Annotated in this window: 48 protein-coding genes (2 of these 48 running past the window's edge); 36 read left to right on the forward strand and 12 right to left on the reverse strand. The window is 44.3% G+C overall.

Going from position 1 to position 57,671, the window contains the following annotated elements:
- From PN836_RS01565 to PN836_RS01575, 3 genes are all read left to right on the forward strand, one after another.
- Positions 1 to 153, forward strand: partial view of an ABC transporter ATP-binding protein gene (locus PN836_RS01565; RefSeq protein ID WP_395342728.1) — the end only. Its footprint begins 726 nt before the window's first position; only the last 153 of its 879 coding nucleotides appear in the window; the start codon falls outside the window, past its left edge; it ends in the stop codon at positions 151 to 153.
- A 15-nt stretch (positions 154 to 168) separates the two neighbouring features.
- The gene (locus tag PN836_RS01570; RefSeq protein ID WP_395342730.1) at positions 169 to 3,744 is read left to right on the forward strand and encodes an ABC transporter permease/M1 family aminopeptidase; all 3,576 of its coding nucleotides are present in this window, start codon (positions 169 to 171) and stop codon (positions 3,742 to 3,744) included.
- 139 nt (positions 3,745 to 3,883) lie between these two features.
- A complete protein-coding gene (locus PN836_RS01575) occupies positions 3,884 to 4,351 on the forward strand; it encodes a YHS domain-containing (seleno)protein (RefSeq protein WP_395342732.1) in 468 nt (155 codons plus the stop codon).
- 30 nt (positions 4,352 to 4,381) lie between these two features.
- Here PN836_RS01575 and sufU read toward each other — a convergent pair whose 3' ends face one another.
- The 4 genes from sufU to PN836_RS01595 all read right to left on the reverse strand — a co-directional run bounded on the left by sufU (position 4,382) and on the right by PN836_RS01595 (position 9,110).
- The gene (sufU, locus tag PN836_RS01580) at positions 4,382 to 4,852 is read right to left on the reverse strand and encodes a Fe-S cluster assembly sulfur transfer protein SufU (RefSeq protein ID WP_395342734.1); all 471 of its coding nucleotides are present in this window, start codon (positions 4,850 to 4,852) and stop codon (positions 4,382 to 4,384) included.
- Positions 4,846 to 6,096: an aminotransferase class V-fold PLP-dependent enzyme gene (locus tag PN836_RS01585; protein ID WP_395342736.1), complete on the reverse strand. Its 1,251-nt coding sequence runs from the start codon at positions 6,094 to 6,096 to the stop codon at positions 4,846 to 4,848. The genes sufU and PN836_RS01585 overlap by 7 nt, the downstream gene beginning before the upstream one ends.
- Complete coding sequence (locus PN836_RS01590) at positions 6,093 to 6,926, reverse strand: XdhC family protein (RefSeq protein WP_395342738.1); 834 nt, start codon at positions 6,924 to 6,926, stop codon at positions 6,093 to 6,095. Before PN836_RS01590 ends, PN836_RS01585 begins: the two co-directional genes overlap by 4 nt.
- A gap of 93 nt (positions 6,927 to 7,019) precedes the next feature.
- Complete coding sequence (locus PN836_RS01595) at positions 7,020 to 9,110, reverse strand: S9 family peptidase (RefSeq protein WP_395342740.1); 2,091 nt, start codon at positions 9,108 to 9,110, stop codon at positions 7,020 to 7,022.
- 130 nt (positions 9,111 to 9,240) lie between these two features.
- On the opposite strand from PN836_RS01595, the gene PN836_RS01600 reads away from it, so the two are divergent.
- The 12 genes from PN836_RS01600 to PN836_RS01655 all read left to right on the forward strand — a co-directional run bounded on the left by PN836_RS01600 (position 9,241) and on the right by PN836_RS01655 (position 23,298).
- Positions 9,241 to 9,738: a hypothetical protein gene (locus PN836_RS01600; protein ID WP_395342743.1), complete on the forward strand. Its 498-nt coding sequence runs from the start codon at positions 9,241 to 9,243 to the stop codon at positions 9,736 to 9,738.
- Positions 9,735 to 10,121 carry a hypothetical protein gene (locus PN836_RS01605; RefSeq protein ID WP_395342745.1) on the forward strand — a complete coding sequence of 129 codons (387 nt, stop codon included), beginning with the start codon at positions 9,735 to 9,737 and terminating at the stop codon, positions 10,119 to 10,121. Before PN836_RS01600 ends, PN836_RS01605 begins: the two co-directional genes overlap by 4 nt.
- A 171-nt stretch (positions 10,122 to 10,292) precedes the next feature.
- Positions 10,293 to 12,515: a fasciclin domain-containing protein gene (locus tag PN836_RS01610; RefSeq protein WP_395342747.1), complete on the forward strand. Its 2,223-nt coding sequence runs from the start codon at positions 10,293 to 10,295 to the stop codon at positions 12,513 to 12,515.
- Positions 12,516 to 12,720: 205 nt separating this feature from the next.
- A complete protein-coding gene (locus PN836_RS01615) occupies positions 12,721 to 15,066 on the forward strand; it encodes a protein kinase domain-containing protein (RefSeq protein ID WP_395342749.1) in 2,346 nt (781 codons plus the stop codon).
- Between the two features lie 55 nt (positions 15,067 to 15,121).
- The gene (locus tag PN836_RS01620; RefSeq protein WP_395342751.1) at positions 15,122 to 17,386 is read left to right on the forward strand and encodes an FHA domain-containing protein; all 2,265 of its coding nucleotides are present in this window, start codon (positions 15,122 to 15,124) and stop codon (positions 17,384 to 17,386) included.
- Positions 17,386 to 19,026, forward strand: a complete 1,641-nt coding sequence (locus tag PN836_RS01625; protein WP_395342753.1) for a hypothetical protein — start codon at positions 17,386 to 17,388, stop codon at positions 19,024 to 19,026. Before PN836_RS01620 ends, PN836_RS01625 begins: the two co-directional genes overlap by 1 nt.
- A complete protein-coding gene (locus PN836_RS01630; RefSeq protein WP_395342755.1) occupies positions 19,023 to 19,616 on the forward strand; it encodes a hypothetical protein in 594 nt (197 codons plus the stop codon). Before PN836_RS01625 ends, PN836_RS01630 begins: the two co-directional genes overlap by 4 nt.
- A 50-nt stretch (positions 19,617 to 19,666) precedes the next feature.
- Positions 19,667 to 21,058 carry a hypothetical protein gene (locus PN836_RS01635; protein ID WP_395342757.1) on the forward strand — a complete coding sequence of 464 codons (1,392 nt, stop codon included), beginning with the start codon at positions 19,667 to 19,669 and terminating at the stop codon, positions 21,056 to 21,058.
- 233 nt (positions 21,059 to 21,291) lie between these two features.
- Positions 21,292 to 21,450: a type II toxin-antitoxin system ParD family antitoxin gene (locus PN836_RS01640; RefSeq protein ID WP_395342759.1), complete on the forward strand. Its 159-nt coding sequence runs from the start codon at positions 21,292 to 21,294 to the stop codon at positions 21,448 to 21,450.
- Between the two features lie 32 nt (positions 21,451 to 21,482).
- Positions 21,483 to 21,626, forward strand: coding sequence for a hypothetical protein (locus PN836_RS01645; RefSeq protein ID WP_395342761.1), 144 nt, complete (start codon positions 21,483 to 21,485; stop codon positions 21,624 to 21,626).
- A 727-nt stretch (positions 21,627 to 22,353) separates the two neighbouring features.
- The gene (locus PN836_RS01650; protein WP_395342763.1) at positions 22,354 to 22,791 is read left to right on the forward strand and encodes a GyrI-like domain-containing protein; all 438 of its coding nucleotides are present in this window, start codon (positions 22,354 to 22,356) and stop codon (positions 22,789 to 22,791) included.
- A gap of 27 nt (positions 22,792 to 22,818) precedes the next feature.
- The gene (locus PN836_RS01655) at positions 22,819 to 23,298 is read left to right on the forward strand and encodes a DUF6713 family protein (protein ID WP_395342765.1); all 480 of its coding nucleotides are present in this window, start codon (positions 22,819 to 22,821) and stop codon (positions 23,296 to 23,298) included.
- 311 nt (positions 23,299 to 23,609) lie between these two features.
- On the opposite strand, the gene PN836_RS01660 is transcribed toward PN836_RS01655, so the two are convergent.
- Together PN836_RS01660 and PN836_RS01665 are read right to left on the reverse strand one after the other, a co-directional pair.
- On the reverse strand, positions 23,610 to 23,912 hold the full coding sequence (locus PN836_RS01660) for a transposase (protein ID WP_415926385.1): 303 nt from the start codon (positions 23,910 to 23,912) through the stop codon (positions 23,610 to 23,612).
- A 39-nt stretch (positions 23,913 to 23,951) separates the two neighbouring features.
- Positions 23,952 to 24,284 (reverse strand): hypothetical protein, encoded by a 333-nt coding sequence (locus tag PN836_RS01665; protein WP_395342767.1) that lies wholly within the window; start codon positions 24,282 to 24,284, stop codon positions 23,952 to 23,954.
- A 182-nt stretch (positions 24,285 to 24,466) separates the two neighbouring features.
- Between PN836_RS01665 and PN836_RS01670 the strand changes: the two genes are divergently transcribed.
- The 12 genes from PN836_RS01670 (at position 24,467) to PN836_RS01725 (ending at position 38,127) form a co-directional block, all read left to right on the forward strand.
- On the forward strand, positions 24,467 to 24,700 hold the full coding sequence (locus PN836_RS01670) for a ribbon-helix-helix domain-containing protein (RefSeq protein WP_395342769.1): 234 nt from the start codon (positions 24,467 to 24,469) through the stop codon (positions 24,698 to 24,700).
- Positions 24,687 to 24,950: a type II toxin-antitoxin system RelE family toxin gene (locus tag PN836_RS01675; RefSeq protein ID WP_395342771.1), complete on the forward strand. Its 264-nt coding sequence runs from the start codon at positions 24,687 to 24,689 to the stop codon at positions 24,948 to 24,950. The genes PN836_RS01670 and PN836_RS01675 overlap by 14 nt, the downstream gene beginning before the upstream one ends.
- A 474-nt stretch (positions 24,951 to 25,424) precedes the next feature.
- Entirely contained in the window at positions 25,425 to 25,958 is a 534-nt protein-coding gene (locus PN836_RS01680) for a hypothetical protein (protein WP_395342774.1), read from the forward strand.
- A 10-nt stretch (positions 25,959 to 25,968) separates the two neighbouring features.
- Positions 25,969 to 26,868, forward strand: coding sequence for a hypothetical protein (locus tag PN836_RS01685; RefSeq protein ID WP_395342776.1), 900 nt, complete (start codon positions 25,969 to 25,971; stop codon positions 26,866 to 26,868).
- A 41-nt stretch (positions 26,869 to 26,909) separates the two neighbouring features.
- Positions 26,910 to 27,332 carry a hypothetical protein gene (locus PN836_RS01690; RefSeq protein WP_395342778.1) on the forward strand — a complete coding sequence of 141 codons (423 nt, stop codon included), beginning with the start codon at positions 26,910 to 26,912 and terminating at the stop codon, positions 27,330 to 27,332.
- Positions 27,332 to 27,958, forward strand: a complete 627-nt coding sequence (locus PN836_RS01695) for a hypothetical protein (RefSeq protein ID WP_395342780.1) — start codon at positions 27,332 to 27,334, stop codon at positions 27,956 to 27,958. Before PN836_RS01690 ends, PN836_RS01695 begins: the two co-directional genes overlap by 1 nt.
- 2 nt (positions 27,959 to 27,960) lie before the next feature.
- The gene (locus PN836_RS01700; protein WP_395342783.1) at positions 27,961 to 28,506 is read left to right on the forward strand and encodes a hypothetical protein; all 546 of its coding nucleotides are present in this window, start codon (positions 27,961 to 27,963) and stop codon (positions 28,504 to 28,506) included.
- 36 nt (positions 28,507 to 28,542) lie between these two features.
- Positions 28,543 to 29,439 carry a hypothetical protein gene (locus tag PN836_RS01705; RefSeq protein WP_395342785.1) on the forward strand — a complete coding sequence of 299 codons (897 nt, stop codon included), beginning with the start codon at positions 28,543 to 28,545 and terminating at the stop codon, positions 29,437 to 29,439.
- Between the two features lie 52 nt (positions 29,440 to 29,491).
- Positions 29,492 to 29,911 carry a hypothetical protein gene (locus PN836_RS01710; protein WP_395342787.1) on the forward strand — a complete coding sequence of 140 codons (420 nt, stop codon included), beginning with the start codon at positions 29,492 to 29,494 and terminating at the stop codon, positions 29,909 to 29,911.
- Between the two features lie 148 nt (positions 29,912 to 30,059).
- Complete coding sequence (locus PN836_RS01715) at positions 30,060 to 31,427, forward strand: ribonuclease J (RefSeq protein WP_395342790.1); 1,368 nt, start codon at positions 30,060 to 30,062, stop codon at positions 31,425 to 31,427.
- A gap of 230 nt (positions 31,428 to 31,657) precedes the next feature.
- Positions 31,658 to 36,304, forward strand: a complete 4,647-nt coding sequence (locus tag PN836_RS01720; protein WP_395342792.1) for an EAL domain-containing protein — start codon at positions 31,658 to 31,660, stop codon at positions 36,302 to 36,304.
- A 140-nt stretch (positions 36,305 to 36,444) separates the two neighbouring features.
- Positions 36,445 to 38,127 (forward strand): AMP-binding protein, encoded by a 1,683-nt coding sequence (locus PN836_RS01725; protein WP_395342793.1) that lies wholly within the window; start codon positions 36,445 to 36,447, stop codon positions 38,125 to 38,127.
- Positions 38,128 to 38,488: 361 nt separating this feature from the next.
- On the opposite strand, the gene PN836_RS01730 is transcribed toward PN836_RS01725, so the two are convergent.
- On the reverse strand, positions 38,489 to 38,887 hold the full coding sequence (locus PN836_RS01730; protein ID WP_395342795.1) for a hypothetical protein: 399 nt from the start codon (positions 38,885 to 38,887) through the stop codon (positions 38,489 to 38,491).
- Between the two features lie 139 nt (positions 38,888 to 39,026).
- On the opposite strand from PN836_RS01730, the gene PN836_RS01735 reads away from it, so the two are divergent.
- Positions 39,027 to 41,471, forward strand: coding sequence for a zinc-dependent metalloprotease (locus PN836_RS01735; RefSeq protein WP_395342798.1), 2,445 nt, complete (start codon positions 39,027 to 39,029; stop codon positions 41,469 to 41,471).
- 38 nt (positions 41,472 to 41,509) lie between these two features.
- Here the strand turns inward: PN836_RS01735 and hemN are convergent, their stop codons facing one another.
- A complete protein-coding gene (gene hemN, locus PN836_RS01740; protein WP_395342800.1) occupies positions 41,510 to 42,889 on the reverse strand; it encodes an oxygen-independent coproporphyrinogen III oxidase in 1,380 nt (459 codons plus the stop codon).
- Between the two features lie 229 nt (positions 42,890 to 43,118).
- Here hemN and PN836_RS01745 point away from each other — a divergent pair, with 229 nt between their 5' ends.
- The 3 genes from PN836_RS01745 to PN836_RS01755 are packed head-to-tail and all read left to right on the forward strand — an operon-like array spanning position 43,119 to position 46,020.
- Entirely contained in the window at positions 43,119 to 43,778 is a 660-nt protein-coding gene (locus PN836_RS01745) for a histidine phosphatase family protein (protein ID WP_395342802.1), read from the forward strand.
- 40 nt (positions 43,779 to 43,818) lie between these two features.
- A complete protein-coding gene (locus PN836_RS01750; RefSeq protein ID WP_395342805.1) occupies positions 43,819 to 45,033 on the forward strand; it encodes an acyl-CoA dehydrogenase family protein in 1,215 nt (404 codons plus the stop codon).
- A gap of 9 nt (positions 45,034 to 45,042) precedes the next feature.
- Complete coding sequence (locus PN836_RS01755; RefSeq protein ID WP_395342807.1) at positions 45,043 to 46,020, forward strand: NADPH:quinone oxidoreductase family protein; 978 nt, start codon at positions 45,043 to 45,045, stop codon at positions 46,018 to 46,020.
- A gap of 134 nt (positions 46,021 to 46,154) precedes the next feature.
- On the opposite strand, the gene PN836_RS01760 is transcribed toward PN836_RS01755, so the two are convergent.
- From PN836_RS01760 to PN836_RS01770, 3 genes are all read right to left on the reverse strand, one after another.
- Positions 46,155 to 46,547 carry a DUF3718 domain-containing protein gene (locus PN836_RS01760; RefSeq protein WP_395342809.1) on the reverse strand — a complete coding sequence of 131 codons (393 nt, stop codon included), beginning with the start codon at positions 46,545 to 46,547 and terminating at the stop codon, positions 46,155 to 46,157.
- A 200-nt stretch (positions 46,548 to 46,747) separates the two neighbouring features.
- A complete protein-coding gene (locus PN836_RS01765) occupies positions 46,748 to 47,512 on the reverse strand; it encodes an SDR family NAD(P)-dependent oxidoreductase (RefSeq protein ID WP_395342811.1) in 765 nt (254 codons plus the stop codon).
- A gap of 2 nt (positions 47,513 to 47,514) precedes the next feature.
- A complete protein-coding gene (locus PN836_RS01770; protein WP_395342813.1) occupies positions 47,515 to 48,486 on the reverse strand; it encodes a haloalkane dehalogenase in 972 nt (323 codons plus the stop codon).
- Between the two features lie 367 nt (positions 48,487 to 48,853).
- On the opposite strand from PN836_RS01770, the gene PN836_RS01775 reads away from it, so the two are divergent.
- The 3 genes from PN836_RS01775 to PN836_RS01785 are packed head-to-tail and all read left to right on the forward strand — an operon-like array spanning position 48,854 to position 53,781.
- Positions 48,854 to 50,962, forward strand: coding sequence for a 3-hydroxyacyl-CoA dehydrogenase NAD-binding domain-containing protein (locus PN836_RS01775; RefSeq protein WP_395342816.1), 2,109 nt, complete (start codon positions 48,854 to 48,856; stop codon positions 50,960 to 50,962).
- 26 nt (positions 50,963 to 50,988) lie between these two features.
- The gene (locus tag PN836_RS01780; RefSeq protein ID WP_395342819.1) at positions 50,989 to 52,791 is read left to right on the forward strand and encodes an acyl-CoA dehydrogenase C-terminal domain-containing protein; all 1,803 of its coding nucleotides are present in this window, start codon (positions 50,989 to 50,991) and stop codon (positions 52,789 to 52,791) included.
- Positions 52,792 to 52,839: 48 nt separating this feature from the next.
- On the forward strand, positions 52,840 to 53,781 hold the full coding sequence (locus PN836_RS01785; RefSeq protein ID WP_395342821.1) for an alpha/beta fold hydrolase: 942 nt from the start codon (positions 52,840 to 52,842) through the stop codon (positions 53,779 to 53,781).
- A 37-nt stretch (positions 53,782 to 53,818) separates the two neighbouring features.
- Here the strand turns inward: PN836_RS01785 and PN836_RS01790 are convergent, their stop codons facing one another.
- The gene (locus PN836_RS01790; RefSeq protein WP_395342824.1) at positions 53,819 to 54,727 is read right to left on the reverse strand and encodes a LysR family transcriptional regulator; all 909 of its coding nucleotides are present in this window, start codon (positions 54,725 to 54,727) and stop codon (positions 53,819 to 53,821) included.
- Between the two features lie 139 nt (positions 54,728 to 54,866).
- On the opposite strand from PN836_RS01790, the gene PN836_RS01795 reads away from it, so the two are divergent.
- Together PN836_RS01795 and PN836_RS01800 are read left to right on the forward strand one after the other, a co-directional pair.
- Positions 54,867 to 55,310 (forward strand): MaoC/PaaZ C-terminal domain-containing protein, encoded by a 444-nt coding sequence (locus PN836_RS01795; RefSeq protein ID WP_395342826.1) that lies wholly within the window; start codon positions 54,867 to 54,869, stop codon positions 55,308 to 55,310.
- Positions 55,311 to 55,560: 250 nt separating this feature from the next.
- Positions 55,561 to 57,671: the 5' portion of a TonB-dependent receptor plug domain-containing protein gene (locus PN836_RS01800; RefSeq protein WP_395342829.1), read on the forward strand. It continues 610 nt past the right edge of the window; 2,111 of the gene's 2,721 nt are visible here — the first part of the coding sequence; the start codon lies at positions 55,561 to 55,563; its stop codon lies off the right edge, out of view.

The raw sequence follows: 57,671 nt of genomic DNA on the forward strand, positions 1-57,671 counted from the left end.
GATGTTGATGTGCTCTCCACCCGCTTGTTTGCCGGACGCACCGTAGTGCATGTGGTGGCCGACGATCAGCCAGAAGGCTTTGAAGCGGCGCCCGCCAGCCTTGAAGATGTGTATTTCAATACCTTGTCGCAAACGCGCAAAACAGTTGCATAGAGTAGGGGAATACACATGTTTTTCAAAATGACCCGTTTTGAGTGGCGTTACTTCACTCGTCAGCCCTCATTTATTGTGACCTGCCTGATATTCTTTCTATTACCTTTTTTGTCTGTGACTATCGATAACGTCCAAATTGGCGCCTCGTCCAATATTAATATCAACAGTCCACATGCCATTGCCCAAACCTTATTAATATTTGGTATTTTTAGCCTGTTCCTGGTGGTGAATTTTGTCGCCAATACCGCCATGCGAAACGATGTGAGCAAAATGAATGAACTGATTGTCACACGGCCATTTTCTGCGTTGACCTATCAGCTCGGGCGTTTTTGCGGGGCGTATTTAGTTTGCCTCACGGTTTTTGCTATGATCCCCATCGCTGTTTTGATTGGCTCATTGATGCCATGGCTTGATCAAGAGCGATTAGGGCAGTTTTCCTTGATGTATTACGTGACGCCTTATTTTGTTTTCTCAACCACCACCTTATTTGTCTTTTCGGCATTGTTTTACGCGGTTGCTTTGCGCTTTAGAAGCATGATGGCGGTGTATCTTGTTGCGCTGGGGATGTTTATGCTCTATGCGGTGCTAGGCCAGATATTTTCCGAGCCCCATCAGCAAGAAATAGCTGCTTTGCTGGACCCCTTTGGCCTTAATACTTACCAAGAAATTACCCGCTATTGGACACCCGTTGAGCGCAACACTGAAACTGTAGGCTTTTCATCGTCAGTATTAGCGAATCGAGGGCTTTGGTTCGCAGTAGGGCTTAGCATTTTGCTTGGATTTGGACGCATGTTTAAGCCTTTGTCGTTAAATGTACAATCAGGACAAGCAAGGCGCTTAAGTCGCCAAGAGTACATTCCTTTTGACAATGACATCACAGCTAAATACTCCAACACGCGACCTTTGCAGCAAGTTATTACGCGCACGCTATTTGAGATGAAGCAAGTCTTTATGTCACCGGCTTTTCCACTGTTGATGATTTTCTGTGCCTTTTCGCTCATCTTTCAGTTTGTTGAGCCTCAGGGGATTTACGGCGCGCCTAACTGGCCGCTCACGCAATACATGGTTGAAATGATTCGCGGTGCTTTCGGTCTGGCTTTGATCATTGTAATCACCTATTACAGCGCTGAAGTGGTATGGCGAGAGCGAAGCGTTGGCATGGGCGATATTGTCGACAGCATGCCGGTGAGTAATTTTACCTTTTGGCTATCAAAATTTGTAGCCGTTGCTTTGGTGATTATTGCTGTGCTGACGGTGGGTATGTTAGCTGCCTTGTTTAATCAGCTTGCAAAAGGATACATGAACTTTGATTTTGCTCAGTATTTTGTATCCTTACTGTATTTCGAAGCACTCCCCTGGATTCTGCTGGTGGTGTTAGCCTTTTTCATTCAAGCACTAAGTCCCAATAAGTATATCGGTATGCTGATATTCGTGGCTTACTTTTTTGTATCGCTGGCCTTCAGTCAAATTGGACTTGAACATAACATGTTCAATTATGCTGCATCGCCTGCCATGCAATATAGCGATATGAATGGATACGGATGGTATTTGAGTACGCAAAATCACTACATGCTCTATTGGTCCGCTTTGGCCTTTGTTTTTGCGGCGTTTAGCTATGCCATGTGGCAGCGAGGACCGGAATCGAGTTTACAAAGCCGGGTGCGTTTATTGGCTTATCAATTGGGCGGCGCAGGCAGAGCGGTTGTCGTTGTAGGTGCCCTGCTATTTGTCGCAAGCGGCACTATTATCCACTACAACACCACAGTGACCAATCAGTTCCTTACTGCCGATGAACGAATGGACTTGCAAAGTGAATATGAAAAAGCCTTTGCGCAGTTTGAAGATTCACCTTTACCTACGATAACTGACGTTAATATTAATGCTGCAATATTCCCAGAAAAGCGTCGAATTGAGGTGATTGCCAGCATTGATGTAGTTAACCGTAGTGAAGAAAACATTGAACGTTTTCTTGTTAATCTCCCTCAGTATTCGTCTGATATCAGCATCACCATGGATGGCGGCAGTCTGGCGCAAGTGCATGAAAACTTCGACGTGGCGTGGTTTGAGTTTGACAATGTGCTGGCTCCCGGAGAATCAGCAAGCGGTGAGATTCGCCTTGTGAGGCAGCATTTTGGCTTTAAAGATAGAGGTGAGGATAGCACGCTTGTGCAAAATGGGACCTTTATTAACAATTACGAATTACTCCCTTACTTCGGCGTGAATCAACGCTACTATTTAACTGACCGGCACGAGCGGCGAAAACGTGATTTGCCGCCTCCACGCAGGGCTTATCTACTTGAGGATAGCAGTCGATATGATGAAAGCTTTTTTGGCCCCAACGTTGGTCTAATAAGTTTTGCAGCAACCTTATCGACCAGTGAAGATCAATTGGCGGTTGCGCCAGGCTATCTTGAATCATATTGGACCGAGGGCGGACGAAACTATTTTCGCTATGAAATGGACTCACCAATGATTGATTTTTATAGCATTATGTCGGCTGACTTAGAGGTAAAATCGCAGCGGCACAAGGGCGTAGATATAACGGTTTACTATCATCGTGACCATCATTGGAATGTTGATAGAATGATTGAATCTAGCATCGATTCGCTCGATTTGTTCACCGAAGCGTTCGGACCTTACCAGCATAAACAATTGCGGATCATTGAGTTTCCGGGCTATAGACGCTTTGCGCAGAGCTTCGCCAATACCGTGCCTTACTCTGAGCGCATTGGCTTTATTTCCGATTTACGTGACCCTAATACCATCGACCCAGTTTACTATATAACTGCCCATGAAGTAGCGCACCAGTGGTTTGGTCATCAATTGAATGCAGCCAATGTGCAGGGCAGCGCCATACTTTCTGAAGCCTTGTCCCAATATGCAGCTTTGCTGGTGATGCAAAAAAAATACGGAAAGGATAAAATTCGTGAGTTTTTAAGCTATGAGCTAGATAGCTATTTGCGGGGGCGCACCCAAGAAATACTGGAAGAAATGCCTTTGATGCGCTCAGAGGGACAACAATACATTCACTACCGAAAAGGCTCAATCGTGATGATGGCGATTGCAGACAGAATTGGCACTGAGGCTTTGAACCGCGCTTTGAAACGCTTAATTGATCAATATCGATTTTCAACGAGCTTACAGCCAACAACCCTTGATTTGCTAGCTGCGATCAAAGCGAATGCTGCGCCAGATACCCATGCGTTTATTGAGCAGCAGTTTAGTCAAATAACCATTTATGATTTGCGCTTACAAGACTTAAGCTGGACTGTGCTTGATTCAGAGCTAGACGAGCAAAACCAATATGAAATTACGCTTAATGTATTTGCAAAGCAATTTGCCGCAGATGGACAGGGAGGAGAAGTTGAACAGGACTTTAACGATGAGGTGGATATTGTGTTGTTCTCCGACGACCCTGATAAGTTCTCGGCGGAAAATGACATTATCTACCAACAGAAGCATCAGCTGAAAAGTGGCGAGAATGAGTTCAGTATTATCGTTGATAGACTACCGGAGTTTGTTGGGGTGGACCCATTTGTTCGCTTTATTGACAGAGAGAGCAGGGACAACGTTCGTCCGTTGGAGCGATAAGATTTATTTTTAAAAAGATGAAAGGAATGTCGCCTTGCTCTGGTCTAGTCAGTAAGGCGTCAGCATTACTGCTGGCACCCAAACAGTTAACGCATGATTTGTTGACGCTTAAAAAGCACGCTAAAAAAAGGGAAAGTCCATGACACAGTTTATAAGCAAAGTTTTTTTCTATGTTGCCATTGTCTTTGCAGCATCTGGCGCACTGGTGAGTAATGCAGTATACGCTGAAGATCCAATTGAGACCGGCACGTTCAATAACAAAGCCATTTACGGCTATGATACTGTTGCCTATTTTACGCAGAACCAAGCGGTGGAAGGTAGTGACGATATTACGAGCGAATATAAAGGCGCTGTTTGGCACTTCTCTTCTCAGGAGCATAAGGCGATGTTCGACGCTGAGCCAGAAAAGTTCGCTCCTCAATATGGCGGTTATTGTGCATATGCGATGTCGCGCGGCAGGTTTGTGGGTGTGGACGAAGAGGCCTTTACCATTTACAACGGGAAGCTTTATCTGAACTACAGTAAAAGCGTGAGAGAGGATTGGTCAGAGGATAAAGATGGCTTTATTGCTTTGGCGGACGTTGAATACCCTGCGAATATAGACTGATCGCCGTTTCTTAAACAGGATTCAGGGTACTCACTCAGCAGTGGTCAATTTGGGGGCGTCTATTGAAAGCGCGCTCGCAAGGGCGTTCCATGCAAGTAAAACACACTTATGCCTTGCAGGGTGCCCTCTGACCGCTAGCAAAGGTTGAAGTAATTCAGGAATGTGACGCTCGTCAATTGATGTGTCTTTAATCCAAGCTTGCATAGTATTAGCAAGCTTAAGCGCTTCTTGGCATGTAAGATTCGAAACTACCTCTGTCATCATCGACGCCGAAGCGATGCAAATTGAGCAGGCTCTACCTCTGAAGCCCACATGTTCAATATGCTTTATGCCATTAATATGCGCCAAGGAAACGCCAAGCTCAATGTCGTCACCACATCTAGGATTACTGCCGCGGGCAGTTAACATATGTGCGTCAAAAGGAGCACTGTGCTTATTCTTTGGCTGCTTAAAATGCTGTAAGAGCTTGTCTTTGTAAAGGTTTTTATTCTCATTTAACATTCAAATATCTCGGCAGCTGAGGCAAGGCAGCGCATTAGGGCATCGCTGTCCTGCTTGACATTATACAAACTAAAACTGACCCGAGCGCTCGCGGCATGGCCCAAGGATGTCATGAGTGGCTGTGCGCAATGATGCCCAGCTCGAATAGCCACACCATTTTGAGCACATATTTGTGCAATATCATGAGGATGAATGCTCTGATGAGTGAATGTCACAATGCCTGCTTTCCAATTATCCTGGTCGCCAAGCACGGTGTATCCGGGCATTGTATTAATGGCATGTCCGCAGTCAACGGCTAACCTACTTACGTGATGATAAAGTTCAGTTCGGTCGAGTCTCTCCAAAAAGGCAATGGCGCTAGCAAGGCCTAATGCACCGCATAAATTCGGCGACCCAGCTTCAAATGCCTGAGGGCCGTCAATGAATTCAGTATTAGCAATGGAATCGCCTACCCAATCAACCATACCTCCGCCTAATACTGTCGGTGTGACTAAGTCGAGAGGCGCTGATTTGCCGTTTGAGGGCATGGGACTTACGTAGAGCACACCAATCCCTGTTGGACCAAACATTTTGTGTCCTGAAAATACCATAAAATCCGGCGCTAAACTGTGAACGTCAATTGGCTGTATACTAATGGCTTGAGCCGCATCTACCACTGTCCAGATGCCTGCCTGATTGGCATGCGCAACAATCGATGCTACATCTGCATAACACCCAAGCACATTCGAAATTAACGAAATGGCTAAGCATTTCACCTTTTTATTTTCAAATTCCGACGCAGGGGGCCATATAAGTTTTCCATTTTCGTCAATATCTAGGCGCCGAAGTGTGGCACCTTTTTGCTCACAGACCTTCATCCATGGCAAATAGTTGGCGTGGTGTTCGGCGTATGTAACCCATACCTCATCGCCTTGAGATAAGAGAGCCTTAATTGCGCCTTGGGCGACCGTATTTAAAGATTCAGTGGCGCTTTTGGTGAAAATAATCGAAGAGGCGCTTGTTCCAATAAACCGAGCAACTGCTTCACGCGCTTGCTCATAATCTTGCGTTGCTTGCTCTGCCAAGTCATAAAGTCCTCTCGCGACAGGCCCATACCCTAAAGCGTAACATTCGCTAATTGAATCAACTACGCATTGAGGTTTGTGGGTTGTGGCAGCGTTATCGAGGTAATGCAGGGCTTGATTATCGCGTGCGTAAGCAGCAAATATTGGAAATTCATCTTTTAATGCTTCGATATCAGTCATTCGCTAGGGCTATCCAGACCAGTGTTTATTTGAGAATTGGCGGTCTTTATCAGATCATGTCGTCGTTTTCCGGTTCCGTTTCTGCGTAACAGCGTAATTTCACTTATGATACACAGGGCTATTTCTTCGGGAGTCGTCGCACCCAAATCAATGCCGCAGGGCGCGGTGACGCGTTCCAAATCAGCACTTGAGAAGCCTTCCTCACGCAAGTATTCAAGCACTAATGTTGCACGCTTTTGACTGGCAATTAAGGCGATATAGTTGGCGTCGCTATGAAGAGCCTTCGCAATCGATTCATGATCACCTTTGTGTTGTGTTGCGATTACGACGTAGTCACTTTGGGCAGGTTTAAGCGAAGAATAATCGAAATCACCATTGATTATGTCACTGGCGTGAGGGAATTTATCGCGATGCGCACCTGTGTCATTCACAATGACATGCAAGCCCAATAAGTCTGCCATAAGGCACAAGACTTCCGCGACTCTCCCATGCCCCATAATCCATAAGGTGGGTTGCGGCAATACTGGTTCTATATACACTTTCATCCCTCCACCGCAGGGCATACCCGCACCGAGCATTTCGTCATCCAAATCGATATCGAGTATGGCGGTTTGACCATTTTCAATACACTCTACTGCTTGTTCGCAAGTAGTACTCTCAGCACAACCTCCGCCTACCCATCCTGCCACAAGCGTTCCGTCGGCATTAATAATTGCTTTAGAAGATGCCCGAGCCGATGCCGAGCCGTGCGTTTTAACAACGGTTGCAACGGCAAATGGCTCTTGCTTACGCTGTTTTTCGCCAATAATTTGAAAGAGTGTTTTGCTCATCAACGCGTTATCTTATGTCGCTATGACCCTAGCTTTAATCAGAGTAAGACCTAATACAAGGGCCAAAGAATAAATAATCAGAGATGAACAAGCTTATTCGGCTTGTTCATCTTCTTGTTTATGGTCGTTATATTTATCAAACCAATGCAGAATATAGCCAATCTTACGTGCTAAATTTGAAGGTTTGGCGGCAATTCCATGATAGGCACCTTGTATGCGTACCAATGAGCTTTCAACTCCCTCTAGTCTTAGAGCGCCGTAATACTGTTCGCTTTCTGCCATTGGCGTTCTGACATCCAATTCGCCGGTGAGTACCATAGTGGGCGTATTTACATTGCCAACTAAACTTAAAGGGGATCGTTTCCAGTACTGGTCTATGTCATTCCAAGGTAGGTCAGTGAACCAATATCGCGTCATAAAGGTGTAGATATCCGACGTACCAATCATGCTGACCCAATTAATGACTGGCTTTGCAACTACGGCAGCTTTGAAGCGATCAGTTTTGCCAATAATCCAAGCGGTTAAGACCCCGCCGCCAGAGCCACCCGTCACAAACATGTTGGTTTCATCGACATAGCCTTTGGCAATGACGCCATCAACCATGTCCATTAAATCGTCATAGTCTTCAGATGGGTAGTTTTTATCAATGAGGTTGGCAAATTCACTGCCCGTCGATGTGGATCCTCGGGGATTACCATAAAGCACAACGTAGCCTGCGGCAGCAAACATTTGGACTTCGGAGGAAAATTCAGGTCCATAAGCGGTATGAGGGCCGCCATGTATTTCTAAGATCAGAGGATATTTTTTAGTGGGATCAAATTCTGGTGGAGTAACAATCCAGGCTTGAAGCTCTCGTTCATCTACGCTGCTTTGCACGGTCATCAGCTCAGGTTTGTTGAGAGTCTTATGGTCAAAAACGTCGCTGTTCAGGTCAGTCAAAGTCGTGAGTTTGCCGCGTTTCGTCACGACCGCAAGGTCAGCAGGGCGATCCCCTGTGGACAAACTAAAAACGACCTCACCGTCCTGCGTTACGTCAAAATCACCTGAGGTGTAGGGGCGACCAAGGCTTAATCCACCAAGAGCATCCGTAAGCACCGACATTTTCCCTGATAGACTGACATAGGCGACATGTTTTTTCCCTTCACTATCGTAACTAAAGTACAGCCCTTTGCCATTCTTCGACCAGCGAATATCAGCCACTGAACGGTCTAGATCAGGCGTAAGGGCCTCAAGCTCACTTCCATCAGCGTTGATAACGTACAGTTGAGTAATCTGGTTAGACTTTCCGTTATCGTCAAATCCGGTGAACGCAATTTTGTCGCCATCTGGGCTAATAACGGGACTGCCTTCTGGGCCTGAACTTTCGGTAAGCTTAGTGTATTCACCTGTTTTTAGATTGACAGAAAGCAAGTCGCTGTTGAACACATCAAAATCACTGTCTTCACGGACGTTTGCTGAGACAATGATGCTGCTCGCATCATCTGTCCAGGCAATGGGGCCATTAAAATCAAATTCGCCTTTCGTCACTTGTCGTGGTTTCCCGCCAATGCTTGGTACCACAAAAATGTGCATATTGCCCGGACGATTCATACCCAGCCCATCTCGCTGAAACAAAGTCTCATCGATGTAATGTGCATCCTCTGCCCACTGGGCATCCTTAGGCTTAAAAGGTAATGAGAATGGAGAATCATTCTTGTTAGGCGTAAACATCGAAAACGCAATATGCTCGCCGTTAGGCGAAAAACTCATGCTTGATGGGCTCATCTCAACATCGGTGACTCTTGCCGTGCTACTTGAGGCCATGTCGCGCACATAAATCTGCGTTTTACCTTCTTTACTCGATAAATACGCAAGCTTCGAACCGTCTTTAGTGAAAATCGGGCTGTAGTGATTTTTTGTATCCGAGAGAAAGGGTAAATGTGATTTTCCGTCGAGGGAAACCGTCCATAAATTGGTACGGCGTGAATCACTCATGATGTCCATGCTGGTGCGTTCATATAACACGTGCTCGCCGTCGGGCATAACAAGCGGATTCGCGGCGTATTCCATGTGGAATAAGTCTTCATACTTTAAACGTGAATCACTCGCTTGTTCATCCAATGCCCATATCTGGCTAGACTGAAGTAGCAATCCAATGCTTATTGCTTTGAAAATAACCTTTCGCAAGACTTTGTTTTTCTTCATTCTTCTATCGCCTCAATGCTTATCTACTGGTGATGTTTCTGTCGTTCAATATACGCTAAAACGATAGCATTAAAAGAAATAGCCTCAAACTGTTTCATACATATAAAGAAACGAGATGAGATAATTCGATTTGAACACTGCAAGTCCTTTGAATACCACTGCTGACAACACTACCCAAGCTATGACGGAGGTTGCCCTTGGTCTTTCCATGGCTTTTTTTGCGCTCTTAATTCTCGCTTTACTGTCAATGGGCGCTGGGTCCGTTTCACAACAACCATTAGCTAACGAAGCATCCATTAGCGTAGTGCAAAGCCTTGATACTGAGCTTGCTGACTCTCAGGGTAAAAAAGAAGAGGTAGAAGAATCAGACGCTAGCACGGGCATAATATCTGAAAACATTAATTACCTTTTCTATTTCGAAGGTACTTATTTTGATGAACAACTCAATCCAATAACAAAGCTTACAAGCGCAGTGGATCCTAGTGCACAATCACGCTTAGTCGTTGCAGTTGATCCCGATTTGTCATTCTCACAGGTAATGAAAGTCCATCAAGACTTTGCTCAATACGGTGTTCAAATCACATCGATGGACAATAACTGGCTGCGCGCGCTAGAAAGTACCAAATGATGAAAAGCACTATCAAACGCAGCTACCTTTTGCTCATCATGCTTCTTGGTGGGATCCTGTTGTCGATTGTTACGCTAAGTTACTTTATAACACCATCACCGACGCAAATGCATCCAGACACTAGCCACTCTGAAGTTCGGCACAGCGACTTGCGCCAGCAGCTTGTTTCGCTTCGTATGCATAACGCGCTGCGATTTGTACAAACGCCTTCTCAAACAGATGTACCGTCACTTACCTCAAATCACGACATCATCTACAATTCTCAACCCGAAAATCCGCCAGCGTCGCAAATCGACGTTTTAACGATCGACGTGTTAGCAATCGACCAAAAAGTCGCTGCATGGGAGCAGGAGTTTGCGTCAGGCAGAGCATTTGTTAAATGATTGTAATCTTTAAGTAAAAACCAGCAAAAATAAGGCTTTCACGGAAGTATATAGTACCTCCAGCGCTGTGTTGACGCCTTTTTCTTGATCTACCGCCCAAGAGCTTCGTAAACCACATTACTCGTGCTGACCTACAAGTTAACAACAACGACAATTTTAGGGATTTTGCAAATGAAAAAACAAAAAACGCTTTACATGCTCTTTGTTTTTGTGGCGATTTTTACGCTGCAAGGGTGCTTTCTAGATGATGACGATGATGATGAAGTAATCGCGCCAACGCCACCTCCTCCGACAGTAACAGAGAGTATTGTTGACATTGCCGTTGGTAATGATGATTTTGATACCTTGGTTGCAGCGCTTCAAGCAGCAGACTTGGTAGAAACCTTAGACAATCCAGCAGGGACATTTACTGTTTTTGCACCCACTGACGCAGCCTTTGCCCTGCTTGGCGAAGATACTATCAATGCTTTATTAGATGACCCTGAAAGGCTAACCGACATTCTGACTTACCATGTGCTTTCAACAGTGGTGCCTGCTAGCACCGCGATAAACTCTGCAGGAAGCACAGTGGAAACCGTCAATGGCGCTAGCGTAGGTTTGTCGCTGGACGGTGATAGTTTGTTGGTAAATGCATCTACGGTTGTCACGACCGATATTCAGGCAAGCAACGGTATTATCCATGTCATAGATGCGGTATTAATTCCGCCTGCTGAGCGAGGCGAACCAAGTGCTAATATCGTTGATACTGCTATTGGTGCTGGCAGCTTCACCACCTTGGTTACTGCGCTTCAAGCTACCGATTTGGACATGGTACTTGCGGATGAGAGCGCACAATTCACGGTTTTCGCGCCCACTGACGATGCTTTTGCAATACTCGGTGATGAAACAATTAAGAATCTTCTAGACAATCCAGATGTGTTAAGCAGCATTTTACTTCAGCACGTTGTTGCCGATGCACAGATAGATTCCCCCACTGCATTTAGCGCAAACGGAAGCTCTGTAGAAACCGCCTCTGGTGCCCAAATTCCGGTAAGTGTCAATGCCACAACTGATTCGCTTACCTTTGGTGGCGCAAATGTTGTGATGACCGATATCTACACCACTAATGGCATAATCCATGTAATTGATATGGTTGTGGTTGCGGATGTAGAGTTACCTGAACCAGCGATGTCAATTGTGGATGTAGCCGTTGCTGCAGGGTCTTTCACAACACTTGTGGCGGCTCTTGAGGCGACTGGACTTGATTCAGTGCTTGCTGACTTAGATAGCGAGTATACCGTGTTTGCGCCCACTGACGATGCGTTTGCATTGCTGGGACAAGACACAATTGCCGCTCTGCTTGATGATCCGGATACTTTAAGTAACATCCTTCTGTATCACGTTGTATCGGGTGCGACTATCCTACAGGACGCGGCCGTGAGTGTTGCTCAATCCGACATGAGCACCGTGACCATGGCCAATGAGCAAATGACCGCATTGTCATTATCAGGCAGTTCTTTGTTTGTAAATACCTCTGCTGTTTCAGCGGCAGACATAATGGCAAGTAATGGTGTGATCCATGTCGTAGATCAAGTGATATTACCACCTCCCATGCGCGGCGAACCGACACAAAATATCGTTGAGGTAGCCCTCAGCAATCCTGACTTTGAAACGCTAGTTGCTGCGCTAACGGCAGCCGATTTAGTGGACACACTTGCTGATGAAAGCGCATCTTTTACGGTATTTGCGCCTACCGACGCAGCCTTTGACAAAATCGATGATATGGCACTGGATGGATTGTTGATGGACGTTGACGCACTAAGCGGCGTATTGCTTCAACATGTTCTTCCGGCAGAAGTTAATTCTTTGGGTGCATTTGCAGCCAACGGAAGCAGCGTTGATACCGTGGGCGGTGAAGATGTCGCGATTGATATTGTTAACTTTACAAGTTTTGCAAACGATGATGGTACCGAAGTGGCTTATGATGCAAGCAATCAGCGCTTAGTTGCGGGTGCGGGTGCCAACAATGCTGGTTTTACCCTATACACCTTCGATAACGATTTAGGCACATCCACCAATAATTGCAGCGGCACCTGTGCTGAAAATTGGCCACCGCTGTTGCTCAGTGATGGTGAATTAGCTGATGTATTTGGTTTAGGGACAATCACACTTGAAAGTGGTGAGCAACAGATCACTTTCCAAGGGCGTCCTTTGTACTATTTTGCTGGTGATGAAGCAGTGGGCGATGCGAATGGTCAAGGTTTAGCGGATTTGTGGAATACGGTGAACGTTTCTCAAGTCGTTTTATCTGTGCAAGGCTCTATTGTTACGACTACTGATATATACACAAGCAATGGCGTGATTCATGTGATTGATAGCGTGATTACTGAAACGCTCGAGGCTGGCGGTATGTAGATACCACATCGCGTACTCAAAAATACGCGGTATTAGTCGAATAAAAGTATTAAAAAGGCGCTTCGTGCGCCTTTTTATATTAGGTGTCATGCTTTCCTATCTTCGTTGCCTACAAAAAGTGCACGTAATTTGCATATAGTCCCACTAAAATAAACAGTAAAGCTGAAACCTACGAGACTAGAAAGCTGCTTGGCTTGTATTTGCAATGAAGATTACTGATTTTCACGTCCCAGATTATACGATTGACCGGTGTCTGCATCATTCCGCTGATGCTGCGCTTTTACGTGTGTCTAAGTTAGATGAGCCAGTTGGCGCACTGCGGTATGTAATCAAAACGCCGTTAAGCGAAGCCGGCAGCAAGATGCTTCAGCTGGAAAAAGAGATTTATGTTGCTTGCAAGGATTGCCACGGTATAGGCGAGCTTCTCGGCACTATCAGTGTTGAAAACTTGACGCTGCAAAGTACCACAGCTGCCGATGGTGGTGAGCATACTTCTATCATCATGCCGTTTTACCCTCATAGCCTGTCTAAACGCGTGAAACAGGTCTCGCTGGATAAAAACCTTGATATTCGACAGTTGTGTTTAGATATAGCAAATGCTTTGTCGCAGCTTCATAGCAAGGGCTATGCGCATGGTGACCTGCATCCAGACAATGTCCTTTTTGATACAAACGAAAATGTTCGGCTTATTGACTTTTCACTAGCAGGTACATTGGAATCGCAAGGGCAGGCTGATGTTCAAGCTAAACAAAGCCATTGCTTCAGGTCACCCGAACAAATTGCAACTCAAGCGGGTGATGTGTACAGCTTATGTGTATTGCTAAGCTATCTGATTTTTCATGTTTTAGAGTCAAATTCTGAAAACACACTTCTACAATCAGGCACTGGCGATAGTGCGCTTTGGCTTGAGTCAACGAAAAAGCTAAACAATGAGGAGATTAATGCCTTACTTGAAAAGGGAACGGCGCTGTCACCGCAAACTCGTCCCAGCCTTGATGAGTTTAAACATGTCCTTGAACGAAGCATACCAGCCATGGCGCTTGTTATTCCGTCCGCTAATCAATCCGCATCTATCAAGGAGACAGGCGTTGCCAAAAACGACCGCGTAACGGTTGAGTTTATTACTGCCAGTTTTAACGAACACATTGACTTAAGCGCTGACCCTGACGGAGAAGTATCAATTGAGACACCCAGACTTAAAAGGGAAGTTGTTGCCTTAAAGAATGCGATTTCAGCGGAGCTTAAGCAAGAGGGATATATTGAAGATACCGTCATGAGGCGCTGGTGCGACGAGTATTTAGCGCAGCTTGAACCACAAGTATCGCTTAACTTAGTAGAGACGCTTATCAAACGGGAGCAAAAGAGTCTATCAAGGGACAGTGAATATGCGGCGTTTTTTGAATGGACTAAGGACATGCGTGGCCATTTGCACAGTGCAGGCAAAGTCATTGAACAAAGGCATTTTAATGCGCTGTTGGCGCGCGGACTATCTATGGGCGCTGGAAAGGAGTTGAAGCTCAAATTATGGCTGTTAAAACGCTTTAACCTGCGCGCTTCATTCGCTCGCCGAATTTTCTTTGTGTTGAGTGCTTTGGTGTCATTGGCATGCATTGTTGCACTGATAGTGTATGTATACCCTTCTGTAGATGGGGACAAACCGGAACCCGCTAATATACAAAAGGGGGGCAACGCCGCGCCTAAGCCATCGAAATTTGCTAAACAAAACACTAACACTGTAGAATTTGCAAAGGGCGACATGCCGCTTAATCCAAAAGAGAATCCAACGAGAGGTACAGACAAAAATCAACCCGCTGGTAATGCTGACTCAAGTGGAAATATCCCACCTTCGCTTTCTGACGAGAATGAGCGTATCAAGGTATATTCAATTGCAGATCCACAAAGCGATAACACTATCAGGATTGAATTTGTCCGCGTGACTTCGCGCAACAGCAAGCTAGGTAATTTTTATGTTATGCGAAGTGAAGTCAGTCAGGCAATGTGGCAAATTTGTGTAAACGCGGGTGCCTGTCGTACAACTTCGCTCACGAGCACCAGCAAGAGACGAATGCGGCTTTACAATCCAAATCATCCTGTTGTGAATGTAAGCTGGTATGACGTAAGTAACGACTTTATTCCGTTTTTAGAGGCGCAGTTAAATCAGCCTCTAAGTCTCCCTAATATGTCACAATGGCTAGAGCTTGCCTTTGATGAATCCGGCAATCCAAACCTGCCTGAGGCCTATCATTGTATTGATTGTAAGGCTAATGCGGTCGATGTTTATCAGGGAACAAGCATGCCAGTTTCGCCCAGTGACGTTCGGTTTAAAAGCCAAACCCTAGGTTTGTATCATCTTTACGGAAATGCACAAGAATGGTTGCAAGACTGTTGGCAAGACGTCAAACTTGGCGCAGCGCGATGTGACCAAGCGCCGGCGGTAGGAGGCTCATGGCAAGACGACCGTTCTTTCGTAAGCAAGGAAGCACTTGTTCGCTTGAATAAAAATGCGCGTTCTATCAGTACAGGGTTTCGATTAGTTCACAGTGATTTTTAAATCTTTACAAGCTGTTTATCGGTGCATGGTCTCGCTTGCTCTTGTGGTGAGCGCGATGTCTGTGCAAGCGAAAAACTGGGATATTATGCCTCTACCGCTGCTTCAAGCAGGCGCTGAGTTACAGCTGAATTCTGTCAATGCGCAGCAACAGCAAAGCGTTTTGTTACCTAGCGACTATTCTGGCACATCGAGCTTAACTCGATACCAAGCGGATGTTATTCAAGAAGCCCTTGCGCGTGAAATCAGCCAGCGCTTAGATCGAATATTGCTTCCCCTCAGCGTTTTTCAAAGCTGTGAGCGTTCCCTTTGTGGTAGTGATTCCCTTCAACACGCATTAAAACAAATTGCTAAACGTGCACCCGAAGTAGATTTGGTAATGCTGTATGGCATTATGTCATCCTCTGGTGACCGGCAACAACGTCTGGTGGTATCGCTTGTAGACCCGCTTTCATTTGAGCGATATGAACACTTTTCGCTTTCAGTGCTCAGTGAAGATATTGGTGCTGATTCGCCAGACCAGCAGGTGATCAGTCAAGGTCAGTTAAACAGTTTGTCGACTTCCCTTGGTAAAATGCTAAGCGATAGCTTACGCACTCTTCGGCGTACAAATCGTTTTGCACTTAGTTTGTCAGGCTTTTCTTTACAAGAGCTCGCGCCGTTTTCCACATTTATGCTCGAACAAGCCAATGAAGCGCAACTTGTCTTAGTACAAAGTGAAAAAATTGAAGGTGCGTTTGCAGCTTATTTGCCCACTGTGAATATTCGCTACGCAGTCTCGACCAAAAATACGCCCTCGGAATTTAATCAGGTAATGCTGCGCTTTTTCGACCAAAGGGATATACGCGTAATAAGTGAATTTAAACGCAGTGAGAATCGTTTTGCGTTGAGTCGCGCAGGCAATCCTTACACGCCGTCCTTAATAACCAGCGTCATTGCCCTTATTCTGTTTGTTCTTTTATTTATTTTATTGTTGAAGCGTCAGCTATTTGAATATCAATTGCGCAAGTTTGCCGATACAAAGGCTGCCGACCAATGGTTAAAAGTCTATGACAAGGCAAGTGCACCTTGGTTTATGCTTCGGCGAAAATGGAATAACCAGTTCAATTATTGGCAGCGATTGCAGCGCGAATCTACAGAGCTTGAGAAGCAGGCAAAATTGTTTTTCGAAGCAGGCGATATCACCACGACGAAGCTGTTTATCAGTAAAGCGCTTAATCTCAATAGTAATTCTCAGCTGGCACATCAGTTAATAGAGAAAATTGATAAACAAGAAAGCAGCGAAAAGGCGCTTAGCGAAAAAGAGCAATGGGTGCGCAATAAAGTTGCAAAAGCGATGAACAACTACAGAGGAAATAACGCGGTTAAAGCGCTTCGTCAAGCATATCAAGCACTCGATCAATCCTCTGGTGAGAAAAAGCTCAAACGTCAACATAAAGCGATAAAACGACTGATCCAAAAGATAATTGCGGAATCAGCACAGATTCAAGTCAGTATTGAAATGAGCAACTTGTTAAGCAACGAAAAAGCGCTTATTAGCAGCGCTAAGCAGGTTAATATAGGAAGAATGATCCCAAGCGATGATGCCTCGCTTACAATCACAGATGATGAAGCGCAAACCTGTTTCTTTATCAATCACAAAGCGCTCTCTCGCGCGGGAAAACAATGCGCGCTTGCACAAGTACAGGATGTTTATACTGTAGAGGATGTCGGCAGTACAAATGGTACCTTCGTTGTCGCTGAAGGGGCAGAGCCAAAGCATTTGGCGATAAATAACGCCCACACGCTTGCACAGGGTGAAAAAATCCTCCTAGGATCCGAGTCAGAACTCACCGCCATCCAGCTTAACTTTGAGATTGATAATGCACCATTTTTAAAGGTGAACATTGATGAACAAATACAGCACACACTTGAAATAGCAGACCTCGCAAGAGTCTGGCCCGATTATATGCAAGCGATGCGTACTTCGCTGGTCATGACAAAACGCAGTTGTGTGCTTGTTTATGATGAAGAACAAAGTAATTTGCTACTTACAAGTGAGCAAACAAGCAAGGCAAGTAAACGAGTTGAACTGGTAAAACTATCGCTGGGAAACAAGGCTAAAATTACTCCCCTAAATACGGGTGGCAAACAAAGCGCAAACGAAAAGATCATGTACAACGGCGAAATATTGCTTGGCGAGATTCCGATGCTCTTGCCATGCGAAATTAAGTGGCGAGATCAGCACATCTACATCGAACCTTACACTGCCCTTGGGCCTAACAAGACAAGATCCGAAGGTGATGCTTTTACGCTGAATAATACGAAGGTGGGTCCAGCTTGATGTTAGTGAGTGAAGCCTTAAAAAATGAGTTGAAACTACTTCTAGATGCTTCATTTGCGCATGCAGATAAAGGCTCGATGCTTAAGTTCACCGAGAAGACGGTGAACAAACTAAGCCAGCATATTATTAGTAGACATTACGCTAACTTAAGCTTTGAACTGGCTCATTTGTGCTGGGTAATTTGTAACTTGAACCCGCGTATGGCGGACAAACAGCATCAAGCCCGTTCTAGTGTTAGCCAAGTTGCAAATCCGGTATTTAGCTATTTTTATGAAAATGAACTAGTGACTGCAAAACGCATGCAGGCGTTTTTTGACCAAACAGAGTCTCTTTCGATCGCGCTAGCACATGCTTCAGTTGAGTATATATACATAAAGTCAGACGATGTGGCGCCAAGCATTGCAATAAAGATTCATCAACACGCATTCAGTATCAGCACTTCAAGAGCAAACATTCTCGCTGCATTTGTTGAATGGCTAGTAGGTTTTATCCCACAATTCTTTGAACGGACACACGACGCATTAAGTGGTCAAGGGTTTAACGGTATATCGGGCCTGGCATCACAATGGCAAAAACAGATATACGCATATTTGTCAGAACACTTGCTGCCGGTAAAAGCGCAGGCAAAACATGATTACATGGATTCGTTTCTGAAAAGACAAGGCGTCAGTCAATTTGATGATGATGCCATTCTCACGTTGTGGCGAACAGTAGGATCGAGTTCTGAGAGTGAATCTAGGCCTCAGGGAATGACCCGTTTCACTAGTGTCGTTAAAGACGTGTTTCAGTTTGAAATTGCAATAGATAAAGCACAGCACATGAATGCCTTGTCATTTTCTAGCGAGTACGAACAAGAGTGGATGAGCGAGCAAATACAAGTGGATTTAGAGGAGGATCTGCGACAAAGTAGTTTAACCTTTAGCGCATTGTCTGAAGTGGTTGATGAGCGAATTCCTGTAGACTTGCTTCTTAGCGATCCAAAGTTGCTCAGTAAACAGCAAGCTCAAAGGTGGCAGTTGCTAGCAGATTATCCGAGACAAACTGCAAAGAGGGGGCTTACCTTTATTCGTTATGAATGTTTAGGTGCAATTCAAGCAAAGTTTAGTCAAGCGCTGCGGGCAAAGCGCGATCCCATGCCGATCTTTGCTCTTGGTGAGCATGAGTCGTATGGTGGCTTCGCTAAAAAGTGTGTTGCACAGCATGGCGTTAACATTGAGAGCTTACGTGCGATTGTGCACATTTTATTGCGAAGTGCACCAGAGATGGCCTTTGAACTAATATATGAAGATGAAAAACTAATGTCTGGGCTGATGCAAAGCTTTGAGCAGAAATCAAGGGCTGTAAGTGAAACAGGCAGCTTATCCTGTGACTTTCGAAAGCTGACCCATGGCTTAGCGCATGAAATGACTCTCCAAGCATACAAACAAAATAATCGCCAAGGATTTACCGCCAGCAGCGAACTAAATGACCCCACGGTGTATCAGAATAAAGCACAAATATTGCTAAGCTTAGATAAGGCAATTCAAGATTTGATATCAAACCAACCCGCTTTGTTTACTCAGGGGGAAGCGCTGGATGCAAAATATCACTCTGATGGTCTCATATTCATTAATGAATTAAAGACTAGGATACCGTCATGATGGAAAAGCCTTCTGTAGATGAAGCCATATTTGTTGCCCTTCAAAGCTTTGAAGAAATTAATCGCGATATTTTGCAAAATCGCTCGCATTCTCAACCCAATACGGAGCTTGCAGCAACATTAAGCTTTAGCGACATTGTGGATTGCGTGTGCAATCCACTCAGTGAAACAAGTCAAAATAGGCTGAAGCTGATTAACACAAATTTGGACTACAGACGGAAATATCGATTTGTAGTGAAACAAGTAGCTGCCTTTGAAAGCCCTGAGCAGCTAGCCGCCAGTACAAAAGAGCAAATCATGTCTCGTCAACAAGATGGCTTTGCGATTGTCGTTGACGATATGGGTGATGGCAATGTGATGGTGATGCTATCTTTGGCAAACTTCGCTGATTCAAGCTCGGACATTACTGAGAACGATGGTGCGACTAAACGTTCGCAAAAGGCGCACATACATTGCGAAGGCCAGCAAAACATTGAGATTATTCACATGCATTTAGACGATCAAGGCAGATACATCGCGGTTTTAGAACAACACAGTCCCGCCGCAAGTTTATTGGTGAAATCGGATACCCATTTGTATGTTACGCATTGACACCTTTGGCACGGGTTTGCCTTTAAAAAAGCGAAGGCTTAACTCATTTTATGAATAGTCGTGCTGATGAGACCAAGCTCGCCCATGTGTTCATAGCAAGTACCGCAGGTCTTGTTTCAATCAGTGCAATTGCACAGCGAAATGGGCAGTCATTGCCTTCACTTGTCACCATAGCCGGTGGTTCCAAAGTTGCCTCAATTACGGCTTCTTATCGTCAATTCGTAGCCAAAGATACCAGCCCGCTTCCAGACTACTTTGATGATGACAGTTATCATATGGTTATCAGCCAAGATATTCATCATGGTGAGAGTTGGCAGCTCGCCTGCAGCACGGCGCACCTTTTACATCAGCAATCCTGCCTTGGAGACGCAAATGTCATGCAAGGGGACACCATCATCATTGCCAGCGGAACCATTGATGCTGCTTCTCATTTTGCGAAAGGCATTGGGGCTAATTTTAGCGCTCGACGCGCATATGGTGGAGTCGGCGTTGTTACTCATTTGGCACAAAAGTGTTTACGGGCTCAGGCTCAGGTGAGGCAATGGCAGCAAATGCACTGTGATGTGATAGTGCTAGTGCCGGAAGCCAATTATAGACAGCCACTCCCCGATATCGCTTTCCCGCTTATGCCCGTGGCCTCAATGCAGGATGTGAAGCGCTGTTTGTCAGATAAGAATATAATCACTTGGGCAGATTCGGATGTATCGCTTGTGCAGGAATCTGTTGGGAGTTCTTCAAACCAAATAAAGCCATCAACCTTACTGCTACCACTTGCAGAATTTGGTGCGGCCCTGGCCTCAAGATCGAGAACCGCTCTTGAGACTAAATGGACACCTGCAAGTAGTGCAAATGGGACGATGAAAAAATATGCCCGAATGCTTGTCATGGCGTTTATGTTTTTGTTTTCGATCGGCTTTATCAGCCAGTTTTTATTTAAAGAGGCTCGTCCACCCAATATAGCGCTAAGCTACTCCCTGAATGGTTTAGGTGAGCATGCTCAGCCGAGTAACAACAGCGATATGACGATGGACACCATTACGGTTGAACCCATTGTTATTAATTATGAGCCCAGTGCCATTGTGCAACTGCAAACGTTGGAGCTGTCGAAATTAGATGATTTATACATTGATTTTCAATTTTTCGAAAAAGCGCCTCAAGACGCATATTTAGTGACTGACTCATACGCACTGATAAAGCTTGCGCGGATAGGTGAAGACGGTGCGAGCTTTCGCATCCCCATACCAAGCTGGCAAAAGGCCGACCGTCATTACACGCTTATGGCCATGCAAACTGTCATGGATGAAAGTGACGAGCAAAGTCTCAGGCATTATCTTGAAACGCTTCACGAGCAATCCCTCAAACCTGACGCAATTAACCTTTCAACCTGGACCAACAAACAAGGCTATTCGGTAAAGTTTGTTGAGCAATCATTAATTCGATAGTTTTATTTATCCAATGAATCTCGATAGTTGACCGTTTTGGATTGTCTTGTATTTTGTAACACCATTTCGGACTGATCTACACTTTGTCAAAGATTAACAGTGTTTAACAGGTGTTTATTATTTAACTGTATTTACTGAGGACTAATTTATGCACGTTTCATTAACGCCAGAGCTTGAGCAACTCGTAAAAAAAACAGGTCGAAAGCGGTCTTTACAACTCATCGAGTGAAGTTGTGAGAGAGGCCCTCAGACTTTTCAATGAACAGCAGCAATATAAGAAAAAAGTAGAAGTCTTGAGGGCTAAGTTAGAAGTTGCTGAAAACAGTCCCATCTTGGAATCGTTTTCTATGGACGACTTAATTGCTGAGCTCGATAAAGAAGGGCGGTCGTAATTATTGTGGATTATAAATTGCGGCAAAGTGCCATGGAAGATATCAAAGAAATTGCTCGATATACCTCTTCTAAATTTGGCGTTGCACAACGAGACAAATATCTTTTCGGCTTGGAAGCTCACTTTAAAAAAATTTCGTCCACGGCAACAAAATACAAAACTAGAAGTGATATATAGCAGGGCTTATATTGCGCTTCATACGAGCAGCACATTGTCTTTTTTAAAATCACTCCAAGCTTTATAGACATACTTGCGGTCTTACACAATTGAATGTTACCTGAAAGCCATTTAGATAGCAGGGTTCAAGATTAGCTTTCTGCACCTCGATTACGCTCAATAATCAATATCAAACGACCGTGAAGTCCTCTATTATCGGTCATATTGGATTTTCCAACTTCACTTCCCTAAAGCCGACATTGAACCTTGTTTCGATAACGAACTATATAAGGACCAAAATGTAAGTTAGTTTTCTGATATTTGATCTGCAAAGATAATGAGCGGACAGTCGAGCTTGAAGACCCAAGTTTCTCAAAGTTTAGATGGCGGACGCTGATTCTTGGCTTCATCAATGCTTTTTTTCAACTAAAACTTAAGGGCTTCAGTAAGCAAAGCCATCATTCAGAGATACTTTCTTTTTGTTCATCAAAGAAATTAAGTGAGCTTGTATTTTTTTGCGCAAAAAAGGTTAAGGAGTACTCAAAGTGTAAAGCCTTCTCATATATTCAAGAACATGACCTAATCGCTCACTTATCACCTCAGAGCACGTCTTTAATTTAAACAAAACAATATAGCTGGCAATAAGTTATACAATTTGATAGTTCTATATAAAGTATAAATACGAGACGACTTCGGGTAGAAAAATGACCCAATCGCTGACTATTAAATTATGTGCCAAGGAGGAAAAATGAAAGTTACTAAGATCGAAAACATTGATGTAAAGGGAATAGCCGTCAGGACTGATAACTTATCAGAAATGGGCTCTACTACAGCTAAAATTGGCCCTATGTGGGAAAAGTTTTATTCAGAAATAGCTCCTTCGCTAAAGGATGGAGCAAATGTTTATGGTCTCTATACAAACTACGAATCAGATCACAACGGAACTTTCGATGTTGTAGCTTGTTCGGACAATATAGAAGCACAAAATGTTTCTAGCTACCAAATTCAAGCTGGTAACTATTTGGTGTTCAAGGGCTCGGGTCAAATGCCTCAAGTCGTCATTGAGTTGTGGCAGCAAGTTTGGAAATACTTCGAATTGCCAAGTAACCACCATAAAAGAGCATTCAATACAGATTTCGAACTCTACAAAAGCGAAACCGAAGTTGAGCTTTTTATCTCCGTTTAGGGTGGCACATAATAAGGCGCTTAACACGTGTGTCACTGCGTGCCACACTGGGACACAAACGCAGCGGTGCTTCGCAATGATACCGCTGCATTTGTGCCCGTTAGCTTAGCGTTAGGCATTATGAAAACAATTGTTTACTATTTGGGACTAGCTGCATTATTCACGCACGAATTAGATGCCGTTTTAAATATGGAGTGGCGTTTATTGTTTCACCTTCGCGCGCTTCCAGATCCGGCGGCAAGCAATATTTTTATCGCATTGCACTTACCTCTTTTTTTCGCATTTTTCTATTTCGGTCATCACAAAATACTAAAAATCAGAGAAAGGTTTAGGCTAATCGTTGCTGTCTTTTTGGTTATTCATAGCGGTTTGCATTTTAACCTCTCAGACCACGAGCTTTATCAATTCAATAGCATTATTTCCAACGCATATATTTATGGTGCGGCACTATGTGGGGTTACATTTATAATATTGTCTTGGATACATCGAAGGGAGAATGATGCCTAACAAAGGCCTGATGGCACTCGCTGGCGCGACTTCGGACACCCAATTTGTTGTGCAATTTGCATTTCGCTACGCTGCATTATTACAAATTGCACAACAAATCATGCGCCGCATAGGCCGGTGTTGAGAGTGTAGAATTAATCGTTTTTCACAGTAAATTTGTCGCCTAAGATCATTATTTGATTTTCTCTTTGTGTTCCTCAAGATGTCAGCTATCAATTTGGGTTTTGGATAATTTCGTTTGTGAACAGGCTGCGGATGCGGATAGTCGCTTTTTGTGTGTGAGATGGGCGTAATTACACGTTTGGAGATGGCTATTGCAGCGCATTCCTTAATTTTTCAATGTTATGCACTAAACAGTACATCTTCCATTGAGCATTTACGTTGGTTTTTCCACGTAAGGTAAAGTAATTTATCTTTTTATTGATGGCGATGTTAGCAAACACAGGCTCCACACAGCCTGAGCGTTTACTGTACTGCTCACGGCCTTTTTTACTGTCTATTTTATCTTTCATTTGCTGAATTAACGCCACATTTTTGGTGGGAGGTGCACCGCTTCTAAGAGATACTTGCCTGCCTCGTTTGTTAGGGGCATTGCGCATACATCGCGTTTGCATTGGGCAGGCTTTGCAGTGGTTGAGATAGCCTTCAAACTTCTAATAATAGTGGCCTTCACTTAGGTGTGGCTTTTTAGAAGATAGCCACATTGGCTTGCCGGCTGGACAACTACAAGTCATGGCGTCGCGGTCGAAGTGAAAGTCTTTCGGTGTGAAGAGTTTGTCTTTTGTTAGGTTGCGTTGTTTGCGTCTAGTTTGTTGATGTTTTTGATAGGTTTTACTGTGTTGAAACAGTGGATTTCGAGAGCGGAAACCGGTATCGGCGATGCAACTGTCGATACGTTTATCGTGCAAGAATCTTAGGTTATCTTTACTATGAAATCCGCTATCAGCAGTGAGCTTGGCATCTTGTAAAGCCCCTTGCTTACCCATGTTTTCAAGGGTTTGTTCAAGCTGTTCAACAGCAGGTTGCAGTGTTTGTTGCTCGTTGATAGCCCCCTGAAGGTGGGGCTGGATAAATTTTACAGTCTCGTTAGGTACTTTAGAGTGAAAATTAGATTTAAGGACGTTTTGACGCTACAATGTTGTAGCGTCACTTAATTAAGGACTTATCCATGAGTACTTTATCAAAACGATCAACTGTCTATTTCGAGCCAGCAATTCATAATGCTCTGAAGCTGCGGGCAGCATCATCAGATACCTCAATATCAGAACTGATTGATGAGGCAGTTAGACTTCTCATGAAGGAAGATCAAGAAGATTTGTCTGCTGTGAGACAAAGGGTCAAAGAACCTGAAATTTCCTATGAGGACTTGCTAAACATTTTGGAAGCTGATGGAAAAATATAGCGTCACTTTCAAGAAATCTGTTGCTAAAGATTTTAGAACAATCCCCAAGTCAGACATTAAAAAGATCCTCGCAAAAATTGACTCATTAGCTGAAAACCCGCGAAGAGATGGAGCAACTAAACTGAGTGGACACGACTTGTATCGTATCCGTCAAGGCCTCTATAGAATAATTTATGAAATCCGAGAAAACGAGCTTGTAGTACAGGTTATAAAAGTCGGGCATCGCTCTGATGTTTATAAACGTACCTAACAACTCAATAAACTCGCTCGCGTTGCTCGCTGGGACGCAAACACGCGGGCCAGCTTCGCCATTATGCCCCATATGCATGCGCCTGTTATTGAAAAGTTAAATGTTCGCTTTTGGACAAAAGATTTATTATGGACAAAGTCGCTCAACGGCTCCTTCACGTGCAAATGTGCTGAAGCTAACCCCAAACTACTCCCTAATTTCAAAACAAATGAAGCGGTCCAAATCATTAATTTAAATGACCGCTTTAATCATTAACATCGTTTTTTCAGTCTGTGATATGTTGCTTTTTGACACAAAACGCGTCTATAGATGCATTCATGCTTACATTATCGCAACGTATTCTCGTGACACGATTCGCTCATTATCAACCTTAGAATGCAAATAGCCATTTACTTTAAGCAATTAATTTCTTTCCTTAAAAAAATCCCTCTAGCTGTTTCATAGTCCTTAGTAAGACCTTAATGAGGATTAAATATGCTTCGAATACAACATACTCTCAAGTGCTTGCTAGCGCTAGTGGCAACATTTTTAGCAAGTGGATGCATGAACACCACGGCAGTTGCGCCTGCACCTGCCGAAAATGCCATCGCCGTAGGGCAGCGCATCGATCACGCTTGCCAACAGCAAGTGCTTGCGCGCGAACAAGCCATAAGAACCTCTCAGGCTCCCGCGCAGTTTTTGGCACTGGCCAATCAAGCCTCGAGCTGCCTAGACAATATACGATTCCATCCTCAACACCCGGACACTGGTGCAGGTATGCGACTGAACGCACTGGCGCTTGTAAATTATGTCAAGGCAGGTGAATTGGATGCGGCTCAAAAGTCGCTTGTGCGATTTAAAAACCGCTTTAGAGAGCAGGATCTCGTTTTTTCTGATTACACCTCATTTATCGACACGGCTACTGCACTATTGCAAGCAGACATCAGCAAAAGACAGCTAGCGATGCTGAACATTAATAGCACATTGCGTAGCGAGCTTAATCGAAAGCGCCAATGGTCAGTCAGATAGGATATAAGCCATGCACATAATTAACCGTAAATTGAGTACACAAAAGCCCAGCATTGATTTAAAGCAAGCAGGTCGCCTTGCACTCGTTACTTGCTGCATTTATGCCTTTACACCTCTAGCTCAGGCAGAATCCTGGAACCCGGTTGCAGCAGAATCACTGATTGAACTGCCCGCTAACTTAATTGAAAAGCGCATACAGCAAGATTTTAATATGTCACCCATCGCGTCCGAGCTGCTGAGCATTGAGCAGTCAATCGCAGAGCAAAGCGCACAGATTAAAGCGGTTCAGACACTTGTTGCTGATAGCGCTTCAACAGAAATGATTCAGGAGAAGGTAGATCTTGTTCAGCTTAAATCTAATTTTTTAGATGATATGCAAGCAGGGCACGAACTTCGAGAAAAGGCCTTGATGCAGAAAATCGACATCTATCAGTCGGTGCTGGATAAAATGTATGACGCTTCCAATCGAGAGAAAAACGAAGCGACCTATCAACTAAAGCAGCAACAAGAGGCAGCGCGTTTGCGCATGGAGAAGGTAATGGCGCAGGTGGATGAAACACTGAGTGCCCAAGGTTACACCGAGCAAAGTCCATACGCGGATGAATTCGCAAAAAACTTATCAAAGATTGAACAGCTTAAAGACGCGATTAATCAGCATCAAGCTAGTTTGGCTGCGACAGTTGACGGAGTTGAGGTAAGCAGTGAAGAGTATGTAAGACAACTTCTTATCCAATCTGCATCGGAGCAATCTCTGCTTGATCAAGAAGGACTCATGCTTAGCTATATGTCTAAGTTAGTTGCGCTTGACGCTCAAGCACTTGAATACGCGATCAGTGAACAAAACGACGATAACAGCGTGCTCAATACACCAATGACAACGCCAGCCAACTCGGTAGAGCTTTTTTTATGAGCAGGCGTTTTATCGTCGCACCAGTACACAAGGATTAAACTATGAAAAGCATCAGTCTTACCAATACACTTCGCACTCTTGCCGTATTAGCAATATTTAGCACCAGTAGTTTTGTTTGTGCCAATACGAATACTGATACAAACATTCTTTCGCTTTCAAACCTTGAGCGAGAGCGCAGCGCATTAATCGCAGATATGCTCGACTTAAGCTTATCTTTCGACCAACGTCATGAAAAATTGTCTAAACGCCAGCGACAGCTTACGGATATGGAACGTATGGTGATGCGAGATGAACGACTGCTTAGCTCGACCAACTTTGCGGTAAAACGCGCTTTTAACGAATATGAACTCACGTTTTTAGTCCATGCAGGTGCAGAGAATCAACAAAGCGCAAGCGCTCAGTGGCTTGATATGATTGATTTTGATAGCGCTAGCGTGCTCAACGCGAAAGTAGGTCGTCGCTAATGAACGCTAAGGGCGTGTTGAAGCAAGCTCCGATGCCACCGCCAGCGTTACTACGAGGCGTCAAACTCTTGTACTGGCTCGGAGGAAGTTTGGTCATTGCGCTGGCATTAACCAGTTTTGCCATGCAAATGAGTTTGCCGGATATTTTGGCGCAGCTACAACGTTTGTTTGGCATAAGTTTCATCGTCTTGTTTTCACTTTTAGTCGCTATAAACGCCTGGGCTTTGGCACATCTGTATTTACTGAAACCTAAAAGCTCTCAAGGCGCTGACTATTCAGGTGCGAAGTCTTTGGGGGGGCCACAGCAGGATAAGCGTATGAATATCTACCATAAAAAAGCGCTATGGGCAGAGGTGGGTATGCAAGCAGCGAATGGTATCTCTACCTTAGCGCTTACTTTCACCTTATTGGGGATTAGTCTGGGTATTGGTAGTTTAGCGAATCAAACGCTTTCGCCTGAAACGGTCAATGGCATTATCTCCGAGCTAACAGCTCAATTTTCTATGGCATTTATGACAACGGTAGTCGGGCTGCCAACGGCGACATTGTTCCGTGCATGGGTCAGTATTTTGACACTGCAAATATGTCCGAATGAGCACACAGATTTAACGGCGATTCAGGAGTAAAAATGAAAGCATTATTTTTTCTTGTTACCCTTTGTGGCATTATTTACTTAGCCGCAACATCAATGATGAATGAAACAAGCCTGGCTTTTTTCTCATCTAAACCTGGCAATACGGCCGCGCAAAACACTCGCTTAAATGCAAGCGATAGGTCTGATGATGACCAGGCAATGGTTAACACCGCACCAGAAAGAATTGAGCTAGCAGATAAGCTTAGCTTATTAAGTGACCGACTCGATTCCTTACATACAAAACTTGATGCGCTCGCATCAGGAAAAGAATCTTCATCAAGCATTCATGCGCAAACGACCGTATCGGATGACGTAAAGGAACTAAGTGAAAACGCTTCAGATGACATTGAAACATCATCACCAGAAACTACCCTGTACACCGCCTTAAAACCGGTAAAAGGCATTACTATTGAGCAAGATTCAACATCTTCGCAAACTCATATTTCTGAGGTGAAAACAAATTCGCTCTTAACGCAACAAACGCAGCTTCGAGATATCGCGACTAAGCGTCAACTTGCCGCTTTAGATGCGCTTCGCTAGTATTTTTGCGGCTTTAACTGCTAAGCGTTTTTTGCAATGAAAATATTGGTAGAGGATATTACGAATCGAACTGAGGTCATCGAAAAGGGCGCGCAAAATAGCAAAACCCATCAATTTGCTTGGGGCATTGCAAGTTTTGTAGTGGTGCTTTTTGTTTATTTGTTGAGCACTTATTTAGATAAAATTGAACTCGATACGGTTGACGACAAAAGGTTAAACGATTCGATTACGGCACAGCAAGCGCAAATGATACAAGCAAAAGCGCACAGTACTTCAGCTTCTCATCTTCCACAGATAAACATTGCCCGCGTCAAACTGCCCGAGGTACCTTTACGAAAAAACGATTCCTCACCGTCTTTGAATGCGGACATTGCCAGGTCAAAAAAGGCCTTAAAAAAACCGCTCGACGCTGCATCTAATACCTTAGGAAAGGGTGCCGATACAACTGCCCAACGCAAACCCGTTTCGGAGGTTTTGGCTGCCGACATTATTGAAGATATGCCTTCAGTGCAATTGCAAATTCAGATGCCTTCGAACACACGCAAACGCCAAACACTTATTCAATTCCTGTATAACTGTGTGGGGATTGGTTTAGCCGCTGTTAATGAGAAAAACCAGTTGATGCCACTGACCGACTTACCTACGTCGCCCAGTCGCATTATGCGTAGATTGACTGGGCAATTAAGTGCCCGCGAGTTGAATTTAAGAAATGCTTATGCGCCGTCCATGGACCTCGTTAGAATTTATCCTGCAAGCTTTGATATGCAACTTGCCCAGTATATTTCCGAGGCGTTAGTACTAATTAATGCGAATGAGCTTCGCTCTTTTCGAGCAACTTATGCTTTGAATCATCGCCAGCTTGAGTTAAACAATATCGTCATTAATCAGCAAGATATTAATCAAAGCTGGGATCTGAAGAAGAACTGTTTATAATCGTGTTTGAGTTACAGCTTCAGTATGCATTTTAGAAGAGTGAAACGTCCCTATGACATCCTTCTCACTTGAAACAGCTAACCTTGGTAGAATGTTTGGTTTAAGCGCAAAAGTATGGGTTTGTTTGTGCTTGTTATTCAGCTACTTTATCAATGCCTCTGTTAACCCTAGTCACGCTTCGGCACAGGGTTTTCATTTAACTTTTGAAAATTTTACGCCGAAACAAATCAATCAAGTGATGGTGTTTGCAACTCGCTTTAAAGCATATGAGCAGTATGAAGTGCTCTCACAGCATCAGTTAGCTACGCAAATCGATTATCAGTCAGATATTACTGGTGCCTTGTTAAATTACAATTTTGAACAAACCTTTGCGGAGCTTAAATGGGAGGTTGTTTCTCAGCAGCAGGGAAACGCTTACTTGTTTTCTTTCGTTCAAATTGAGCCTGAACCAATTCCATATCAAGTTTGGTAGCGCCTAATTAAAAGCGGGCCTATGCTTAGTTATTGAATTGATCGATCGAAAGGTAAACAAGCTAAGTAAGAACCACTAACACATGACTAATTGAAACCTGTCAGCACGTTGGGCGTGGGTCAATCAATTCTAAAGTAGTAATAGGCGTATGACTTCGACACTTCCCAATGCGAATGACCTTTGGTTCTTACCCCTTGGTGGAACAGGCGAAATTGGCATGAATCTCAACTTATACGGTCACAGCAAAGCGTGGCTGATGGTTGACTGTGGTGCTAGCTTTCAATCTCCTTTGGATCCGAAGGATGATAGCAACCCAAAAGCAAAAACCTACGATGTGGTTGCCCCTGATGCCAGTTACATTGAAGCCAGAAAAGACTCACTTTGCGGCATTGTGTTAACGCACGCACACGAGGACCATATCGGCGCCGTGACTTCAATTTGGCCCAATCTAGCTTGTCCAATTTACGCTACGCCATTTACCGCCGAAGTGCTTCGGCGTAAGTTTTATCAAAAGGGCATGTATGAGGACTTGCCCATTCATGTTGTTGCGCCAAATACGACCTTAGATATTGGACCATTTACCGTGACTTGGCTAGATATCACTCATTCATTACCGGAACCCCAGGCAATCAAAATTACTACCGCCGTGGGCACTATATTTCACACCGCAGATTGGAAAATTGACAAAAACCCTGTGCTGGGTGTGCCGTTTGATCCCAGCGTATTTCATTCAATGAGCAAAGAAAAAGTACTCGCCATGGTCTGTGATTCCACAAATGCGCTACGAGATGGATATTCTGCCTCAGAAAAAAGTTGCGAAAATGGCCTCGGCAAAATCATTAGTCAAGCCAAGGGCAGGGTAGTGGTATCTTGCTTTGCGAGCAACGTTGCCAGGCTCATCACCATTGTAAAAATTGCGAATTTAAATGGTCGCTATGTTGCATTGTTTGGAAGATCTTTAGAAAACATGGTGAGCATTGCCCGCCGCTGTGGGTATTGGCCAGATGAACTGAAGTTAACTCATCGCAGGCACATAGGCTATTTACCGCCGCACGAGGTGCTGATAATAGCAACCGGAAGTCAAGGTGAACCCAGAGCAGGTTTGGCTAAACTGGCGAGTAATGAACATCGAGACTGCGACTTGGATGAAGGTGACACGGTAATTTTTAGCAGTATCGTTATTCCTGGAAATGAAAAGCCTATCTCAAAAATTGTTAATACACTGAAGTCACGCGGGATTGAGGTGATTCAGTCGGAGTCATGTAATGAAACTATCCACGCAAGCGGGCACCCATGCAGAAACGACTTGATAGACATGTATGGTTATGTAAGTCCTCAGGTGGCTATTCCGGTGCATGGTGAGGCGCAGCATATGATTGCCAATGCTGAAATTGCGAAGACAACGGGAGTTCCTAAACAATTAACCGGCAAAAATGGCGATCTTTTTATACTTAAGTCACATATATCGATAAAGCGAAATTTCGTAAAAGCTGGAAGGGTAGCCTTATCTAACTAGCTGAAATTTCGTAAGTTTACAATTAGTTAAGTGTATCAGTTTTATGAAATAGGAACTTCTAGTTCAAAGTTGTGTAGGTCTAATTCACTGTTTTTTCTGACTTTATTCGAAAAATGACGAGGAAAACTGGTTTTTGAAGCATAGCAGTTATGATATTGTAAAAATTAATTCCAGCAGTAAAAATTGAAAGGATGCTTGACGCTGGCGAAATCAGTAAGTGGTATTCGTTTATGCAAGTCTTGATCAGAATTGTCCTGCTAACACTTCTTTTTGTTTTAGGACCAATTACAAATTCCAAAGCCAATGAGCTTACACCAAAGCTCATCGATCCTCGTCTTCAGTTTCTTGACACCAGTAGTGGTCTTTCTCAAGACTCAATCCATAAGCTGCTTGTCGATCAAGAAGGTTTCCTATGGATTGGCACAGACGAGGGCCTTGACCGCTATGATGGTGAAACGCTTATCCATGTGCACGGTCGCAATGCGCTTCTGAAAAGCAACCCCGTTTACAACATTTTTGAAGTCAATGAACGTTATCTTTTGCTTTCGACCGGTGCGCACGGCTTAGTAAAGTTTGATAAGTTCGCACGTGAGAGCGAAATTATACTGAGCCCCAAGTATCGCTTCGATGATCAGTGGCCACAATATTCTGATGCTATTATTCATGCCAATTCAAAGGTTCCCGCTGAACAAAGTGCAATACAGGTTTTTGTGGCTTTTAACGAAGATATTTTCATTGTTGAACCGCTCACAAACAACAGTAACAAAGTGTTCAGTCTTAGTGATCAACAGGTCAACAATGGAGAAAGCATTCGAGCAATCTTTCGCCACGAGTCCTCTTTGTTTATTGGCACAACCAAAGGTTTATGGGCATACAGTTTAGACAGCAAGGTTTCGCATCGTGTTAGACATACCGAAAGTATTAGCGATGACGCAATTAACGTAAAAAGCCTGGCGTTGATTGACGGTGATCTTTGGATCGGAACCGTAGAGGGTCTGTATGCGCTTGATATTGCGCAAACTTTAAAGCACATTTATTCTGATTGGGAAGCACCGGTAATTGACGTCATCGATGCAAATAGAAATATTTGGGCAATTTATCAATCCAAAAGCGGTGATATTTATGTGGGCACTGACCTTGGTTTGTTCTTGACTGAAGCCGGTGCAGGTTCACTTGATTACTTGTTCAAACCATCAAAGCACTACCAAGCCATTTTTTATACTGACGTCCTAAACATAGCAGAGGATGCTGCAGGCAATATATGGATGGGAACGCATGCCAGCGGCGCCTTTTTGTGGTCGCCACAAAGCCTCATGTTTGAAAACGTGTATGCAAATCGTATCTCTGAGCGTGATGAATCATTAAGCAACAACAACATTTTCGCGCTTCATCAACAGTCTAGCAGAGCGCTGTGGGCGGGAACAAGCAATGGCCTTAATCGTTACGATTTATACTCTGGCAGCATTGAACAATTCTTGGTATCTAGTAATAACGATGCCGCTTACACGTCGTCGGACATCGTTCAAATTCAACAGGCATCTCCACAAACACTCTGGGTGGCTCATGGTGAAGGTATCAACGAATTTGACACCACAAGCGGTGAGTATCTGTCAAATAAGCGCTTTGGCGAAAAAGTCGAACAGCTTTTCAGTCAATATACTCATTCAGTATTTGTTCACCCTACAGGCGGGATTTGGGTGAGTAATGAAAGCGGGATTTATTTGGTTAACTTGCAAACTAAAGACTACAAGAGAATTGCGCTTCAGGTACAGAGGGACATGAAGAGCGCCGGAAATATGAATAGCTTTATTGGCTATGATGCACCCAGCAATCAGCTTATGGTTGCTGATACCGCTCAACTTTGGGGCATTCACCTTGATACTCTCGAGCCCCAAATGCTTCATAGCGCAGTGCCTGATGGCGCATCGATTATGACCATGCCCAATAGTTTTACCAGAGACCGAAACGGCAGAGCTTACGTTGCCTATTCAGGGATTGGTATTTATCAGCTTGATGGCGCTGATTTTTCGCAGCAGGCGCTGTTAAACACTGACAACATATTGCCCACAGATATTGTTTATGGACTCTCGTTGGATGAGAAAGGCGACCTCTGGTTCTCTTCGCATTCTGGTATTCACTCGCTAAACACCGACAGAAAAATGGTCTCAAGTTTCGACTTTATGCACGGCATGTCCTCGTCAGAGTTCAATGACGGCGCGGTGGCTACCCTTATCGATGGAAGGTTAGTCTTTGGTGGAAATTTAGGATTTACGATGTTTGATCCATTGTCATTGGATGCGGCTACGGCCCACACTTCAAAAACGCCGGTGATAACTGAGATTAGTCTTGGGTCAAGAAGTCTAAACTTACCATACACAAACTTATCAGGGCAGCAGATTGATCTGCAAGCACAAGACTATGGCCTGACCATAAGCTATAGCTTGCTGAATTTTGGTCACTCAAATCTGGATAAGTTTCAATATACGCTATCGAGCGGCTCAAAAAGCACGACATATCCGGTTACCAGCAATAAGAGTTTTCTCTTACCTGATCTTCCGCCGGGTTACCATCAGCTCACCATTACCAATATTGGGGCAGATTCGGATAAAGATTCATCATCCACAGTTACCTTTTTTGTGAAGCATCCGCGATTTGCTTCTCCCCTCGCTTACGTGATCTATGGCCTTATTGTTTTAGCTGTTTTAATTTTCATCGGGTGGAGACGACATAGATTACAAGCGGTATTAAGTGCAGCTCATCTGAAGGTAAATGAATACAACGCTCGGTTGACGAATGCTCTTAGAGCCAGTAACTCAAATATCTGGGAATGGCGCAGTGACACAAACTCGTTTTTTGGTGCGCGAATTAAAGAAAGCCTGGGTGCAGATTATGAGACTATGCATTTTGATGATTATGTAGCATGTATTGATGCGGATGAGCGAAGCCATTTTCTCAAGAGTTGGGAGACATTTTTATCAGGTGATGAAGCGCTTTTAGATATTACTTACAGCACCTCGGTTGACAATGCACAACGACGAAACTGGTTTAGAGATGTTGGCAGCAAGAAAATACTCAAAGATGGCACTGTTTCGGTCATCGGCACTTACACAAACTTCACTGAATCGATGGCATCAAAAGAGAAGTTAAAGCTATTTGGTGAAGCGTTTAAACATACCCGCGATTGGGTATTAATATACAGTTCGTCGCTGGAGCCTATCGCTGCTAATCCATCGTTCATGAAAGCCTTTGGTATTGATTCTCGTCGTAACGTGAGTGATCAAGTGAACCGTGTGAATGCGGAATATGCAGAGGAATTACGCTTGCTTTCCAGCCGATTGCAAATGCTTAAAGCAGGAGAGAGGTTTAAACAAGAGGTCAGTATCTCTATTCGGCAGCGTCCAATGACCCTGCTCGTAGATAGTAAGGCAGTTCCAAAGAAAAATAACGAGAGTGAGATTGATCATTACTTAAATATATTTACCGATATTACTGACCAAATACAAGCACAACGAGAGCTACAGAAGCTTGCCAATTATGATGTGCTTACCGGTTTGATAAACCGCTCGCTGTTGATTGAGCGCTTGCGTCAAGCCATTCATTTCTCAAAACGCCATCAAGAGAAACTCGCAGTCTTGTTTATTGATTTAGACCGCTTCAAACCCATTAACGATACTTACGGTCACGAAGCAGGCGACAAAGTGCTTATAGAAATCGCGTCAAGACTGGATAAAAAGTTTCGAGAGCAAGACAGTGTCGCACGATTAGGCGGTGATGAGTTTGTAATTGTGCTTTCCGAAATTCGCGACAAAGAAGCCTTGGATAATTTGAGTCGTGAGGTACTTAATTTGATCATCCGACCAATCTCAATTGGCCTTCAAAGTGTGACTTTATCGGGAAGTATCGGTATCGCACAGTATCCAGAGCACGCCAATGATCCTGAGCATCTGTTACGAAACGCTGATATTGCAATGTACAGTGCGAAAGAGAAAGGAGCTAATCGTTACGCCTATTTTGTAGATGCAATGAATGAAAAAGTTCATGCCGATATGCTACTTGAAAATCGTCTTAAGGTCGCAGTCAAGCAAAAAACCTTCACGAATTACTACCAACCTATTGTTGATCTTAAAACCGGGAAAACAGCTGGGTTTGAAATGTTAATGCGATGGATTGATGATGGCGAATTTATACCGCCGGATGTGTTTATACCCGTTGCTGAGCAAATTGGCGCAATAATCGAAATGACCGATGTGGCGATTGAGCGCGCTATTGAAGATATCGCTCGGTGGCGAGAATATGGCTTTAACGGCTACGTTGCCATTAATCTTTCCGCAAAACATTTCAGCCAAGATTTTAATACGTCAACCATACTCGGCATACTTAAAAAACATGCCCTGCCGCCAAGATGCATTCGCTTCGAAATTACGGAAGGTTTGCTAATGGAAAATAATGAAGCCAGCATTGCCTGTATGCGTCAGTTACGCGGGCAGGGCTTCAAAATCTCCTTGGATGATTTTGGCACAGGATATTCATCTTTAAAGTATCTAAAAGACTTCCCAATTGATGTATTAAAATTAGATAAGTCATTTGTTGATGATGTTAATCGAGATAAAGGGACAGAATCCATTGTGTACAGTACGCTTGTTATGGCCGGGCTGTTGAAACTGGATGCAGTAGCAGAGGGAATAGAAACAGATGAACAACTTGCGTATTTTATTTTGAGTCAGTGCCGTTTTGGGCAAGGCTTTTATTTTTCACGCCCCGTACCCTATGAACAATGCATCGATTTGGTTAATCGAATCTGGTATGAGAGTGATAAATATAGCGATGCTAAGGTGATCAATATGCCACTAAAAACCCAAAACAAGATGCTGGACTAGGGGCTCTATTGAGTTAAAGTGCCTATCAGAATGATAGTGCTGATGAAGCAGATTGAAACCTGCGTAAATTTGTGACCAAACTAGAAACAATTGTCGTATGTAAAGATATTGTAACAACTTAGTCAATTATTGGGACGTATATGCCGTTAGATAATAAGAATACTGCCGCAAACGAAAGGGTTACTTCACCCCTTACCATGCTCTACAAACGCGAGACTGAAACACCGTCGGCGCATTACATGACACAACCCTTAGGTGAAGGAAAGTCAAAAACCTATAACTGGCTTGAGACCGCAACAGAAGCCAGACGCGTAGCGGCGCGCATCAAGCAAATGGGATTTGAAAACGGAACTAAAATCGCCATTCTCGCTAAAAATACCGCTGAATGGGTCACTACCGATCTTGGTATCATGATGGCAGGCTGTGTATCGGTGCCAATTTTTGCAACCGCAGGCACAGAAACCATCTCATTTGTATTAAACCATGCGCAGTGCAAGCTATTATTTATTGGTAAATTAGACAGCACAGAAGCAGTTTCTCAAGTATTAGCTGATATGGATATTAAATCAGTAAGCTTTCCCTATCCTGATTTACCGGGCGAAATGCAATGGAAGGAATTCATTGATATTGAACCAATGACGGACAGTCCCGTGCCTGATATGAATGAAGTGATGACCATCATTTACACCTCGGGGAGTACCGGTCAACCGAAAGGGGTGGTGCATACTTTCAACACCATTGGCTGGGCTGCAGAGCACTCCTTAGATGCTTTAGGGGGTGTGACTGGCGATCGATGCATGAGCTATTTACCGCTCGCACACATTACGGAGCGAGTGTTGGTTGAAATGGCAAGTTTCTATTCGGGCATGGTACTTCATTTCGTGGAGTCACTTGATACCTTTACCCGTGATGTCAAAGATTGTCAGCCAACCTTGTTTATCTCTGTCCCAAGGCTGTGGACGAAATTTCAAATGGGCGTACTAGCAAAAATTCCTCAAAAGAAACTGAGTTTTTTACTTGGTATTCCGTTTATCGGGAAAAAGGTTGCTGCCAAGATTCGTGCTGAACTCGGCTTAGGCTCAACGCGTTTATGGGCAAGTGGCTCAGCACCCTTAGCTCCCGCTACCATTGAATGGTTCAGCAAAATAGGGGTGTACATATCTGAAGGTTGGGGAATGACTGAAAACTCTGCATACGGCACAGGTAGCATTCCCTTTCGTCAAGACAAAATCGGGAGCATAGGAAAAGCGTATGATGGTGTTGACGTACGCATCGCTGAAGATGGTGAGATTCAGGTGAAATCTCCATGCAATATGATTGGTTATTACAAAGACCAGGAGAAAACCAGCGGTGTGTTTACCAACGACGGCTATTTACGTACCGGCGATAAAGGCGAAATTGATGCTGATGGTTATGTCAGAATTACGGGTCGCCTAAAAGAGATATTTAAGACCGAAAAAGGAAAATACGTATCTCCTGCACCGATTGAAGCTAAAATAATGGAAAACCCGATTGTTGAACAAGTTTGCGTAACTGGCACTAATTTGCCTCAGCCCATCGCCTTGCTGGTACTGTCAGAAGAAGCGAGAAGGCAAAGCAAGGATGCAGTAGCCGCGTCATTAACAGGCACCTTAGAAATGCTTAATGCTAAGTTAGAAAGTCATCAACGACTGGACCGTTTAGTGGTGCATTCGCAAGAATGGTCGATTGAAAACGAATTACTCACACCAACATTGAAGGTGAAACGTCACGTTATTGAAGAACGTTTCAAAGAAGTTATATTGGGCAAGTATGAAGAAAAGATAGTCTGGCATCAAAATTAGATTCATCCTCTCAGGCGACGATTAAATGGAATCAGCGTTTTCCAAATTAGTAAAGGCACCACATAAGTGGTGCTTATTTAATTAGATAGTGCAGAAGTCTGTGTGGCTTGTTTTATTGCTTTGCTTACTTGGTAGATATTGGTGCATGCAAATATAAAAATGCACCAAATAGGCGCCAGTTGCCTAAGTTTAAAAAGCCGCAGTTTTGTAAGCTATTGATATAATGATAAAATAAATTTTGGCAATATACTTGCAGATGGATAAGCGTTGTGTGTGCTTTGATGTTGCACCTGCAAGGATTGCAGGTCTTCGTTGAAGTTTGGCCACACGTCCATTCGTGTCCAGTGGGCGTGTGGCTTCCTTATCTTATCGAGTGAACATTTGACGCTACGCGCAAGAAGCTTAGCAACCTCTTACTCGTGTTTATATCCCGCTCCATTGATACCAAGATAATGGGTTTGTTTACCATAAGTCGATTTGACGATACGAGAAAATAATTGCCTGCGTCTTGATAATGGTGGTCAGCACTTAGACAAGCGAACTTCTTCAAATCAATATAGTTTAGCCAAGCCACAACTGTACCTGCCTTTAAAAGTTGCCCACAGTGCTGCTCGAGCTTTTCACTGATGGTGACGCTTGCACCAAAAATAGGCTTATCAGACATGGCGACATCCATCCGCTCATCAAGCACCAATGTCAGCAAGTGTTTATCTGATTCTGCTAGCGCCTTCTTTGAAGCGCGTTTGGCAGCATTTGGCATACTCATTCTGTCCTTACATCTGCACTGGCAAACATTAAAATGTGTTCAACTAAACCTAGCTTAGGCTAATATATGCGTTTAGCTCGCATCGCGGGATGATTCAGATCAAGCTTTATACAATTAGCAGGAGAATAATTTGATGGGCCTCAGCTCAAAAAACCTCAATCGGCAAACCTTTATCCATATCGATTATATTTTTCGACTACTATTTCTGATGGTCATGAGTTTGAGTTTTACATCCAGTGCCTATGCACAAGATGACGAGCGCATTGTTCAATCAGGCTTTATATCCCTGGTATATCTACCCGCAGAGGATGCAGTGTATTTGCGTCTGAATAAGTCGCAAATAAACCAAGAGATGATATTTCAATCCAGCCTCCCGCGAGGTGTTGGTTCGAATGACATTGGTTTAGATCGTGGGCAGTTGGGTGATACTCGTTTAGTAAAATTTGCGCGTTTCGGCAATAAACTGTTGTTGCAACAGCTCAATACAAAATATAGAGCTTCCTCTTCTAACGCCGCCGAACGTTCAAGTATCGATGAAGCTTTTGCCGACTCCGTCATTGCAGGATTCACCATCGTAGAGGAAAACGATGATATATTGAGCATCGACTATACCTCGTTTTTATTGTCAGATATCCATGGTATTGCTGATAGATTAAGTGATACAGGTCAAGGTGGCTATTCTGTGGATAAAACTCGAAGCGGCGTATATTTACCCAGAACCAAAGCTTTTCCTGAAAACACTGAATTAGAGTCATTAGTGACCTTTTCTGGTTCGCCTACGGGCGCTTTCATTGAAGATGTATCACCCGATGCCAAAAGTGTGACTGTGCATCTACATCATTCGTTTATTCAACTGCCAGACGATAACTATACTCCACGAGTATTCCATCCTTTTTCTGGTTTTTGGAAGCATAGCTATTTTGATTACAGCGCCCCGATTGATGCAAATATGGAAGTTAAATACATTCCAAGGCATCGTTTGAAAAAGCAAGATCCCAACGCGAGCACCAGCCCTGCCGTTGACCCTATCGTTTACTATCTTGACCCGGGTATTCCAGAACCTGTTATGACAGCCTTGCGGGAAGGCGCTTTATGGTGGGATCAGGCCTTTAAAGCTGCAGGATACGAGGACGCATTTCAGGTAAAGGTATTGCCAGAAGGCGCTGATCCCATGGACGTTCGCTATAACGTCATCCAGTGGGTGCACAGAGCAACCCGTGGATGGTCTTACGGCAGTTCAGTTGTTGATCCCAGAACGGGAGAAATTATTAAGGGACATGTCACTCTGGGCTCGCTCAGAGTGCGACAAGATTTCTTAATCGCGTTAGGGCTAACTAGCCCATTTGATTCGCCAGATGCAGATACTAGCGAGCAACTTGAATTAGCTTTAAACAGAATTCGTCAGCTGTCAGCTCATGAAGTAGGTCATACAATAGGCATTGCACACAATTTTGCAGCCAGTGAAAATGGTCGAGCGTCGGTGATGGATTATCCGCATCCGCTGGTGACCTTAAAAGATAGTCAAGTAAACTTGAAGGATGCTTATGATTTAGGCATCGGCGATTGGGATAAGTATGTTGTAAAGTATGGCTATCAAGATTTTGCTGATTCGGTGAATGAAAGTCAGGCATTATTAGGCCTGGTGGCTGAAGCAAAAAGTAGCGGATTCTTGTACAAGTCTGACCCCGATGCCCGCATACCCAAGCGTGCCTCAGCAGATGGACATTTGTGGGATAACGGCGCTGATCCAATCGAGGAGTTTGAACGAATCAGTGAGCTTCGCGCATTTGCATTAGCTAATTTTGGTTTGAATTCACTGCCGTTTGGAGAACCTTTGTCTTCTCTGGAGGAGCGTCTGGTTCCCATTTATTACGCCCATCGATATCAACTTGATGCCCTTGTGAAACAGCTTTCGGGCATTGATTATCGCTATGCCGTCAAATCTGAACAAGCGCCATTCACCGAAGAGCGCGTGAGCGTGGTGGCACCGCAAGTCCAACACAAAGCACTTGATTTGATGATTCAAAGCGCGAGTGCTGAGTATTTAGCACTTCCACAAAGTCTTCTTAGCATAATACCGCCAAAAGCTTATGGTAGTCGTAGAGATAGAGAAAGTATGGGGTCTCGTATGGGAATTGCCTTTGATCCTGTAACTGCGGCTGAATCTGCAGCGGGCTACTCTTTAGCTATTTTGATGAATGCTGAGCGCTTAAATCGTTTGTCTTTTCAATATGCACAAAATGATAAACTACCATCGGTATCGGACGTATTTGAATCGGTATTTGGCGAGCTTATACTCATTGACGACGACGACGCCGAAGGTTTAGAAACGGCGCTTATTCCGCGTATTCGTTTAGTCGCCCTAAGTGTTTTTTTTGACACCCTGAGCGACGACTTGCTAGCACCCGAAGTGCGTTTAGACATGCAGGCAGCCTTATTGGACTACCAACAAAAGCTTTCTAAGCAACGTAACTCGCAAGCTAAGGTCATGCTCAAACATATCGCGCATTATTGGGAACACGGCAAGTGGCCCTTGAGCGTTAAATTAGTGCCACTACCACCGGGTTCACCAATTTAAGCACTCCAACGTCACGGTTGGTTGTAGTGCGATGCAGCTTAAATGACCCTAGAGTAACGCGTTTGGTGGAGCGGCTTGTCTAAATATTGGTCGAAACTCATGCAAATATTTCGAACAATTAGCCTACCGCGATCATGAATCACAAGTCTTTCAGAAGTATTGCTAAGCAAACTGTCTTCAATGAATGACTCTAAGTTCGCTAAACTGGCAGAAAAATAACGATCAAAATCAATATTATGCTGCTCAGAGAACGTGGCTTTATCAACGCTAAAGTTACACATTAGTCCGTGAATAATCGCGCGATGTATTACATCATCTTCACTGAGTTTGATAGCTTTCGCCGCAGGTGCTTTTGGGCTTTCGCTGCCGGTATCTGTCGTGCCTGAAGAAAGGCATTGATAGTAGTCTTTAAGGGCTTTGTGATTTTGCACGTATACATCGTTGATGCTGCTGATTGAGGATACACCAAGGCCGAGCGTCGCTTGCGCCTGGCTTGTTGTGTAGCCTTGGAAGTTGCGATACAAACCTTGTTCTCTCTTTGCTTTGCTCAAGCTGTCACTGGGTTTAGCAAAGTGATCCATACCGATAAATTCGTAGCCATGTGCACATAAAAAATCAATAGCTTGCCTAAACAAGCCAAATTTTTCTTCTGTTGCAGGTAGCCATTCGTCTTTTATTTTCCTTTGTGCTGCAAACAACTGCGGCATATGGGCATAGCTGAACAGGGAGATCCTGTCTGGGTTCATCACTAGCATTTCATTTAGTGTATTAGAAAAAGTGGCTCTGTTTTGATAGGGAAGGCCGTAAATGAGATCTAGATTTATTGATTCAAAGCCCGACTTTCTCGCATGGCGTATAAAGTCTCGAATAAATTCAGTGCTTTGAGTGCGGTTGATGCTCTCTTGTACTTTCGAATTGACGTCTTGCACGCCTATGCTCAGTCGATTGAAGCCAAGTCTTGCTAGTTCATCGGCATAGTCTAGCTGAATTTCTCTTGGGTCGACTTCAATGCTCATTTCAATATTACTTGAGAGCGCAAAAGCCGCTCTGGTTGCATCAAGAAGGCGTTTTAGCTGGGCGGCGTTCAAAAAGCTTGGGGTGCCGCCACCTAAGTGCAAGCTTTCCACTGTGCAAGCTGACGCTTGCTCGCCTCTTAGCCTTGTTTCTTCGATAAGATGGTCTAAGTAAATATCTGCTTTGTGCGCGTGGCGAGTAACGATTTTGTTGCAGCCGCAGTAGTAGCACAAGGAATGGCAAAACGGAATGTGCATGTATAGCGACAGTTTCTCGGCATCTTGGCTTTTACCAAGCGATAGCAGCGCATTTTCGAGCAAGCTATCGTTCTCGTTTATATCTTCAAAGGCAATCGCAGTAGGGTAGGAGGTGTAGCGAGGACCTGCTGTGTTGTACTTTTTCATGACCTGCTTGTCAAAATAGTCGTTTATATTGGCTGTCAAAGTCGATACCTCTGGCGAATGGCTGCGTTGCCGAATGAGGGGAAGTATACGCGTGTGGGAAAGGCGGGTATTGATCTTGCTCAAATATCCATAATGAATAAGGCAGTATCAACACAATCAATTACTCATATTTAACAAAAGCCATTAAGCTAAAAGCCATCTATTAATCACAACACGTGAAGCGATATCAATGGCTGAAATGTATCTCATAAGGCATGCGCAGGCATCTTTTGGAAGCGCAAACTATGACAAGCTCAGTGAGCTTGGACATCGACAAAGCCGACTATTAGGTGAGTATTTTAAAGCGCGAGACCTAAATTTTGAGCACGTTGTAACGGGCGATATGCAGCGACATAGAGAAACGGCGTTGGGTATTGTGGGCGCTGAGCAAGCACTAGTGACTGATCCAGGGTGGAATGAGTATGATTTTCAAGCTGTTATTGATGCATATTTGCGTGTTCACCCAGAACAAAAACCGATAAAAAATGCGCCTCGCAGCGACTGGTATCGAGTACTTAAAGCGGCCATGCTATCTTGGTCGAGGCAAGAGCTAGAAGGGCTTGATGAATACTGGTCAGATTTTGAATCACGAGTGTCGCGTGCAGCGCAGTCCGTTTTTACATCTGGCAAAAAGCGTGTGTTAGTGGTGAGCTCAGGCGGGGCTATTGGCGTGTGTCTCATGCAAATGTTGGGCGTGAGCGTCGAGAAGGCCATTGATTTTAATTTGCAAATTAAAAATACCAGCATTCATCATTTTTATTTTAATGAGAAAAGTGCGCAACTAAGCAGTTTCAACAACGTACCGCACCTGGATCATCCACAGCATCATCATCTAATCAGCTATAGCTAATTTGTCAGACATTTATTAATCATTTTGGAGAGCGCCACGCATGAACTTTGATTACAGTGAAAAAACGCTTGCACTATTAGAGCAAGTTAAAAACTTTATGGACGAGCATGTTTATCCAGTTGAACAGCAGTATCATGATTTAGTGGCCAATAATCCAAATACTTGGCGCACGCCTGAGATAATGGAAGATTTAAAAGCTAAAGCGAAGAACGCGGGGCTGTGGAATTTATTTCTCCCTAAAGAGTATCTTCCTCACGGCGCAGGTTTGACTAATTTAGAGTATGCGCCTTTGTGTGAGCAAATGGGCCGCGTACTTTTCAGTGCAGAAATATTTAACTGCAGCGCACCTGATACCGGAAACATGGAAGTATTGGCGAAATACGGAAACGAAGAACAAAAAACGCAATGGCTAGAGCCCTTGCTAGCGGGTGAAGTACGATCTGCATTTGCGATGACCGAGCCTGAAGTCGCTTCTTCAGATGCGACCAATATTGAAACATCCATTGTTCGCGATGGTGACGAATATGTCATCAATGGAAGAAAATGGTATACCAGCGGTGCGATGAATGAAAATTGCCGAATCCTGATTGTAATGGGTAAAACTGATACCAATGCGGCTCGCCATCAACAGCAATCTCAAATTTTAGTCCCACTTGATACCAAAGGCGTGACAGTGCTTCGGCCAATGTCCGCTATGGGCTATTTAGATGAACCCATTGGGCATGCAGAGGTATTGTTTGAAGATGTAAGAGTACCGTCAAGCAATCTTGTTTTGGGTGAAGGTCGCGGCTTCGAAGTCGCGCAAGGTCGATTGGGGCCAGGAAGAATTCATCACTGTATGCGTTTGATTGGTTGTGCCCAACGCGCGCTTGATTTGGCGTGCGAGCGAGTAGAACAACGTGTCGCCTTTGGTAAGCCGCTGTCAAAGCAGCAGTCAGTTCGCGAGAGCATTGCGCAGATGTATTGTAAGATAGAGCAAGCGAGGTTGTTGACGCTCAAAGCGGCAGACCATATGGATAAATATGGTAATAAAGTCGCTAAGAATATTATTGCTGCAATCAAAATTGTAGCACCTAAAATGGCTTGCGAAGTCATTGACGAAGCCATTCAACTTCACGGCGCAGCAGGTACATCACAAGATACAGTCTTGTCAGCAACCTTGGCTTACGCACGCACGATTCGCTTGGCTGATGGCCCAGATCAGGTGCATATGATGCAGTTAGGTAGAAACCTAATTCAAGATCAAAATACCTAAGGGGGAAAGATGAAAGCGATTGTATGTAACGAATTTTCCGCGGTAGAAAATCTACAGTTTCAGGATGTGGACGACCCTGTTGTTGGCGAAGACGAGGTATTGGTTGATGTTGCCGCATGCGGTGTCAACTTTCCAGATAGCCTTTTGGTTCAAGGCTTGTACCAACTAAAGCCTGAATTACCCTTTATTCCAGGCAGCGAAGTCGCTGGTGTTATAAGCGAGGTTGGGCCGCGGGTTAAACACCTTAAAGTGGGCATGCATGTCATTGGCATTTGCCGATTGGGTGGGTATGCGCAAAAAGTTGCCATAAAAGCGAATCAAGTTATGCCAATACCCGATGTGATTCCTATGCCGGAAGCCGCCGCGCTAACCACCGCCCATGCAACTGCGCATCACGCTTTAAAGCAACGCGCTCAGATTAAGGCGGGTGAAACGCTTTTGGTGACTGGCGCTGCCGGGGGGACAGGTCTTGCAGCCGTGCAAATTGCTAAGCTGATGGGCGCAAAAGTGATTGCAGCCTGTTCTAGTGATGAAAAATGTGAAGTCGCAAAAAAGAATGGCGCAGATATCACCATCAATTATTCTAATGACGATCTGAAAGATACTGTGAAAACATTGACTGATAATAAAGGCGTTGATGTTGTTTACGAATGCGTAGGCGGCGACACCTTCCATGCTTGCACACGCGTAATGGCTTGGTCGGGTAGACTATTAGTGATTGGTTTTGCAGGTGGTGATATACCAAAGTTTCCAGTCAATTTGGCACTGGTTAAAGGTTATTCGGTCGTGGGAGTATTCTGGGGATCTTTTATTGCGCATCAACCGCTAGATTTTGTGGAAAATATGAAAGAACTGGTTCAATGGTGCGTTGAAGGGAAGGTGAAAGTGGAAATTGACCATGCTTATCCTTTATCTGATGCAGTTGCAGCTTTAGATAGGGTAACGAGCCGGCAGGTGAAAGGGAAAGTGGTGCTATTAGCAAAATAGTCAATGTAACGCAGCGCTGCTTGTTATTCCACTAAACAGCACATAAAAAAGTGCCCTCAACGAAGAGGGCACCAAATGGCGAAGATGCCTTCGCCTACCATGTTGAATAGGTTATCAACATATTGATAATGCTTTTAAATTCTATCAAAAAGCTCTATAGCAATCGGGTGCTCTGCGTGGCCTTGTTCGTTTATCCACGCCGTTAGCTCCTTACCGTCGTGCTCCGGTTCTGCTAAAAGCTTTTTTGGCATCTTTTTAACCAAAAGGGTGCCTGCGTCTGTCGCATCATTCATAATAGCTAGCTTGATTAAACTTGTGCCATTACATTTGATGCCGCTGTAGTAATCACGCAGTTTTAACTGGTAGTTAGAACGTACGTTTTTCATTTTCTTACGTAATTCACTTTTATCGTTAGTTTTTACGATTTCGCAAATATTCGCTAGTGCTGTTTCAACGTCTGCATTTGCATTTGGCGCGAAAGCCAAAGGTGCAACCGCGAACAACGGTATAAGTATCTTTTTCAACATGATATGTACTCCGTTAAGTAGGTTTAGTGGATACCGGAGAGAATCATAAATCAATAATGGGCGTGTAAAAGATAGACAGTTGATACTAGGGTATTTTGAATAATACCAATACCCTTCGCTGTTATATGAAAGTGGGATCGACCAACAATTTGCGTCCTTGTATGTGGGTTACGAAGACCAATGATTTGACTGTGAGGTCTCTACCAAGCCGTTACACCGCCATCCACCGCAATCGTCTGTCCATTCATATAAGTGTTGCCAGGCGAAAGCATCAATACCATAACATTCACGATTTCGTCCACCCGACTGATTCGTTTCATCGGACTTCCGAGGCCGAGTTTCATTTTGTCTTCATCGCTTTTGAGCCCTTCAATGTTCATAATATTTGTCGGGCTAAAAAATGGACAGATTGCATTGACTCTTACGTTGTAGCGAGCGTATTCGATAGCTGCCGTTTTGGTCATACCGATTACAGCATGTTTGGCAGCACTGTATGCTCCTCCTTTAGGAGCGCCGCCCAATCCAGCTAAAGAACTCACGTTTAATATGTGTCCATCGGCCTGTTTTAACATAGCTTTTGCCTGATGCTTCATACCAAAGCCAACGCCTTTAACATTCACGGCAAACTGGCGATCGTAAATTTCCTCAGTCATCTCATGCATTGCACCTTGGGGGTGAGCGATACCGGCATTATTGACGGCAAAATCAAGACGGGTGAATTGTTCAATAGCTAAAGAAACGGCTGCCTCGCAGTGCTCCTCATTGGCCACATCACCGCATAATGTAAGCGCGTTACTTTGCTCACCTAAGTAATTGTAAGTTTGCGTCAGGCTATTTTTGTCAATGTCGGTTAATATGAGTTTTGCGCCGCGCGAATTTAGGGCAATTGCAAGCTCTCTTCCAAAGCCCGTGCCGGCTCCGGTGATTAAGCCGACTTTGTTTTCATAATTGAGTAAGGGATCCATTTTTATTCCTTTGAGTTACTTTTCACAGCAGATTTAAAGCAAGTCAACGCTGCATTAATTAAGTCTTGCCCCACGTCTTCTTGTAAGAAATGACCGCCGCCTTTTAAAGTGACATGAGCCTGCCCTCGACAACCCGGTATTAATTTCTGAAATATCGCGTCACCGCCACGAGTGACGGGGTCACTATCGCTAAAGGCCGTCATAAAGGGCTTGTTGAAAGTAGACAATATCTTCCAAGCATCTCTATTATTCTGCGATTCAACATCGTCTGCTTGAGTTGGCACAAGCAGTGGGAATTTTCTCACACCACATTTGTATTCTTCACTAGGGAAGGGCGCGTCGTATGCAGCTGCAACCTCAGGGATTAAGTCCTTAACAGTCGCATTTTGAATCACTTGACTAACCGGGAAAGGATTAACCTCCTGCGAAAACCTTTGCCATTTGAAAAAGGCTTCTGGCGCCTCATAATCGCCCGTTGGCAGCATTGTATTAGCAGCCACCACCGCAGCAAATCGTTCAGGGAATTTAGCTACCATCCGCAAACCTAATAGTCCCCCCCAATCTTGACAGATCAAATGAATGTTATCTAAACCCAGTGACTCAATGAAACGTTCCAACCACAGCAGGTGTTTTGCATAAGTGTAAGCGCCTTGATCGTCAAACTTGTCGGATTTGCCAAATCCAATCAAATCAGGGGCGATTACCCTAAAGCCATGAGATTCAGCAATGCAAATCATTTTCCGGTATAAGTAGCTCCAGGTAGGCTCGCCGTGAAGCATTAAAATAACAGGTGCTTCGTTGTCCCCATAATCGACATAATGCATCATTAATTCTTCAGGTTCGATGTCTGAGGAGCTTTGTGAGGAAGACTGCTCTTGCGCATTATCGGCACTTCCAACATTAATGTAACGGGCTTGAAAACTATATCCGGGCAGCGCCAGAAATCGCTCGGGTGGCGTTTTGAGTATTTTCATTGATATTCGCTTGGTTCAAATAGTGAAATAAATCATTAATGTAGTGAAGGAGAAGCTCTCTGAATACTACCTTATACGATAAATTTACTGAAATTTAACAAATCATTCACAGTTTATCTAAAAGCAGAATCATTAGACAATTCATTAAATTAACTATTGAGTATTAATAATACGTATTGAAAAGCGACATCAACATTTCTTTTTTAATAAACGCGAACGCGTAATACGCATTTTTTATCACCTAGTGTTATTGATTATCATTAAATCAATAAATTGGGATGATATTTGGCAATCCGTTAACCTCTTATTACTACTTAATCGTGTTTGCTATGTCGCAAACGTCTGCGTGATGCTATGAGGTGTCCTTATGCAAATTCAAAGTCCATGTGTTTCAATTGAGCAGTCCAATCAACTAGCCATTATTAAGTTGGCAAATGCGCCAGTCAATGCATTATCAAAGGCCATGCGCGTTGGCATTCTAGATGCCTTGGAACAAGCAAACAATGAGCCTTCGGTTGAAGCTGTATTGATCACTAGCGAATTGTCGTTGTTTAGCGCTGGGGCTGATATAAGCGAGTTCTCTGGTCCCAATTTAGAGCCTATGCTTCCGCAAGTGTTGAATAAAATTGAATCTAACTCAAAGCCTGTAATTGCGGTGGTAAACGGAAATGCATTCGGCGGTGGTTTAGAGTTAGTGCTGGCTTGTCATTACCGCGTCAGTTTTAAAGGCAATAAAGTGGGTTTGCCTGAAGTACATTTAGGTATTTTACCCGGCGCCGGGGGCACACAACGTCTTCCAAGACTTATTGATGCGAAATCTGCGCTGGATATGATTGTAACTGGTGCACCTACACCTGTCGTCAAGCTAGAGGGTGTATTTGATGAAATAGTGGATAAGGCCTCACAGCTTAACGAAGCGGGTGTTGCATTAGCCAAGCGAGCGATTTCATCTGGTCCTAAGCCAGTCAGTGCCGTTGCCCTTGAAGCTAATGAAAATACACTTGCAGTATTTGAGGCCTATAGCGAGCAGGTATCTGCAAAGAGCAAAGGCTTCTTTGCACCACTTAAGTGTGTTGAAGCGGTTCGAGCCGCTTACGAGTTGCCGTTTGAAGAGGGTTTGCGCAAAGAAGCAGAGTTATTTATGGAATGTATGAAGACCCCTCAGGCACGTGCTCAGCAGCATTTCTTTTTCGCAGAGCGTGCGGCAAGTCACGTCGCTGGGCTCTCAAAAGATCTTGGCACTCGGGATATCAAGAAGGTCGGCATTATTGGCGCCGGCACAATGGGCGGTGGCATTGCAATGAATTTTGCAAATGCTGGCATACCGGTAACTATGCTGGAACTGAAGCAAGAAGCACTCGATAAAGGCTTGGCGCTGATACGCCGAAACTATGAAAATTCCGCTAAAAAAGGCAAGTTAACGCAAGAGCAAGTAGAGCAGCGAATGGCCCTACTACAAGGTGCGACGGATTATAGTGCCCTTGGTGATGTCGACTTGGTTATTGAAGCGGTGTTTGAAAAAATGTCGGTGAAAAAAGAGGTATTTTCCGCCTTAGATAAAGCATGCAAACCAGGTGCAATACTTGCGACCAATACGTCCACATTAGATATTGACGAGATTGCGAAGGCCACTTCTCGCCCCGAGGATGTGATTGGCTTGCATTTCTTCTCTCCAGCCAACGTCATGAAGCTACTGGAAATTGTCAGAGCGGATAAAACTTCCGATGAAGTTATCAAAACATCAATGAAGCTGGCAAAAACGATCCGAAAAGTAGGTGTTTTGGTGGGTGTTTGCTTTGGTTTTGTTGGAAATCGCATGATAGAGGTCTATGGACGCGAAGCTAACCGCTTGATGCTAGAGGGCGCAACGCCAGAGCAAATAGACAGAGTCATTATGGGCTTGGGTATGCCAATGGGGCCATTTACTATGGGTGATATGGCGGGTTTGGACATTGGTTATTTCGTTCGTCAATCTCGCAAATCCTTTATTGAGCATGACCCAAGTTACTGCATAGTAGCAGATGAGTTGGTTGAAGCCGGTAGAGTTGGTTTGAAAGCGGGTAAGGGCGTTTATTTATATGAACAAGGCAGTCGAAAGCCAATCCCCGATCCTGCGGTCATGGAAATTGCTCAGCGCAAGGCGAAAGAGTTGGGTATCACACAGCGTGAAATCAGCGATCAAGAAATACTTGAACGATGTATTTACCCACTCATTAATGAAGGCGCAAATATTTTGCAAGAGGGTATTGCGCAACGTGCCAGCGACATCGATGTTATTTACGTATACGGCTATGGGTTCCCTGTATTCAAAGGTGGTCCCATGCAGTATGCCGATGAAACTGGGCTGGCGCATGTCCTTGCTCGATTGGAGCATTATCAAACTACGCTTGGAGAATATGGTCAACATTGGTTCTCCCCATCACCCATGCTGAAAAATCTTGTTGCAGAGGGTAAATCCTTCTCTTCACTTAATTAATCTGCAGTTTTATAAGAGATACTAGAATGGAAAATTACAAAGCAACACAGCGCGACACCCTATTTGTTACACAAGAATTGCTCGATATGGAGTCGCATTATGCTCAACTTGGCTTTGAAGATGCGAGCGAAGACTTAATTAAAGCGATTTATGCAGAAGCAGCTAAGTTTGCAGAAAATGTGCTTGCCCCCATCAACCAAAGTGGCGACGAAGAAGGCTGTACATTTAATGATGGTGTGGTCACTACGCCAAGTGGTTTTAAAGAAGCATATCAGCAATACGTTGAAAACGGATGGCCTTCGATGGCTCATCCAGTTGAGTTTGGCGGGCAGGGCTTGCCTTACTCTCTGGCAACCAGCATGGCGGAATGGTTTTCTGGCGCGAATCACTCATGGGCGATGTACCCAGGCTTAAGCCAAGGGTGTATGGAAACTCTCAAAGCGCACGGCACCAAAGAGCAACAAGAGGTGTATTTGAGCAAGCTGGTTGAAGGCACATGGACGGGCACGATGTGCTTGACTGAACCTCACTGCGGTTCAGATTTGGGAATGCTTAAGTGTAAAGCAGAGCCTAATGATGATGGCAGCTACCGCCTTAATGGCACCAAAATATTCATTTCGGCTGGCGAGCATGATATGTCTGAGAATATCGTCCACATTGTGCTGGCTCGCCTACCTGATGCACCAGCGGGAACAAAGGGTATTTCCTTATTCTTGGTGCCAAAATACAACGTCGATGAGAATGGCAATCCAGCCGACAGAAACCCAGTCAAATGTGGCTCGATAGAGCATAAGATGGGAATAAAAGGCAGTGCAACCTGCGTGATGAATTTTGATGACGCTAAGGGATTTTTGATTGGCGAACCGAATCGTGGTTTGGCTTGCATGTTTACCTTTATGAATATTGCTCGTATTGGCACAGGTATGGAAGGGCTTTCAGCTACAGAAGCATCCTATCAGGGCGCCTTAGCATACGCCAAAGACAGATTGCAGTTCAGATCCCTGACGGGTAAAAAGAATGCTCAGGGGCCAGCCGACCCCATAATTGTGCACCCTGACGTGCGCCGTATGCTATTGACTCAAAAGTCGCTAGCAGAAGGTAAAAGAGCATTAGCCGTTTATTGCATGAAAATGGTAGATACGACGCTTTACTCAAATGACGACGAAGCGAAAAAATTAGCTGAATCTAAGCTTGCGTTGCTGACGCCGATTGTAAAAGCGTTTTTAACCGAAACGGCTCAGGAAGCGACTAGTTATGGTATGCAAATTTATGGTGGCCATGGTTACATCAAAGAATGGGGCATGGAGCAGTTAGCACGCGATACTCGTATTTGCACTATGTATGAGGGGACAACTGGCATACAAGCGATTGATTTGTTGGCGCGCAAAGTCATGGGTTCAAACGGCGAGCTGTTAAGAGTATTTGTGTCAGAAATTAAAGAGTACTGCGCAAGTGTAAGAGGCAAGGCGCAATTTGATGCGTGGGTGAACGCAATCGATTCTCACGTGGATGAATGGGTGCAAATTACCAATGATATTGCTAAATCAGCACAAGACAATCCTGATGAACTTGGTGCAGCGGCAGTGGATTATCTGATGTATGCCGGTTATGTGACAGTGGGCTATTTCTGGCTCCAGATGGCGGTAACTGCACAACAAAAATTAGATGACGGCACTAGCGATACTGATTTTTATCAAGCCAAACTGATGACTGCGAAATTCTACTTTGACAGAATGCTAAGTCGAACTCGCTCATTAGTTTCTGCAATTGAGTCTGGCAGTGACAACTTGATGCAGATGGAAGAGGCACTTTTCTCTGCTGGTAAATAACATGAGCAAGTGAAAAGCGATAGAAATGCAATTAGGTAAACGAGCGAGATGGACACTGATATAACGAACACAGATTCAAAAAGTGAAGACATTCAGGCCTGCTCAATCTTGCTTTCAAAAACACGGATCCAGTATTTGAGGCAAGCGAGCCTAGGTGCTGGGTCGCAAAAGCCCTTAATTGTGCTTCTGCATGGCTTTCCTGAAAACAGTTGGAGTTGGCAAGCTTACATTAATCAGTTATCTGAGACCTTCACTGTAATCGCGCCAGATTTACCCGGATATAATGGCTCCGAGGGCTTTTCTGAACTTCATGAGTATGCAGTAATGAATTTAGTCGAAACGATGGCTGAATTCATTGATGCGGTGTCGCTGCGTTATCAAAACAAAGAGGCTTCAGTAGCGCCTGTTCATTTAGTCGCACACGATTGGGGCGGCGTTATTGCCTGGCCGCTCTGTGCTTTTCACTCAGACAAGGTGAGAAAGCTAACAATATTAAACGCTGCACATCCATCTACTTTCACTCGGGAGATGGCGCAAAACCCGCGTCAGCAAGCCAACTCTGATTACATAAGCGACTTAATATCTGAGCGTGCTTTTGAGATTACGTCAGCAGACGACTGCAAAATGCTCAAGCGTCTATACGGTGGTTGGTTCAAAAAACTAAGCCCAAGACAACAAACGAATTATCTCGATCAGTGGCACAATCGACAATCGATGGAAAACGCCTTTGCTTATTACAAAAATATGCCGCAATTGGTCACAACGCGCATTAAAGCGAATACGGATGTGCAACTGCCAAACATCAACATCCATCTTCCCACTCAAGTGTTATGGGGGCTTAAAGATACTGCATTTGTACCTGAAGTTTTGGACGGCATGGAAGACTGGGTGGCAGATTTATCGCTTACGACCTTTGATGACGCAGATCATTGGCTACATCATCAAAAAGTAGCTGAAGTGCTCGAGAAACTCGTCGCATTCCATACTTAACTAGCTAGCTAGCTCGCATTGCCTTGAGGCCTAAGACCTAGTGTTCGTCTGGATTATAGGTTTTTGCTACTTGTGCAATTTGCTCGCGCATCCATTGATGTGCGCTATCGTGATCTGCGCTTACGTGCCAATACAAGTAGTATTCGATGGCATCCATATCAAAGGGAATCTCATACATCGCCAAATCGTAGTGTTTTGCTAAATGATAGGGAATGCAGGCAATAACATCTGTCTTTACGATAGCGCTTGGCACCGTTAAGAAATGCTGGCTACGCATAACAACCTTTCGTTTTTCACCTAATTTGCTTAAGGCAATATCGATTGGCCCCGCGCCAGTGCGTCGGTGAGACACATTGATATGTCCAAGCTGCAAGAAGTTTTCAAGCGTTAGCCCGTTATTTAGCAATGGATGGTTTTTGCGAGCAAGCACCACGAAACGGTCTTTTGCGATAGGTTGCTTTTTTAAGTGCGGGTCGGTGAAGGTCGATGCATCCGCAAAAAAATCCAAATTACCGCTTGCCATCGCCGAAACAACATTTGTGCGCGTAATTTCATAGTTGGTCAAGGTAATGTTTGGCGCTATATTTTGTAGACGCGCCATCAAGCGCGGCATGATGCTCACCTCAAGCAAATCACGGCTTGAAAAATGAAAGGTTTTGTTTGAACTTTCCGGCTCAAAGATGTGACTTTGCTGGACACTTTTGCGCAATAAGCCAAGTGCTTCACGTGCCGGGACAATAATATTTTGCGCAACAGGCGTGGGTGTCATTGAGTGCCCTGTGCGAACAAAAAGCGGATCGTTTAACATGTCGCGCAAGCGGGCTAGAGAATTACTCACAGCAGGTTGGGTAATGCACAGCACATCAGCCGCCTTTGTTAGGCTGCCTGCGGTGTAGATTGCATCAAATACAGCGAAAAGGTTTAAGTCTATTCGGTGCAAATTCATTCCATTCTCCCAACAGATTGATTAATTATTCATTCGATGAGTTATTTAGTAGATGAACAACAACATCTACTTTAATGTATCAATGTGCATGATAGTATAAGCGAATTTCAATCAAACATAGTAATAATTTAGGAAAAGTATGGATATTTCGCAATTAAATGTAGGTGACGAAGTTAAAAGCGCAGAGTTTCTGAGAATTACACAGGAAAGAGTGGATCAATTTGCCGAAGTCACCGAGGATTTTCAGTGGATTCACTTAGACCAAGCCCGCTGTGAACAACAAAGTCCTTTCAAAACAACGATAGCGCACGGGTTTTTAACCGCTGCACTGATGCCTAAAATGTTTTCCGCCTGCTTTACTATCGACCCAAGCAAATACACGATGCTAAATTATGGTGTTGACTCACTACGTTATCTTGAGCCAGTGCGCGTTAACGATCACATCAACTATTCGTTTGTGCTAAAAGAAATTGAACAGAAACCCTTGGGTGCGTTGTACAAGTTTGCCGCCACCGTTGAGATTCAAGAAAGAGACAAGCCAGCGCTTATCGGCACATTTTTGATGCTGCTAGTCAAAAATTAACTTCATGCGAAATGAACAACTTGAGTTGTTCAGCTGGTCTGACCATGCAAAAATAATATAGCTACATATAAGTAACAAATAATTTACAAAAACATGATCATTTCCTACTATCTATCGTAGTTGTTATTGAAACAACATGCGTGCTCGCCTATATGATTGCGCGATCTTCGATTAAACACCGAATATAAGGCGAATACGAAAATAACAAAGCCGACATTAACGGCGAACAGAATACTTTAGGGGACGGTGAATGAAGTTTACTCCAAAAAAGACGGCGATAGCCGCATTCGTTGGGGCACAAATGCTCGCGCTTTCAAGCGTAGCAGTTGCTCAAGACTCGCAGGCAGATAGCGCCGAAAATGAGGCCCAAGATGTCGAGCTGATTTTAGTAACGGGTAGTTTTGTCAGGCGAAGTGAGAATTTCGAGTCGCCGTCGCCACTTGCTGTCATCGACAGTGTGTCGATTGACGCAATAGGGGCAAAGAACATTGCCGATATTACGCAAACCTTAACCATAAATACCGGCTCGGAGAATGCGCCAGACGCCTTTACTCAGAATGCCACCGCCGGTACGTCTAACATAAACTTACGCGGTCTTGGCGTTGCCTCAACACTTGTCTTACTGAATAACCGACGTCAGGTGGTTAATGCTCAACAAACCAACGAAGGTTTAAATTTTGTTGACACCAGCTCATTAGTGCCAATGATTGCTATCGACAGAATGGAAATCATTAAAGACGGTGCCTCTGCATTATATGGCTCAGACGCAGTCGCAGGCGTTGTCAACTTTATCACCAAACGCAATTACGATGGCGCGAAAGTCACCGTTGACTATCAAGACGGCGCTCACGGCGATAACAAAGAATACATTATGCAAGGCTTGTGGGGAGCAACCTTTGATAAGGGTAATGTTATGGCGGCGATTAGTTACACCAATCGCTCGCCTTTGTTCTTGTCAGACCGACGTTTGTCTCGTCCCCAGGATGATACAAGCGCACTGGGTAATCCGGGTGCTTACTTCTTCACCCAAGGCCCGCTAGCTGGCACGCCTGTTATTGACCCATTTGGTTGTGCTGAATTCGGAGGATTCCCTCAGTTGCTCGCACCTCCTGGTACAGTGCCAGGCTTAGATATTGGTCTTTGCGGCTTCGATTTTGGTCCAGGGTATTCTTATGTACCGGATGAAACTCGCGTAAATGCTTATATGAAAGCGTCGTATGAATTAAGTGACTCCTTGGTTTGGACATCTGAAGTCAGCTACGCACGAAATCGTGCTGAGCGCGGTGGGGCGCCAAGCTTCCCGATACTAACAGGTCCCTTAGTCCCAGCGACTCATCCGAATAACCCCTTCGGTCAAGGCGTTGTTTTCTTCGGGAGAGCGGAAGGTAATGGCTTTGAGGCTGATCCTGCTAACACCGAATCCGACACTTTTAGATTCAATACTGCGATTCAAGGTGAGTTAGATGACGGCTTTTGGGAGCTAAGCTACACCAACGCGACGAATGATTTTCTCTTCTCCGTTGAAGATGTAATAGAGTCAGAATTTTTACTTGCATTAAACGGTTTGGGCGGTCAAGGATGTGATCCAGTAAATGGTACGCCAGGACAGGGTTCATGCGAATACTTTAACCCGTTTGCTTCAAGTTATACTACTTCTCCAAACAGCCAAAACGTAATTGATTCTTTCTCTGGCTTACAGGTGATTGATTCAAATTCTGACCTTGAAGTATTTGAAGGCTTTGCATCGTTTGATGTGTTTGATTTGGATGGTGGTGTGGCTGGCTTAGCAATTGGTGCTCAATACCGCGAAGAGACGCTCGAACAAGATTATGATGCGCTTTCCAACCAAGATTCATTTACTTTCGTTATTGGTAACCCTGATTTCAAAGACAGTTTAGATGTATGGGCAGCATTTGCTGAAATTGCGCTACCGTTTACTGACGATCTTGACGTGCAAATTGCTTTGCGTTACGAAGACTACGGCGGTGAAATTGGCGACACGGTTGATCCTAAGCTAGCGTTCAACTGGCGTGCAACTGACGACTTCTCACTTCGTGGCTCCATTTCAACATCATTTAGAGCGCCTTCGGTATTTATGCGAAACGGTGGGGCGACCACTTTGCAACAGCTAGCCGATCCACTTCTTGGTGGCGCAAATGCTTTTGCCGCGGTTCGAACCTCAGGTAATGAGAACCTCACGCCAGAGCAATCTGAAGCTTATAACATAGGCTTTTCTTTCGAGCCGGTTGATGACTGGTCAATTGAGCTGGATTATTGGAACTTTGATTTTGAAGATCTAATTATTCAAGAAAGTGCACAAGCTATTTTGAACGCAAATCCTTCGGATACGGACAGAATTAT

Source organism: Ningiella algicola, assembly GCF_028401415.2.
Lineage (GTDB): Bacteria > Pseudomonadota > Gammaproteobacteria > Enterobacterales > Alteromonadaceae > Glaciecola.

What these genes read in the sequence shown, in the direction of transcription:
- PN836_RS01625 (WP_395342753.1), top strand. Translation starts at nt 17,386, where the DNA reads ATGTTAGTGAGTGAAGCCTTAAAAAATGAGTTGAAACTACTTCTAGAT.
- PN836_RS01670 (WP_395342769.1), top strand. Translation starts at nt 24,467, where the DNA reads ATGAGTACTTTATCAAAACGATCAACTGTCTATTTCGAGCCAGCAATT.
- PN836_RS01765 (WP_395342811.1), bottom strand. Translation starts at nt 47,512, where the DNA reads ATGGATCCCTTACTCAATTATGAAAACAAAGTCGGCTTAATCACCGGA.
- PN836_RS01790 (WP_395342824.1), bottom strand. Translation starts at nt 54,727, where the DNA reads ATGAATTTGCACCGAATAGACTTAAACCTTTTCGCTGTATTTGATGCA.
- PN836_RS01595 (WP_395342740.1), bottom strand. Translation starts at nt 9,110, where the DNA reads ATGAAGAAAAACAAAGTCTTGCGAAAGGTTATTTTCAAAGCAATAAGC.
- PN836_RS01610 (WP_395342747.1), top strand. Translation starts at nt 10,293, where the DNA reads ATGAAAAAACAAAAAACGCTTTACATGCTCTTTGTTTTTGTGGCGATT.
- PN836_RS01710 (WP_395342787.1), top strand. Translation starts at nt 29,492, where the DNA reads ATGACATCCTTCTCACTTGAAACAGCTAACCTTGGTAGAATGTTTGGT.
- PN836_RS01720 (WP_395342792.1), top strand. Translation starts at nt 31,658, where the DNA reads ATGCAAGTCTTGATCAGAATTGTCCTGCTAACACTTCTTTTTGTTTTA.
- PN836_RS01750 (WP_395342805.1), top strand. Translation starts at nt 43,819, where the DNA reads ATGAACTTTGATTACAGTGAAAAAACGCTTGCACTATTAGAGCAAGTT.
- PN836_RS01730 (WP_395342795.1), bottom strand. Translation starts at nt 38,887, where the DNA reads ATGCCAAATGCTGCCAAACGCGCTTCAAAGAAGGCGCTAGCAGAATCA.
- PN836_RS01745 (WP_395342802.1), top strand. Translation starts at nt 43,119, where the DNA reads ATGGCTGAAATGTATCTCATAAGGCATGCGCAGGCATCTTTTGGAAGC.
- PN836_RS01785 (WP_395342821.1), top strand. Translation starts at nt 52,840, where the DNA reads ATGGACACTGATATAACGAACACAGATTCAAAAAGTGAAGACATTCAG.
- PN836_RS01715 (WP_395342790.1), top strand. Translation starts at nt 30,060, where the DNA reads ATGACTTCGACACTTCCCAATGCGAATGACCTTTGGTTCTTACCCCTT.
- PN836_RS01615 (WP_395342749.1), top strand. Translation starts at nt 12,721, where the DNA reads ATGAAGATTACTGATTTTCACGTCCCAGATTATACGATTGACCGGTGT.
- PN836_RS01775 (WP_395342816.1), top strand. Translation starts at nt 48,854, where the DNA reads ATGCAAATTCAAAGTCCATGTGTTTCAATTGAGCAGTCCAATCAACTA.
- hemN (WP_395342800.1), bottom strand. Translation starts at nt 42,889, where the DNA reads ATGAAAAAGTACAACACAGCAGGTCCTCGCTACACCTCCTACCCTACT.
- PN836_RS01645 (WP_395342761.1), top strand. Translation starts at nt 21,483, where the DNA reads ATGGAAGATATCAAAGAAATTGCTCGATATACCTCTTCTAAATTTGGC.
- PN836_RS01760 (WP_395342809.1), bottom strand. Translation starts at nt 46,547, where the DNA reads ATGTTGAAAAAGATACTTATACCGTTGTTCGCGGTTGCACCTTTGGCT.
- PN836_RS01635 (WP_395342757.1), top strand. Translation starts at nt 19,667, where the DNA reads ATGAATAGTCGTGCTGATGAGACCAAGCTCGCCCATGTGTTCATAGCA.
- PN836_RS01585 (WP_395342736.1), bottom strand. Translation starts at nt 6,096, where the DNA reads ATGACTGATATCGAAGCATTAAAAGATGAATTTCCAATATTTGCTGCT.
- sufU (WP_395342734.1), bottom strand. Translation starts at nt 4,852, where the DNA reads ATGTTAAATGAGAATAAAAACCTTTACAAAGACAAGCTCTTACAGCAT.
- PN836_RS01770 (WP_395342813.1), bottom strand. Translation starts at nt 48,486, where the DNA reads ATGAAAATACTCAAAACGCCACCCGAGCGATTTCTGGCGCTGCCCGGA.
- PN836_RS01575 (WP_395342732.1), top strand. Translation starts at nt 3,884, where the DNA reads ATGACACAGTTTATAAGCAAAGTTTTTTTCTATGTTGCCATTGTCTTT.
- PN836_RS01705 (WP_395342785.1), top strand. Translation starts at nt 28,543, where the DNA reads ATGAAAATATTGGTAGAGGATATTACGAATCGAACTGAGGTCATCGAA.
- PN836_RS01680 (WP_395342774.1), top strand. Translation starts at nt 25,425, where the DNA reads ATGCTTCGAATACAACATACTCTCAAGTGCTTGCTAGCGCTAGTGGCA.
- PN836_RS01695 (WP_395342780.1), top strand. Translation starts at nt 27,332, where the DNA reads ATGAACGCTAAGGGCGTGTTGAAGCAAGCTCCGATGCCACCGCCAGCG.
- PN836_RS01725 (WP_395342793.1), top strand. Translation starts at nt 36,445, where the DNA reads ATGCCGTTAGATAATAAGAATACTGCCGCAAACGAAAGGGTTACTTCA.
- PN836_RS01570 (WP_395342730.1), top strand. Translation starts at nt 169, where the DNA reads ATGTTTTTCAAAATGACCCGTTTTGAGTGGCGTTACTTCACTCGTCAG.
- PN836_RS01650 (WP_395342763.1), top strand. Translation starts at nt 22,354, where the DNA reads ATGAAAGTTACTAAGATCGAAAACATTGATGTAAAGGGAATAGCCGTC.
- PN836_RS01755 (WP_395342807.1), top strand. Translation starts at nt 45,043, where the DNA reads ATGAAAGCGATTGTATGTAACGAATTTTCCGCGGTAGAAAATCTACAG.
- PN836_RS01795 (WP_395342826.1), top strand. Translation starts at nt 54,867, where the DNA reads ATGGATATTTCGCAATTAAATGTAGGTGACGAAGTTAAAAGCGCAGAG.
- PN836_RS01630 (WP_395342755.1), top strand. Translation starts at nt 19,023, where the DNA reads ATGATGGAAAAGCCTTCTGTAGATGAAGCCATATTTGTTGCCCTTCAA.
- PN836_RS01605 (WP_395342745.1), top strand. Translation starts at nt 9,735, where the DNA reads ATGATGAAAAGCACTATCAAACGCAGCTACCTTTTGCTCATCATGCTT.
- PN836_RS01675 (WP_395342771.1), top strand. Translation starts at nt 24,687, where the DNA reads ATGGAAAAATATAGCGTCACTTTCAAGAAATCTGTTGCTAAAGATTTT.
- PN836_RS01735 (WP_395342798.1), top strand. Translation starts at nt 39,027, where the DNA reads ATGGGCCTCAGCTCAAAAAACCTCAATCGGCAAACCTTTATCCATATC.
- PN836_RS01620 (WP_395342751.1), top strand. Translation starts at nt 15,122, where the DNA reads ATGTCTGTGCAAGCGAAAAACTGGGATATTATGCCTCTACCGCTGCTT.
- PN836_RS01590 (WP_395342738.1), bottom strand. Translation starts at nt 6,926, where the DNA reads ATGAGCAAAACACTCTTTCAAATTATTGGCGAAAAACAGCGTAAGCAA.
- PN836_RS01690 (WP_395342778.1), top strand. Translation starts at nt 26,910, where the DNA reads ATGAAAAGCATCAGTCTTACCAATACACTTCGCACTCTTGCCGTATTA.
- PN836_RS01700 (WP_395342783.1), top strand. Translation starts at nt 27,961, where the DNA reads ATGAAAGCATTATTTTTTCTTGTTACCCTTTGTGGCATTATTTACTTA.
- PN836_RS01685 (WP_395342776.1), top strand. Translation starts at nt 25,969, where the DNA reads ATGCACATAATTAACCGTAAATTGAGTACACAAAAGCCCAGCATTGAT.
- PN836_RS01665 (WP_395342767.1), bottom strand. Translation starts at nt 24,284, where the DNA reads ATGGGTAAGCAAGGGGCTTTACAAGATGCCAAGCTCACTGCTGATAGC.
- PN836_RS01660 (WP_415926385.1), bottom strand. Translation starts at nt 23,912, where the DNA reads ATGCAAACGCGATGTATGCGCAATGCCCCTAACAAACGAGGCAGGCAA.
- PN836_RS01780 (WP_395342819.1), top strand. Translation starts at nt 50,989, where the DNA reads ATGGAAAATTACAAAGCAACACAGCGCGACACCCTATTTGTTACACAA.